The organism is Sulfurovum sp., from assembly GCF_015493435.1.
Lineage (GTDB): Bacteria > Campylobacterota > Campylobacteria > Campylobacterales > Sulfurovaceae > Sulfurovum.
On sequence record NZ_WGDD01000003.1, the window covers coordinates 1 to 46,507 of the forward strand.

Sequence of the window (46,507 nt, forward strand, 5' to 3'; positions counted from 1 at the left end):
TCTGTGGGAATGTAGGTCGCTGCCACTTTGAGTTTATAACCTCCAATCCTTTTACTCTTAGTCATTTTTCTTTTTATCAGGCTATTTTTCTGCGCTTTATTTTTCATTATGTGCAAATCTCGAGGTGCTTACATCTTAGCGGCATATTGGGCGGGACTTTGATATATCTTTCTGTCTGTGGCACAAGCTACCTGCTACAAATAATTATTCTTTCACCTCATAATGCAGTTTCAGTCCTTCCGAGGTCATTACGAATCCCGAGATGATGATCTTGCCTTCATGGACGAGTTTGTGGTGTTTTTTGCAGAGTGGTATGAGGTTGTACTTATGGTTTTTATGAAAATGGTCTATCTGTCCGTCACGGTTCGCCTCTTTCTGTTCGGCGATGTGATGTACGTCTTCCACATTGGCATCACATAATGCGCATTTACTAAGATAGAGTGCCTTGTTGTATTTGCTGCTTTTCTGCTTCTGCAGTTTTTTGATGTCGCTTCCTGAGCGGTTCAGGTCCTCTCTGATCCTCTGGGCAGTCTGAAGGAAGTTTTTGTCCATATGCAGTGATTTGGCGAACTCTAGTCCGTAGAGACTGTCTCCTTGTTCAAGCTGCAGTACTCTGTTGTAAATGAGTGTATCGTTGCTTTCGTCATACTTGATACCCAGGTGCAGGAAGATGAGATGATCGAGATGCTGCAGTTGTGGTATGTTTCCGAGTTGGTGCAGGTGTGTGGCAAAAATAAAGGTCGATTTCAGGGAGATCAGTTTGAGTATGGCGCTCGAGACAATGGCAAGGGCTGACTCTGTCTCTGTCCCTTGGCTGATCTCGTCTCCCAGGATCAATGAACGCTCATCTGCCCGATTGAAGATATTCTTAAGTTCGAGCATTTCAATGGCAAAGGTAGAAAGCCCTTTGTAGAGGTTGTCTTTGGAAACGATACGGGTGAAAAGTTTGTTGTAAAGTCCGAATCGCAGTTCTGCCGCCGGTACAAAGAAACCTGCCTGCGCCAGTACGATGGATAGACCGATACTTTTCATCAGAGAAGATTTTCCAGAGGAATTGATACCGTAGAGCAGTACGCCATAAACATCTTCCTCATCACTGGCATTGAGGGTTATATGATTATGTACCGGGTTATTATTTTCTCCGAGAAACATATCATTGGGCACATAGATGCCCCTTTCATCGTTAGCTTCTATGATGGGATGGCGCAGTCCAATCGCTTCATAGAAGTTCCCCTCTTCGATGATGGGGCGGGAGAGGTTCATACTTTTGCTGCATTTGGCATTGGAAATTGCTACATCAATGTTGGCAATGAAGGCAATAAGATTGTCGAGCAGCAGAGAAAAACGGTTTTCCAGCATATCGAGGCTTTCAAGGTAGCGTTGTTTGACAAGCGAGATTAATTTGACCTGTGCTGTTTCGTAAGAACGTGTTATTTCTTCAAAAAGCGGTGCCTGTACCTTGACGGTATTTTTGAGATATTTGTATTGAAAGTCTTTAAAAAAATGGTGCTGGTTGTCAATAGTGACAAATGAATTTTTCAGCTCTTTTTCTATCAGTGTAAAACGGTTCTTTGTCAGATTTAGATAGTATCCTTCGCTTTCGAGATAGCTTACTGTTGCATATTTTGTATTGCCGCTGAAGAGTTTGTCTTTGTTGAACAGGGTTTCTACATGCGCGGCAACCCTATCCATTTTATCAACCTCATATTGTTGCTTCTTGACAATAGTGTCAATAGTCGGGTAGATACCGCTTTTAAAGATGTTGTCATTGATCTGTTCGATACGGAAGCGGGCACAGACATTCAGCTCGAAGGTTTCTTCGAGTACGGTAAGCATTTCCCTGCTTTCATCGAGCAGTCTGCCGTCTATATCGAGTCCATTTTCTTTTGCGTCTTCAAGCAGTTTGAGGATCGACTCAAGTGACATGGCAATGTAAGTGAGTTCGACCGGATGGAGTTTTTGCAGTTTGATTCTCCGTGCGATACGCTCAAGATCGTAGATCTGTTTGAGGTGGGTTTCGAAACGGTCGATGTTCGGGAGCAGTTTTTCTGTCAGGGCATAACGTTCCTCAAGAAGTTCTCTGTCACATATAGGATTGAGCAGTCTCTCCTTGAGCAAACGTTTTCCAAAAGCCGTGGAGGTTTTGTCTATGAGGTCAAGCAGCGTAATGTCTGCAGGGTCACGGGATATCACCGAGAGCTGTTCCATGGCATTATTTCCGATGTACATATATCGATTATTGCCAAGAAATTGCGGCCGGTTCATCTTTTCGATGATACTTTCATCGTGTTCTATGATAAAGTCTATGAGAATAGCCAGAGACTCGGTAGTGTAGGGATGGCGTTCAAGATCCAGATATTCTATGGCAGAAAGAAATGAGTTGATCTCGAAGATACGGGTAAAGAGTTCGTTTTGAAAACCAATCTTGAAACGTTTGGTGTTGATACTGTAGTGTATAGAAGAGAGTTCAAGATAATGGATGATCCACTCCCTGTCTATCTCTTTGTTTTCTATGGTGATGATTACTTCGGAAGTGATGTATGTCTGCAGCAGGTTGAAGGCTTCATCCAGTGCATAGGTTTTGTCATCGCGTGTCGAGTGAATTTCATTGCAGATGGTTTTTCCCGTGCTGACATCGATTGCAGCGTATCCCACAGAATAGATACCGGTATTCTGGTCGATGATCAAAGAGACAATATTGTTCTCATTGGGCTCGGAAAGATATTCGAAATTGGTACCCGGAGAGATAATATTGGCTACATAGCGTTTGACGTTGGGCATTTCCCCCTTCTGCTTTATCACGATGATGGTGTATTTCTTGGTGGCAATGAGCCGTGAGAGGTAACGGTCAATCGATACTGCAGGCACCCCTGCAAGAAGAGGGTTCGAGAGAGAGTTCTCAAGTATGGCTTTGCTCTTACGGGTGAGCTGTATATTCAGCAGTTCGGCGATCTCTTTGGCTTTTCCGATCTTAAGGTCGTCGTTATTTACTTCATAGGTTTCAAAGAAAGTTCCGATCTCCATGAGCACAAGGGCATCCTTGCCGTACTTTTCTTCAAAGTAGCGCTGCAGATCAAAATAAACTTCTGTAAGAAGTTTATTTTTCTGGGAAAGTATTTCTGCTGCTCTGTCCACGGATCGCCCTCTTGTTTAATAGCATAGATTTTATCATGAGGCGCGTTAAATAAAGGTGAACCGCTTCACCTTTATAGCGCCGGAACCGAAACGGTCGGAGCGAAGCGAAGCCGTGTAGGCAAAAGCGTTAAGCAAGCATGAACTGCTACGTTTTATAAATCTTTTAGATAATTTGGGTATAATACTGTCCCATTTTATATCGATACAACCATGTTCTATTGAGATGAAAAATTCTAAAGGGAGTAAGCATATGCCAAAAATGAAAAGTGTAAAAGGCGCTGTAAAGCGTTTTAAAATAAAAAAAAGCGGCAAGATCAAAAGAGGGACTGCATATAGAAGTCACATTCTTACCAAAGTCGACGGCAAACACCACAGACAAATGAGAAGTTCCAAACATGTTGACGGCGCGGATGCTAAAAACATCAAAGAGATGATAAACTAAGATATTCTTAGTGATTCAGTACGATTTCCCCCGATCAGGGGCAAGTTCAAACAGAGAGAATGTTTGACACCGATTCTTAAGATTCTAAAAAGATAAGGTAAAGGAAAACCATGAGAGTAAAAACTGGTGTTGTAAGACACAGACGTCATAAAAAACTGTTAAAACAGGCAAGAGGGTTCTACAGCGGTAGAAGAAAACATTTCAGAAAAGCGAAAGAACAACTCGAGCGTTCACTCGTATATGCTTACAGAGATAGAAGACAGAAAAAAAGAGATTTCAGAAAACTCTGGATCGTTCGTATTAATGCGGCTGCAAGACTAAATGACTTGAACTATTCAAGATTCATGCATGGTCTTAAATTGGCAAATATCGAGCTTGACAGAAAGATCCTTGCCGATATGGCAATGAACAACCCTGAAACATTTACAAAAGTTGCAGATGCTTCAAAAGCTGCCTTGGCCAAATAAGCCACTGCGCTCTATCTTTTGAGGGGCCTTATTGTCCCCTCATCCCTTTTAATCTTCCCTTCCTATTTTACGTCTTTTGTAGTTTATCTGGATTTTACGGATGTTCCGTTAAGTTCCTGGACGACATTTTCAAGTTCTTTGACGTACCCTTGCATTTTTTTACCCATAATGTCAAGAAAACTTTTGGTTTTGTTCAGATCGATGTTGATATGTGTCTGATTGATTTCTATTCCTGCCTCTGTTTCATCGATAGTTCCGTTCTCAAGTTCTTTGTTCATCTGTTCAACTTTCACCTTCATTTGTTTTGCAAGCCGCTGAAAATAGCTTTTGCTTTTATTCATGTCGATAATGATCTTTCCGTCAGATGTTTTCCGGAAACCCATTTGGGCTAACTTGCTTTGCTTTTCATTCTCAGCTTCTTGCTTTTTCTGGGCTTCTTCTTTTGCTTTCAGCTCTTTGAGCAGTGCTTTTCTTGCCTGCTGTGCCACTTTGGCATCATGCTCTTTCTGGCTCTCCTGGCATCCTGAGAAAAAAAACAGTGAAGCGAGTATGAGGGAAACAAACGTATATTTCATGACAATATCCTCCTATAAGTGTGGTAATAGAGAGATATTATACTGTTATTTGTGTAGGATATGTGAAGTATGGGACCTTTTCAACAGAAAAAATCCCATGGAGGAAGAATTGTTAGGAAAAATTATTTTCCCCCGCCGCATTTCCCCTGACCGCATTTACCTGCAGCTTTTGGTTTTGCCGATTTATTGGCATCCGCTTTCTTGTCCATACCTGCTTTGCCTGAATCACATTTTCCGCTCTGGCATTTACCTGCCTGGCATTTCATGGTTTTTGGGGCTTCTTTGGCTACGCCTCCACATTTGGCATTTGCCATCGTCAGGGAAAGAGCCATTGCCGCTGTAAGTATAAGTCCTGCTTTAAGTATTTGTTTCATTGTATGTCCTTTAATTATATTATTGCTCGTCACCGAATATGAGGTGATCCAAGCTGAGTTTTCCGGCTCCAAATGAAGCGAAGATAGAGAGAAAGAGCAGATAATACAGAGGTATTTCAAAGCCATTGTCTCCTGCCGAGAATCCGTGTGCCAAATGTACGGTCGTTATCGCGACGATCATGACGACCATCAAAGGGATAGAAATGAGACGGGTAAAAAGGCCCAGTGTCAAGAGTATCACCCCCGAGAGTTCTGTCGTTGCTGCCATATAGGCATTCAGGGTAGGAAAAGGAATACCCATGGAGCCGAACCATGTTGCAATGGCTCCGATATCCGACCATTTCTGCATTGCCGGCTCATAGAACCCGTAAGCCACTGCCAGTCTTGCCAGAAAAAGCGAAAGACTCTGGCCGTGACTCAATATATTCTTTGCAAAGGGATAAATTGTTTTTAACATAGTTCACCTCCTGGGGCGGGTTCGTTCTTTAGCTGCCGCACTTTTTAGCGGCTGCTTTTGCATCACCGCATTTTTTTGCCATGGTTTTATCTGTTTTTTTGTCACCCTGGCATTTACCCGATTGGCATTTGCTGCCTACTGTAGCATCTTTGCTGTCAGTACAGCCTGTAAATGCAACAAGTGCCAATCCGACAAGTGACCCCAATAAGATCTTTTTCATTGTGTCTCCTTTCGATTCGGATAGATAGCTATCCTTTAGACAGTACGAAGTATAATCTTTTGTACGTGTAAGGTTTGTGTACTCTTCTACACTGTTGTTACACAGATATTTGGTATTATATTACCGCACCAACTAAATACCCAAAGGTTTGAGAGATCGAGATGAGGTGAGATGTGCGTGAAAAAATCTGAAGAACTGGCCGTAGTCAATTCAAAGATTTTTTTGCGTGCAGGTTGCCTCATATCGTTCTCCCCGACGGGTGCAGCACTTTCGCCCATACTCTGCGTTAGATTTTTTTGAATTCGCTAAGGCGAGTCCTTCAAAATCTGCCTTGATTATGAACGAAATTGCAGCATCAAACTTTTGGGTATTTAGTCGGTGTGGTAATAGAAGCATGATAAACAACAGAAAGTGACATAATATGAAACGAAGAAGTTTTTTAATACTGGGGTCATTGATCGGACTCTCTTCTACTATAAAAGCAAAATCACCTGATAGTTTTGGGAAAAGTTTTAAAGAAGTGGAAGCAACAATACGTGCAGTACAGGAACACATGTTCCCTTCTGGCACAGAATTGCCTTCCGCCAGAGAAATGAACGTAACAAAATTTCTTTTTGAAACGATATCTGACAGAACATACGACAAGGATATACGGGCTTTCGTAATTGAGGGGGCAAAGGAACTGCAGGTAAGGGAAAAAGGAAGATTTGCTTCGATGAGTCCCAGGGAAAAAGAGAAGGCCTTGCGTCGCTACGAGGAAAGCAGCTACGGACAGAACTGGCTTTCACGCATACTGACACTTACAATGGAAGGTATGTTCGGGGATCCTGTCTACGGATCCAATGTAAAAGAATACGGCTGGAAAGCACTGCATGCCTTTGGCGGACAGCCAAGACCCAAAAACAGGTATATAGAATTATGAATGAAACAGTTTTCGATGTAGTCATTGTAGGCTCCGGTGCGAGCGGTGGGGCAGTGGCATATACACTTTGTAATGCCGGATATAAAGTGGCTGTTCTTGAAAAGGGCAGACTGATCAACAGAGAAGAGTTCTCCAAAGATGAGATCGCCTATGCACGAAGAGATATTGTGACTCCCAGCCTTTTCGACGAGTACCATACCATCGAAGAAAAAGTGGATGGTCAGTGGATCGCAACCCCTACCTATGAATCAGGTTGGAGTTTCTGGAACGGTAATATAGTAGGAGGTTCTTCCAATTTCATGAGTGGTATGCTGCACCGTATGCACCCCGATGACTTCCGTCTGAAAAGCAAATATGGCGCGATCGATGGTGCCAATGTAGCGGACTGGCCAATTTCATATGAGGATCTTGAGCCTTATTATGCCAAAGCGGAAGAGATCATAGGTATCTCGGGCCACTTTGAAGCCCATCCTTTTGAGCCGCCGCGGAGCAGAAAAAACTTTACGCAGCCTCCGACAAAAGAAAATATGGTTGTCAAACTGCTTGACAAAAGCTGTCAATCATTGGGTGTTAAATCACTGGTGACCCCGCGTGCGGTTCTCTCCCGGGATAAAGGAGACCGGAATGCCTGTTACTACTCCAACTTCTGCGGCAGCTACGGGTGTTCTTCCGGTGCCAAGGGAAGTGCCAGAGAAGCATTGCTCAAACCGGCTTTGGCTACCGGTAACCTGACCCTCATGAGCAACAGTTATGTCAAAAAACTGCATGCCGGAAAAAAAGACGAGGTGGAGTATGCCATCGTTATTGATGCGATCACAGGGAAAGAGAAAAAGGTCCGGGGCAGGTTTTTTGTTGTTGCGGCACAGGCGCATGAAAGTGCCAGGCTGCTTCTCAATTCTGCCAACAGGCATCATCCTGACGGTCTTGCCAACAGCAGCGGCACACTGGGGAAGAACCTGATATTCTCTGCGGGTGGTTCAGGGCAGGGAGAACTGCATAAAGATGCGCTCAAGGAGATCAAGTTCGAGGAATTGATGCAGACGGGGCTTTTTGTCAACCGCTCTATTCTTGACTGGTATTTTATAGATCACTGGTGGGATGGAAAATTCAAAGGGGGGCTGGTAGAATTTATGTTCGAGCATCAGAATATTATTTCACGCGCCCGAAAGAACAATGAGGAAGAAGGAAAACTGGTCTGGGGCAAGGCACTTGGTGAAAAACTTGTCAAGCGGTTTACTCTGCAGAAAAGTATCCGGTTCGAGATCTTTAATGACTGGTTGCCCAATGACAACTGTTTTGTCTCTTTGGATCCGACATATAAAGACAAATATGGTATGCCTGTGGGCAAACTTCGTGTTGAGGGACACCCCCATGACTTGAAGGTGGGAAACTATATTTCCAAAAAATGTGTCAAAATCCTTGAAGAGATGGGAGCAAAGAACATTGATGCTTCTGTTTCGGCTGCTCCGCCTCAGAACCTGGTTGCCGGGGGCTGCCGGTTCGGTACAGACCCTTCTATATCCGTATTGAATGCCGAATGCCGTGCACATGATGTAAAGAATCTTTATGTTGCAGATGCCTCCTTCATGCCTACAGGAGGTTCTGTTCCCTATACCTGGACCATTTATGCCAATGCCTTCCGAGTGGCTGATCATATTCTTAAAGCATTATGATCATATTATAAAATAAACTATGATAATTTTATATTATTTAAGTTCATTTTAAACCTGTGTTTATGATTCATTAATTAAATGCCGTTACAATTCGGGGTATATTTTTTAGTATTAAGCAAATGGATACTGAACTATAAAAGAGGAGGATTTATTGAAAAGGATTTCTACACTACTGTTTATACTGACCTTAGGGACAGCATCACTAAGTGCCGCAGGAAAAACGGCTAAACATACGATAAAGAGCGGAGATACACTTTATTCTATCGCCCACAAGAATCATATTGCTATTGCAAAACTCAGAAAGATCAATCATCTTCCAAAAGGGGCCACCCTGAAGATCGGCAGTGTGCTGAAGGTACCTTCCTCTTCAAAACATAGGAAGAAATCTGCGGCTCTTGCGAAAAAAAGTAAAAAACATTCTATAAAATACTCCAAGAATACCAAGCATCATACCGAAAGAAAACTGGCGCTGGCACTCAAGGGCATCAAATCCCGCAAACTGTCAAAGGTCAGAAATCACAGCAAGTTTGTTCTGTCTGATATCATCTTTAACAAAAGCGGCCGGTCAAGTGTAAAGGGAAAAAAGCTGATTGCCCTTGCCAAACAGAAGCTCGGCAGAAGGTATGTATGGGGAGCAACCGGACAGAAAAATACGTTTGACTGTTCAGGGCTTACTTCGTATGTATGCAAGAAAAACGGTATCAATATTCCAAGAAGAGCAATTGCACAATCAAAATATGGTAAATATGTAAGCCGAAGCCACTTAAAGCCCGGAGATCTTATTTTCTTTGATACTTCCAAACATCGCAGAGGCTATGTGAATCATGTCGGAATCTATATCGGACACAATAAGTTCATCCACGCAAGTTCAGCAAAGAAGAAAGTGATTATCACCAGTTTGAGCAAGCCTTTTTATTCGCAAAGATTCAAACTTGGAAGAAGGGTCGGAGCATAAATTCCAATCCTCTTTTGTCTCCCTGCCTCTGTAACGCGGAGGCAGTTTAACTATTCCTGTTCATACATCTTCCTATCCTTCGTAACTTTCATATCAGGTAGAAATTGTTAATTTTTGATTTACTTATGAAAACAAGTGACCAAAATTATAGTTTAAAGCTATGGCTGCAATACAGCGTTATAATTCTAATAATTTCATATTAAATAACTTTAAATTCTATTAATTTTTTGTTAATTTAAGGTTGGACTTAAGGTTAATTGCTTAAACTGTTTGCACATGTTTTGTTTGGACAAACATAAATTAAAGGAGTTAAACATGAAAAAAATTGTATCTTTGTCAGTAATGGCAGCGGCAGCGACGAGCTTTGCATTTGGTTCTACAGCAGATGATATCGCAAATCTTCAGGCCCAAATCGATAAATTAAAAGTAAAGCAGGGTAAAATCAATGCCCAGTCGGCACATGACAATATTAAATGGAATGTAGATTTTAGAACTGCATATGACAATATCAATTACGATATGGCAAACGGCAGTTCCGTCGGCAATGACGCACTGTTGAGTATGAGACTCTGGCTGAATATGGCTTATTCGCCAGATGAGCGCAATGTATTCAAAGGCCAGCTTTCCATGAACAAAGCGTTCGGTGCTGATTTTGGTACTGCCAATGGTCAGACGAGAGCCCTTAGTATGGGTGGAATGTTTGACTGGACTGCGAATGAAGCGTTGACAGACAATTCCCTTAAAGTAAGACAGGCATACTGGCTGTATCTTGGTGACAAAGCGTTTGGTGCAGATATTCCCTGGACATTCTCTATCGGTAGAAGACCTTCAACAAACGGTTTCCTTGCAAACCTTAGAGAAGACGATGCTGCTCAGTCTCCGCTTGGTCATGTGATCAATGTTGAATTCGACGGTTTGAGTTCCAAGCTTGACCTTTCCAACGTTACCGGTATTCCGGGTATGTCATTCAAAATTTGTCTGGGATACGGTTCAACCAATGCACAGCCATTGTTTACAAATGCAACACCGTATGCAGATACTGAAAATAATATTGACGATATCAAATTAGGCGGATTTATCTTTGAACCCTATAATGACGGTCAGTTCATTGTAAAAACAACCTGGTATAAAGCGTTTGACCTTCCGGGACAGGACCAGCCGACTCCAATTATATCTGGTAACCCTATGAACCCATCTGTCTCACTTGGTATTGACCCAAATTTCCACCAGTATGGTGATATGCAGGGTGCGGCGCTGTCTGTACTCGTTGACGGCATTACCGAAGACGGTTACTTTGCCGATGCCAAAGTATTCGGTTCATTCGCATGGAGCCAGACAGATCCATATGCAGGTTCCCAAATGCTTGGTTCCTCAGACAGCAAGTCAGGTACTTCCTGGTGGGTCGGTACACAGCTCCCTGTAGGCGATGATGCCCAATACGGTGTGTTCGGCCTTGAATATAACCATGGTTCTCAGTACTGGAGACCATTTACCTATGCAGAAGATACAATGATCGGTTCCAAGATCGCTGCACGCGGTGATGCATGGGAAGCATACTTCACATACCAGATCAACGATGCCTTGAGTCTTCAGGCAAGATATACAGACATTTCTTATGACTATACGGGAAGTAACGGATTCTTCGGAGACCTTTCTGGTAATGCTATGAAGATTGATGATATTAAGCAGGGTGCGGCAGCCTTTAGTGCAATGGGTGGTACGGTTGATGCAACAGGTGCTCATAACCTCGGTGTTGTTACAGGTAACTTAATGGCGCAAGGGATGCCTCAGGCGCAGGCGCAGCAGGTTGCAGGTCAAATGGCAGGTGCTGCATTATTTGCTCCACAAGTTGTGGAAAAAGCACAAGACTTCAGATTCTACCTCAGATACAGATTCTAAAACTTTTTTCACGAAGGGATCTTCTCCCTTTGTGAATTGCTTCTTGCACGGCATACGTTAAATACAAATTTTCTTTTTATCTTTCTAAATTTTTTTTATCATTATATCCTGCTTATATAGGCTTTACGGGTTTATACGCCATCTACCCAAAGACCTAAATTTGGATTAAAGAAGTTCGGTTATAATAGTTATACTCAATGGCGGATATGCTTTAAGTACCGTATAATAGGCATTTGTTATGTTTGTCTTTAGCAAAAGTTATATGGTTTTTGAAGTATGTTTTTCATAGAAAACAGACTAAAGGAACACAATGAAAAATCTGATCAAAGGTTTACTGGTAACACTACTTGTAGTGTCAGGATTGATAGCTGGCGAAGCTAATCATGTGAGAGTATTTACAATGGATAACAGCAACGGAAAAATAACTCCGGCGACTATTCAGGCTGCTTTTGAAAAAGAAGGTATGATGGTAGAGGCGAATAACGATATGAATACGCCTTTTAAAAGAGACTTTAAAGTGACATACTATGATGTATACAATCTGATGGTTCTTTGGGATAAAGATACCTTTAGAAAGCTGGCAGTCAAATATCCGAAGATTGCACTTTTTACACCGCTGAGCATGTCTATCTATACCAAAAAAGGTGATAAAACTATTTCTGTTGCTTCTCTTTCTCCTGCAGGGATTGCTGCTATGACCGGTATCCCCGCGAATGAGCCTGCCCTGGTTGCACTTGGAAAAAAGATCGAAAAAGCGCTGAAAACAGCAATGCCAAAAGGTAAATTCGTCAATATGCCATATAAAATGGTTAAGGCAGAAGGGCCTCTGATCCATGAAGCAAGCTTCAAAGTAGGTAAAGAGTGGGAAGATGAAAAAGATGACCTTGAAATGGCATTTGAAGGTGAATTGGCACCCAATGGTTTTGTCAGTCCTGCATTTGTAGATCTTAACTATGATCTTGATGAACATGACATTGATGCCTATCAATTCTTTGATGCCTATTCTATCTGTAAAATCAAAGTGATCTATACTGTATCACAAAAACACCCTGAAGCGGGAGCTCTTGCACCATGTACAATGTATCTTTACCTGAAAAAGGATGATAACACGATTCATATGGCATTCCCGACAGTATATAAATGGTTTAGTGCACTGGATATCAAAGATAAAGCATCAAGAGATGTACTTTTGGATGCACAGAAAAAATTTGAAGCTATTTTAAAGAAGATTACCAAATAGTTTTCCTTCAAACGTTCTCTCCTTTCCGGAGAGGATTTCTTTTATTGCCCTCTTTTTTAACCAGGAATGTATTTCCACTTTATAACAGGCTGAGGTTTATCCTCTGTATCAATGCTGTATGACAAGGCAGGAAATGAAAAAAACAGGATGAAGGCAAAGCATCTTCTGCCTTCCGGGAGCCATATCGTTTGGAAGCAGAAGAATGATTTGATGTAAAAAGACGTATACGGAAGCCTACTCTGCTTCGAGCACTGCTCCGTGACTTGCATTGGTCACTAATGCTCTGTATTGTCTGAGCCATTTACTTTTCAGCGGTTTAACGATCGGTTTGAATTTGTCTTTTCTTTCTGCAATCTCTTCAAATGTGAGTTTTGCTTCCAGGATATAATTGTCTACATCAAGATGAATTTCATCGCCGTCTTCCAGCAGACCTATCAGGCCACCTTCCGCTGCTTCAGGGCTTACGTGCCCGATACTTGCGCCTCTGGTCGCCCCCGAGAATCTGCCATCGGTGATCAGTGCGACCTTGTCCCCGAGACCCATACCCATGATCAGGCTGGTTGGGCTGAGCATCTCCTGCATTCCAGGACCTCCCTTTGGACCTTCATAGCGGATCACTACGACATTGCCGGCTTTTACTTTTCCGCTCAAAATACCCTCAATAGCATCATCCTGGGAGTCAAAACAGACAGCGGTCCCTGTAAAGACCCTGTCTCCTATGATCCCTGCGGTTTTAATGACGGCTCCCTGTTCTGCCAGGTTTCCGTAGAGGATCGCCAAACCGCCTACTTCGGAGTAGGGGTTGTCAATGGTATGGATGATGTTCGTATCGAGGATCTTGGTATCTCTGATACGTTCGTAAAGAGTCTCTCCCGTCACAGTGAGATTATCCATAAGAATGTCATTTCCGCGTTTATGCATTTCATGCATAACAGCACTGACACCTCCGGCTGTATTGATGTCTTCCATATGCACAGTTGTCAGTGATGGAGAGATCTTTGCAATATGTGAAACCCTTTGTGAAATGGCATTGACATCTTCAAGGTTGAAGTCCACTTCTGCCTCTTTTGCAATGGCAAGCATATGCAGGACTGTATTGGAAGAACCGCCCATTGCCATATCTACAGCAAAAGCATTACGCACAGCATTTTCATTCAAAATATTTTTCATACGGAATTTTTCACGCTGTGCCGCTTCAGATTTTGCGATTTCACAGATGCGTTTTGCCGCTTTTTTGTAAAGCGCTGTCCTCTCCGGAGTCAAAGCGAGGATAGTGCCGTTGCCCGGCAGTGCGATCCCCATGGCTTCCATCAGCGTATTCATGGAATTTGCAGTGAACATTCCAGAGCATGACCCGCCGCTCGGGCAGGCATTGCATTCCATTTCAGTCAGTGTTTCCTGTGTGATCTCGCCTGCTTCAAATTCGCCTACCCCCTCAAAGACAGTAGCAAGATCGATAGGTGTACCGTCATCCATATGTCCTGCCGCCATCGGACCGCCGGAAACAAATACGGTAGGAACATCTACGCGCAGCGCGCCCATGATCATTCCCGGAACGATCTTGTCACAGTTGGGAATCGCGATCATGGCATCAAGCTTGTGTGCATTCATGACTGTTTCTATGGAATTGGCGATGATCTCCCGGCTTGGCAGTGAATAAAGCATTCCGTCATGGCCCATGGCAATACCGTCATCGACACCGATCGTATTGAACTCGAAAGGGACACATCCGTTGGCGCGTATCTCCGCCTTGATGACTTCCGCTACTTTGTTTAGAAAATAGTGTCCCGGGATCAATTCAATAAAAGAGTTGGCGACACCAATGAATGGCTTGTCAAAATCTTCATCTCTCAAGCCGGTTGCACGCAGCAGACTTCTATGCGGGGCACGGTTGTACCCTTTTTTTATTTCATCACTTCTCATGGGAAAGCCTTTGTTATGATTTTAATTAGTGTAAAGATTATAGCACTTTCGTATTCAAAAAAAGATAAGATGTTTCCTCTAAATCTTAAATCTCTGCAAAAATCTTTCTTTTCTCTTTACATTCAATCCTTTTTTAGCTATAATCTCACTCCAATTTTAGCTTAAACTCTATTATTGTATGGATATGCGGGCGTAGCTCAGCGGTAGAGCATAACCTTGCCAAGGTTAGGGTCGACGGTTCGATCCCGTTCGCCCGCTCCAAAAAAAATAAAAAAATAAAATGTTTAATAAACATGGTACCTGCAATGCCCGGGTGGTGGAATGGTAGACACAGGGGACTTAAAATCCCCCGGTCATTGTGACCGTGCCGGTTCAAGTCCGGCTCCGGGTACCATTTGACGGTACATCAAATGGTACACGATTGTTCTGCTTCGCGCAGGGCTCAAACGGTTAGCCGTTTTTTAGTGTACCTGATTTGATGTGCTGTCAAATCATTTTCTATGGAACCATCGCCAAGTTGGTAAGGCTGCAGCCTGCAAAGCTGCCATTCGCCGGTTCGAGTCCGGCTGGTTCCTCCATAAATGTCATTTTTATCTTTTTAAGATAGAATTGCATACTTCTTTTTACTGTCGGGAGATGTCAGAGCGGTTGAATGTGCCGGTCTTGAAAACCGGTGAGGGTAATACCTCCGGGGGTTCGAATCCCCCTCTCCCGGCCATCCATTTTAAACAATCCAAACTAAGTCCCAATACAGTGTAACTTGAGAGCATTTAAGCTATTTTACTATTCTCGTTCTCCCCACGTATTCTCCACATCAAAGTACAATCCAGAGCATGGAGTGAAAACAAAAGATATTTCAACAGATACTCTTAGAAAGATACTGCACCGCCTTCATGATAGAGGGATCATTACAATCGCTGGAAGAGGGGGGAGTTTAAGTGTATAGAGCCTTTTAGAGAGATGCTTTTTGTTTACGGCTCTCTCAAAAAAGGCTTTGACAACAACCATCATCTGTTAAACAAATATGCCAAAATCACCCGACCCCTTATTCTTAATTTATACTCTTATACAGCTATTTCGCCTAATCCAAACTCTACTTTAAATTCGGTTGCTTTCACCTCAGGTATCACTCTGTTTTTTTCTTTATGCAACGCTACAATGCCATATCTCTCCAATGTCTTCAGCGTACGAGACAAATTAGACTTTTTTCTGCCTGTCATCTCCTCAAGTTCTGCAAGAGAAGCAGGTTTCTTATCTAAAATTGTTCTAAGAAGCCGTCTGTTCTCATTACTGAGGATCTGAGACATAGACTTCAGAGACTCGAACCAAATTTTCGGTTCATTCTTCTTTGGCGTGTATTCGCCTCTTGCTATAGCCATCGTTCTTTGCTTGTATGCCTCTTTAGACATAATCCCTATATAGATTGTTTTAGCTCTCATATTCACTCCTAATTGTGTTCCATATACTGTTCAACGCTGTTCCAAAAATCTTCTATAAGCTGCACTGCCGACTCAAACTCATAAGGGAAAGTTTCCATTCTTTTATGCAGATGATCCCAGGTCTCTTTCTTTGCACCATATTTACCTTTTCTTGGCTTGAAACTGTGTGCATTGTCATAACCTATAACCCTATGATTACTTTTGTCGTGCAAAGTAAGAGAGTACCTGATACCATGAGGTATTTCTTTACTGACCTCTACCTTTTTGGCTTCAAACTTGACCCAGTATTGATTATCCATAGGAAATATCTCACCGTCAAGCATCAGCAAGTTTTCAAGATCATTCACTAGAGTCCTTTTAGTTATCATGGGATGATAACATGTTTTGTATGCTTTGTCAATAATTTTAATACTCCCAAATTGATTTTGCTTCACTCTGATCACTAAAGTACAGGATATGGCATAGCCTTCTTTTCGGGAAGTTGCGAGATCTAATACCTGTTTAAGGTTGTTTTCATATAATAAATCAACATATATGATAAAGGATAAATATGAATACTATATCTATCTCAGAAATACAGAGAAATCTTCATAAATTGGACAATTTTGATATTGTTGAAGTGGTAGACAAGAAGCGTCATCAGGTAAAAGGATATTTTCTCGATAAAAAATACCATGATGTCGTAGAAGCGCTTTTCCAGGAAAAAATGAATAAAAACCGGAAAAAACTTGATGCATTGGAAAGTTTGGGAACTTATGCTTTGGGCGGCAATGATATAGATGAGATCAAAGAGCAGATGTATGATGATAAGTAAGATTTTTTTTGATGCAAATATCATTCTGGATCTGATTGACAGCGACAGGGGAAACATCGAAGATGCGCGTACTTTGGTCTATAAAGCACTGACAAAAGGCATAACACTTTACACTTCATGTGATATTTTGAGTAATGTCTATTATGTTGCCAGACGAAAGATAAAAAAGGCCTCGCTTGTAGAAGAGATGTTGAGATTGATCGAGATTTTTGAAATTATACCGATAGATGGATCTGCAGCGGAAAATGCATTACTGGAAAATCAAAAAAACAGTGCTTTGGATTTTGAAGATCTTTTGCAAAGAGGGTGTTCCGAAAGGGCACAATGCGAAATGATAGTGAGCAACGATAAAAAATTTGTATCAGGCACGATCAAAGTGTTTTCTACAAAAAAGGCTTTGGAACATCTGTAATAATTTGATGTATTAGCCAATTGTACGGCAATTGACCCAGAGTCTCCTATGCTACAGCCTGCAGTCGTATTCCAAAGGCATTTAGTACTTTTATAACAGTTTCAAATTTGGGTTTTGCCCCTGCACGGAATGTCTTATAGAGACTCTCCCGTCCCAGGCCGGTTTCTTTCGCTATCTGCGTCATACCCTTTGCTTTGGCAATATGGCCTATGGCTCTCAAAAACTCCTCATTGTCGCCGTCTTCCAACACTTGAGAAAGATATTCGGCTATTGCTTCATCGCTGTCAAGATACTTCGCAATATCAAAAGGTATCAATTCATTGCTCATTGTCATACTCCTTTAGCAATACGTCCTTTCATATCTTTAAGTTTTAACAGCCACTTAGAGAAAAGATCTGTTTCTTTTATCTTATACATAATTAGTGTATCCTAAAAGATACAATTTGTCAAGGTAAATGATATGCATATATTTCTCCGTATTTAAATAAGATTATTTTAGCTGTTCATTTCTGGAAGTATTTAAAATATGACACATTGTCATATTTTATGATGATAAGTATGGTTTTGGAACATTTTGAAATAATCCGGTATGGATTTTAGACCATAGTATTGTGATTCTTACCCTTTCAGGTCGATAATCCATGCATCCGGAACGGCATAGGCAATGACCTCCCGGGCCAGGTTGCACCAGTGTGCTGTGCGGTCGAGTATGGCGGAGTCACAGCTGACGACGATGTGTCTGCTCTCTGTCAGCAGTGCATCGGTGCGGTCTGTCGTTTCGGTGGTGAAGGGCCAGTTGTGTGTATCGCCCACCTGTTGAACCATTCCGGCAAGCCTGCCGCTGTTGGAAACGGGCCTGTCAAAAAGCCAGTTGACCTGCTTTGGATGATGTTCGGCCAGCAGATTGCCGATGAGTTCAATGGCGGGGAGCGTCTCTTCGACCGGCCTGTAACTGCCGTAAACGGAGGAAAGGTCACGGTAGCAGCCATCCAGACAGTCAAATACGGCACCGCCTCCAAGAGCGGTTTCGATGGTAATGATGAGATTGAACCCGTCAATGAGGATCTCACGCCCCTTCAGCGCCTCCAGGCCGACACGCTTCGACTGCCGCGCCGCGATCTTGCCATCCGCACAGGCTATCCGCCCGACGGCAAGTCTCTGACGCGTACTGAGCTGATGATGGTCACCCACCAGTGTCAATGCGGCTTTCATACTGTATCTCCGGCCAAGCAGCCATGACAGCTCTTCGACAGCCGTCGCAAGTTTCGGCAGCTGGCTTTTGGCAAAATACTCAGTATCTTTGGGATGGACACCGCGATGGCGCAGGGGCATGTATATTCCTTTTTAGAGGTTCTTCTTTGGTTTATTCTATCATATCCTTTTGGAGAAAGTGTTTTTTAATATAGCCCCTTTTGATAGTATCACCAGACCCCTTGCCTCCATTTTCAGTTTCGGTATCAGGATTAAAGTTATTTTAATGTGATACCGTATATAATACCATTATGGCAAATATTGTAATAGACACAAATGTATTACTCGCTGCTGTTTTTTCAAATAGAGGAGCTAGTTATAAATTATTATCTATCATAGACAGTGAAAAATTTACAGTAAATATTTCTATTACTCTTTTATATGAATATGAAGAGATATTAAAATTAAAATCTAAGTTGGGTACATCCTATGTAAATGCCATTTTAGATTATATTTGTTTAATTGGGAAGAAAAACAGTATCTTCTATCTTTGGAGACCCAAGTTAAAAGATGTGGATGATGACTTTTTATTGGAACTTGCAGTCAAATCAAACTCCATTATAGTTACACTCAATGGTAAAGATTTTAAACCTGCTTCAGAGTTTGGTATTAAAGTTATGACACCTAAAGAATTTTTACAACATATAGGAGAAATATCATGAAAACAATGAGTTTAAGAATGCCTGACTATTTAAAAAATGCTGTCAATGATGTCTGTGCAAATGAAAAAATCTCACTCAATCAATTTATAGTCAATGCTTTAAGTGAAAAAGTTTCTGCTTTACAGACTTTAGACATCATAGAAAAAAGAGCTGAAAGGGCTTCAAAAGAGTCATTTTTAGAGGCTTTAAGTAAAGTACCAAGTGTTGAACCTGATGAAAGAGATAAATTATAGAATCAGAGTATTCCTTGCTTCTTATCTGATGCAAGAAGGTGGAGTAAGTGTTTATCTAATAGTGAAACGATAAATTTAATCTAGCCTGTCCCCATTTGCTTTGCCTTTGTCCCCATTTGCTGTAATCAAATTGCACTTTTGGGTTACATTACGGGTGCGAAAGGATCTAAAATGTTTGTACGAAGTCCCGCGTTTGAAAATGGCGATCAGATACCTTCCGAATATGGCTGTCACGGGAGTGATGTTTCGATCCCTCTGATCTTTGAAAATGTGCCGGAGGGTACGCGTTCTCTGGCTTTGATCATGGATGATCCGGATGCTCCGGCAGGTATCTTTGTGCATTGGGTAGCATACAATATACCCTCTGACCTGCAGGGGTTACCGGAAAATATCCCCGGTGCACCGCTGCTGGCTGACGGCATCAGACAGGGTATCAATGATTTTGGCACCATAGGATATGGCGGCCCGTGCCCTCCTGACAGGCCTCACAGATATTTCATCAAACTTTACGCGCTCGATGTTCCTCTTGAGTTAGATCCGGGCCTCAGCAAAGAGCAGCTGCTTTGGGTTATGAGAGGACATGTGATAGAAGAGGCTGAACTGATGGGGATCTATGCCCGCTAAGGCATATGTCGGTACCTCTTTTCCACTAAAAATATTTGGGTCATGACAATGTATCAAACTGTTTATATTGCATATGATTTTTGAAGTATTATTATTTCAAGTTTGCTGTAGAAGGGTTGATAAGGCGAGTTATCATTATCACTGACCCTTAAATTTTTAAATTCAGGTGGTGGTGAAGAGGGGTAGGAGATGAGTTGTCATTGTCACCTGGCACCTTTTTTCTTCACTTGACCCCTTTGCCCTTTGACTCATTTCATTTCACTTGACCAAATGTGTACCCTGCAAAAAGCTCTCTTACCTTCATCCTCTGCTCGGTGATCTCTTGAAGCGTTGCTCAGTACGTTTTGGATTTTTAAAAATCTCGGTGACACGTTTTGGTGTGTAATCTTTGTCTATTTATGCTAATTAGATATAATTTATTACTGTAGTTGTAAATAGCTAATGATACCACACCATCAAATGAAAGTATCATCAAGGAAAGTGGGTGTATTTTGAAAAAAAACGAGAAAATAACCAAAGTTGATTATGCGTTTGAACGTATTAAGAAAGTATTGAAGGTCGGTACATATAAATCATGCTTGGAATATCTTGGCATAAAAAGAGGGACATTTGATACATGGAAAAGCCGCGGCGAGATACCTGACTCAAAACTTTACAAAATAGCATCAAAGCTTGGTGTTAGTAAAGAATGGCTTGAATTTGATGATGGTGTAATGCTTGCAGGAGAAGGACAAGGCGCAGTGAGAGATCAAGGGAGGTGGTATGGACACAAGGAGATCGTTTTACCTTACTATTCTGAAAACTATGCCAGTGCCTGCGGCAGTGCATTCAACGGGTTTGATGCGAGTTCGCCTGTGAGCATCAGCCGCGATTTGCTACAATCGTACTTCGGGATATCTGCTGCGAAAGGGCAGCACCCCATCACCAAAGAGTACACGTTTATATGCGACAACCCGGACGTAGCCGACATCACATTCATCATCGACGAGAGCAGCGACTGCAAGTTCATTGGCCGTGTGGTCGGCAGTATGGGAGTGGTGTGATAATGGTTCAGATAGATCTGCTTGACGCGCTACGTCCTGTGCGACTAAATGTACCAGATAGAGATGGCAGGTTTTTTGTGCTTGTGGAAGCGAGTGACGGCTGCATATACCAGGTCAAGTTCAATACACCAAACACTACTTCAAACCAAAATGAATTTATAGGGTACATGATTGCCAAAGAGTGTGGTGTTCCTGCTATAGACGGAGCATTGCTTAAAATCGACAAGACAGTATTTGATAGCATTATTAATAGGGTGTCCAAATATAAAGTTGTGCCGCCTGTTGATATTTATAGACAAAATATCATGTTTGGTGTTTTATGGAAAGATGTGAGTGTTACACCGCAGACGAATGAACAGCTGTCGGTGATGATTGATGGTTGCAGAAACAAGCAATCCTTTTACTCCATATTCCCCTATGATCAATACCTTAGAAACTATGATAGGCAGCCTTTTAATCACTTGATACTTCTGGAGGGAGCAAACAGAAAACCGACATTCTACGCTGCTATAGATACAGACAGGATATTCGGTAACCTAAACTGGGATCGCGCAGCTTATGAAAAAGAGCTTTACGACTGTTTCCACGAGTCTTTTCATGATTTTCTCTACAGTCTCATAGATGATAGCTCTTTTACAAATATCTTTCGTAGTGCCGGGAAAATAGACTGTATACCGGATGACTACTTGCACAACATTGTAGATACAGTTGATAGACTCTATGTCTGCGATAATGATAAACTTGCTATAATTAGAGAGTTTCTTGTTGATCGGAAAGTTCAGATCATTGACAAATGCGCAAAAGCTTTGTGCTTTAAAAATGTGCGCCAAAAGGGGCTTTAAATGTTGGATTTTATTAATGACAAAACGACAAATACATTAAGAACAATCCTTTACGCCCCTATACGCCTACACATAACAGGTACAGGCGAAACTATCAATATAGGCGTGTCTTTGACTGATGGAGACGAGTATGTATTCAAAACGATTCCATCATTCGACACGATAGACAAATGTGTACATATAGAAAATACCAGAGCATTCGATTTTGTTCTAAAGCAGATTAACGAAAAATACCATCACCCAGATGTTGCGTCACGTGTGCATGTTTCAAAAACAATATATATAGATGAAGCCGTACCGTACATGGCGTCCGATGATCTTCATGCCACAGCAGAGAAACTCTTTGAACAGATGGTTACAATCTATGAGCCACGTACAATAAAAAATAATGATAGATCATCTAATGCTATCGTGTCGCATATTAAAATGATAGCCTCGGATCGATTCAATGACCATATTGTTTTTAGAAAACATATTCAGGAAGCATTTAACAAGCAGATAGATACCGTGGTTGAAAACGATGAGCGCAATCCTATAGTGCTTGGAGAGGTGTGCTCCCCCGTGGTTTCCTCTTTTCATCATGATGTTGCAACATCTATTATGGCGCTTGAAATGTCCATGCGTATGGTTGCCTCAACCCTACTGTATATGCCGGCATACAGAGGGTTGAAGTCGTCAGTTGTAGACACTTACCGGTATGCCATGCAAACAGCAAGAGAGAAAAGAATAGAGGTGATAGATACGACTGATGCTGATGAGTTTGCTGGGATAATTGCAGACGTCGCGGCCGCTAATGGAGTCATCATTGAGACTGGCCAATAGTATGATGACTGTTAGTTTGTCTGTGGTGGCTGAATGAAAAAGATAACATATGCAGTCATAGTCAGTTCTCTTGTTGGCATTCTTACAGGGCTTGCTTTTATACTCTATTTTTACGATATGGATACGAAATCGCTGATTATTGCTAAAATTGTATTTTCAACTTTTATTGTCCTGTCCATTTTCATTGCGGCGATGCAGTTCAGGCTAAACAGGAAACAGGCAGAAATTACAAACAAATGGAACAAAAAGCAGTCAGCCATTACGCAGATGCATGCAAGCAGAAAGGTAATGAAAGAAGCCATAATAAAGCTACACAGCACATTTGGAATTCTTGAACGCAAAGATCCTTATGAACTGTATGAAATACATGACATTTACGGGGTGATGCTCAAAAACGGTAAATTCTGTTTTCACGGGGAGCAGACAGAAGAAGACATAAAGCAGCTGCCAGATACACAGACAGACGATGAATATAGATGTATTAGCTTCAGGAATGACATAAACGGAAGAGAGATGAAAGATGCAGTTATAAATTACCTGAGCGAATACGAGTATATCTGTTCTGCAGTAAATAATGATATTTTTGATGACAAGACGGTAAAAAGCTTATTGAAAGGGAGCATTGTTGGTAAATACAAGCTGTTTGAAAAATATATTAAACATCAACAGGAATCAACAGGAAATGAAACTTATTTTGCAGAATTTGCGTCTGTAGCTAAAAGATATGCGGAGGAATAAATGCGGATAAGATCCCGCATTTTATTTATATGGGTATTGGTTAAACGTCAACCCACTCGTTAATTTGTGTTCTCATATTTTACCCTTCTATGATATTATATACTACTCAATGTTCATGAAAGCGAACACTGAAACTCATTAATATTCCTTTTTTGCGTCACTAAATCTAACACAAAAAGTAAAATAAGTCAATTAAAATACATCAATTTTCATTCAATTTTTAAAAATCTCCGTTTTTGGCACACTTTAGGGCAGAGGTGTCTGGTGACAACTAACAACTTTCTCAGTCACAACTTCCGGCAATAACCGGAAGAAAAGGAGAAAAGGGATACGAGGTGATAATGATAGCTCAGTTTCAGCTGCTTTTGAAGTGCCCAATACTTTTCTATTTCTATGCTGAGAATAGCCCTTGTTCATTGGTATTTATGATTTATTTGTTACGCTCTTTTATGGTCTGTGCATCTGAAAAAACATCTTTTGTAATTTTTACACACAGGATTTTTATCTATGTTGCAAGCCTTTATCAGAGAAGATATTTTTTTGAGTTTGTGAAGGATGCTGATATAAGCTTTCCTGTAAAATATTTTCTTGATCCCTTCAATATCTTTATCTTTACCAAAATTTTGTACGACCCAAGCATTTGCAAATGATCTGGTAGGTTTTTTGTGAATCTTGATTTGATAAAAATGAGACGTATTGTCCGTTGTTTTATTGTCTTCGATTAGAGTAAAATTTATTATGACAGATGAAGAACAAGAACTATTAAACAAACTTGCAAAAAGAATAAAATATCAAAGAAATAAACTTGGTATTTCTCAAGAGAAATTAGCGGAAAAATGTGAATTTGATAGAACATATATAAGTTTGCTGGAAAGAGCAAAGCGGAATCCATCTTATTTAAGCTTGAAAAAATTATGTCATGGTTTAGAAATTGAATTAAGCGATTTATTGAAAGAATCTATAATAGATGACTAGAGCTTATTATTCAAATACTATAAAGAATTTTTTACATGATAGTAATAATGATATTTTAGGACAACTCGCAAGACATCATAATCATGCATTAGAAGACTTACAGAGAAATGCGTGGTTAAAACAAATCGATATTTTAAAAAATACATTACAATATTTTGAAAAAGATGGATATATATTTTTTGAATTTGCAATTCCTAGAATGGGGAAAAGAGTTGATAATATTATCATCATAGATGATTCAGTTTTTATTATTGAATTTAAAGTTGGATCAATTACATATGATAATTATGCTATTGAACAAGTTTTAGATTATGCAGTAGATTTAAAAAATTTTCATGAAGGAAGTCATGATAATAAACTCTTTCCTTTTCTCATAGCTACAGAAGCTAATCCTGTAAATAATAAAGTTGAAATTTTAGATGAAAAGCTATTTAATCCATTACTTGTAAATAAAGACACAATACTTGAAAACATTAAAGCTTGCTTGACATATAGTAATACAAATAAAATTGATCCACTTCTTTGGGCTAATGCAATTTATAAACCTACACCAACAATTATCGAAGCAGCACAAGCTTTATATAAAGGGCATAACGTCAAAGAAATATCTCGTTCAGATGCTGGAGCTATAAATTTATCTATTACAACTGAGAAAATTAATGAAATTATAGAATATTCAAAAAGCAATAATTTGAAATCTATATGTTTTATAACGGGTGTTCCTGGTGCAGGTAAAACACTTGCTGGTTTAAATATTGCAAATGAAAGAATGAATATCGATGAAAATGAACATGCAGTGTTTTTATCAGGGAATGGCCCATTGGTTGAGGTTTTACGAGAGGCATTAACAAGGGATGAAGTTTCAAATGCAAAAGAAAATGGAAAAAGGTTAACAAAAAGAGAAGCTGCAATTAAATCTCATGCTTTCATTCAAAATATACATCATTTTAGAGATGATGCATTAATCAATGACAAGGCTCCTATAGAAAAAGTCGTAGTATTTGATGAAGCCCAAAGAGCATGGGACAAAAAACAGACAAGCAATTTTATGCAAAGAAAAAAAGGTCAAGATAACTTCAATGTCTCAGAACCCTATTTTTTAATAGAAGTTATGAATAGGCATGCTGATTGGTGTACAATTATATGTTTAATTGGTGGCGGGCAAGAGATTAATGTAGGTGAAGCAGGTTTAGAAGAATGGATAAGTTCATTAAAAAATAATTTTTTTGAATGGAATGTATTTTACTCAAATTTAATTATAGAAGATAAAAATTATTTGAAAAATAATGATTTAAAACAATGGCTAAAAGAGAATGCTAAAGCTGAAGAAAACTTACATTTATCAGTATCTGTCCGTTCCTTTAGATCTGAAAAATTATCTGAATTCATACACTCTGTACTTGATATAAACTTACTAAAATCTAAAGAAATATATAAGCAGTATATAAAAAATCATTATCCAATTAAAATTACTAGAAATTTTGAGAAGGCAAAACAATGGATAAAAGGAAAAACACTTGGAAGTGAAAGAAATGGTGTGGTTGCATCTTCTGGTGCATATAGATTAAGACCTTATGCAATTAATGTAAAAAGTAAAATAGATGCACCTATTTGGTTTTTGAATGGTAAAAATGATGTTCGTTCTTCATGTTTTCATGAAGAAATAGCAACAGAGTTTGATATTCAAGGCTTAGAATTAGACTGGATATGTGTATGTTGGGATGGTGACTTTTATCTAAAAAATAATGAATGGATATATAGGAAGTTTAAAGGTACCAAATGGCAAAACATACATAAAGAGATTACAAAAAACTATTTATTAAATGCTTATAGAGTATTGTTAACTAGAGCAAGACAAGGAATGATAATATTTATTCCCTATGGATCAAAAGAGGATAAAACTAGACTACCTGAGTATTATGATGCTACATTTAAGTACTTAAAGGAAATTGGAATTGAAGAGGTTTGAAACAACTTAATATGTGCCATTTTATATTCAATTTTGGGAAAATATATAAAAAGGAAATCAATGGTTTTTAAGAAGATTGATGACAAAAGTCAAGAGATATCTATTCTCAAAAATTTACTGAAAGAAAGTAATAGTGAAAAGCAAAAATCTTTTATACAAAAAGATATTACATCATTGGAAAATGGCTACAAAGCAGAAAAAGAAAATGCTTATTATCTTGATTTTCATTTTGAAAGCAAAGATAGACTTGTGTTATTACATGATATAAGAATAGAGCACAAGGGAAGAACCGCACAGTTTGACCATATACTCATTGCACCACTGGGCATAACTATTTTGGAAAGTAAAAGTTTTCAAGGTGAATTGACGATAAAAGATGATAACTCATTGGTTGTGAAATACGGGAAATACACTAAAACATTTCCAAACCCTATAGAACAGAATATCCGTCATGAAAAAGTTTTATATGATTTCATTCATGATGCTTTGGAAATACCTGTACGATTTAAATTGATGGGAGGTATCCCTATAGATAATAAAGTACTTATTCATCCAAATACAACAGTGACCAATAATCATCTGCCAGAAGGTTTTGAGAGAAGTGATGCTTTTGCATCAAGAAGAAATCAAGACATAGACAAAATGGGAGTAACTAAGACCTTATTGTCGACTGTAACATTTATAACAAAAGATTTTACCAAAGAAATTGCAGATGATTTAATCAAAGCACATACCCCTGTAAAATTTAATTATACTACCAAGTATAGAGTAAGTCAAAAAGAGTCTCAAATGCCTAAGCAGCCTGTTGGAGCAAAAGAAAATGTGGAAGAGAAAATTTGCCCCCGATGTAAAGAGGGTAGGTTGGTTAAGAGAAAACGTAAATCTAAAAAGTTTGGTACTCAGTATGCTTCTGATGAATTTTATGGGTGCAATAGATTTCCAAAGTGTCGATATACTGAGGAAATTTAATGGCACAAAAAGACTGGGAAGAAGTTATAGGGATTATCGAAGATAAATCACCCGGACTTTTTAAAAAATTTCTAATATCGGAACAAAGTTTCTTGCCAAACGAAACTTTTCCCAATCCTTTCAATGAGGAACACTCAAACTTCAGTGCTTCTGACCTTGGTAAGGGGAAACCGGGACAATGGATCCCGGTATATTACACCAAAGACATTCCTGAATATTTTCGGGAAAACAGTGTAGTACCTGTAAGAGCAGGGCCGGCGGAATTCTTTTTTTATAAGGGTGAAGTTTTTTTCGATCTGAAGAGCGTCGATTTTGAGAAGATAGACACAGATAGGATCAACCCTATAGAAAGTTATATCCCCGTTACGCTCAAGGCAAAGTTTCAGAGAAATGAAAATGCCTACCTGAACAAAGCCATTGCACTTGGGTACATCAATCATTTTGTAGATGATGTCGGGCTTGCCGTATTTGAACATGAGATAGAAACAAAGACTCATAAACGCCTGCTTTATGGACAATTCGGGAAGATAAAAATAACCAACCCTCTACAGTTTAAAACAAGCAAAGGAAGCAAAACCCTTCACCCCGGATTTCAGTTTGAAATAGACCTTGTTCTTGAAAACAGGGATGAGATCATTATCTTCGAAGCCAAGACAGGAAGCAAACCCTTCGACAACTTCTCCATCCTCCAACTCTACTACCCCTTGATCTACCTGCGATCGATCATCGACGAACCAAAGCCGATACGTACCATCTTCATGGACATCACCGCAACCGAAAAAAAAGAAGCCTACCGCCTGCTGGAAGTCCGTTTTAATGAAGACCTGTTTGATGAGCTTGAAGTTCTATCTGCGTGTAAGTATGTGAAATAGTGAAAATATTACAATATGTCATACTTTTCACTATGTCTGCTTTTTTGTTCTAAAATCAAATTATAAAATTTGAATATTTGACAAAAGTTATCAAATATGATATCATCCAAAGGTAGACAAAATGTCGTGGGAAGTTACTTTTTATAGTGAACGGGTTGAGAAAGAGATACTGGGCTTTCTTGCCGGGATATTGGCTGATCTTTTACATATATTGGAAATGATTGGACGATCCTTTTTTGCAATAGTCGTTAATGATGAGATCGTTATCTTGCATTCTTTTGTAAAGAAATCCCAAAAAACACCTAAAAAAGAACTTGACAAAGCACGAAAAAGACTCAAGGAGTTACAATGAGCAGAACATCATTAAAAGAATTTAAAGAGAAAGCGTTTCTCAATAGAGCAGTAGAAAAAGAATACAATGCTTTAAAACCGGAATACATCATTAAGAAAAAACTTATTGCAATGCGCAAAGAGGCAGGACTGACCCAGGAAAAACTGGCTGAACTCATGGGGACAAAAAAGAGCAATATTTCAAGACTTGAGAGCTTTAAAAACAATATATCTCCACGGATCGATACTTTAATGAGCTATGCCAAAGCTACAGGACATGAGCTGAAAGTAGATTTTGTGTGATACTCCCCCTGATCTACCTGCGATCGATCATCGACGAACCAAAGCCGATCCGTACCATCTTCATAGATATCACCGCAACCGAGAAAAAAGAAGCCTACCGCCTATTTGACAAAATAGGTTTTATAACCTATAATATAGGTATTAAAAACTATATTTAAGGTTTTAAAATGTTGGAAGCGATTTTTGGATCTAAAAACCGTGAACGTGTATTGCAGTTTATTCTTGCCAATGATGAAGGATATGCTAAAGAGATAGCCGATTTTTACGGTACCAGTTTAGACCCGATTCAAAAGCAGTTGGAAAAACTGGAGTTGGGCGGTGTCTTGGTCAGTAAAAATGTAGGGCGTACACGACTTTTTATGTTCAATCCGCGCTATGCTTTTCTAAATGAACTGAAAGCCCTTTTGGAAAAAGCAAGAAGTTACTATAGTGCAGAAGAGATAGAAAAACTGACAATGAGGCGAAAACGCCCAAGAAGAACAAAAAAACCTATGGTAAAGTCTTCATGAAAAGTATTAAAGAGATGAGTATGGAAGAGCTGGCAGCTTACATATGCAGAGAACTTGAAAAGGAAGGAATAGAAACTGTCCTTTCAGGCGGTTCCTGTGTACAGATCTATTCTCAGGGAAAATATACTTCAGATGACATAGATCTCATTGACAGGTATAACGGAGGTCATACTAAAATTAAAAATGTAATGCTAAGACTTGGTTTTAAAGAATATAATCGTTATTTTGTACATGATGACACATCGTTATTTATTGAATTCCCACGTGGCCCTTTAGGGGTAGGAGATGCACCAGTAAGTGAGGTGGCATCAAAAGAAGAGGAGACTGGTATATTGAAGTTACTTACTCCGACTGACTGCATAAAAGACAGACTTGCAGCATATTTTCACTGGGATGACCTGCAGAGTCTGGAGCAGGCAGTTTGGGTAGCAGAACAAAATGAGTACGATATGAAATCTGTTCAAAAATGGGCAAAGAACGAAAAAGAGATTGAAAAATTTGAGATTTTCAGGAGTCGATTGAAAAAATAACTGAAAGTAAAACCCACCACCTTCTGGAAGTCTGTTTCAAAAATGATATGTTTGATGAGGTTGAGGTTGTTTCTGCGTGCAAGTATGTGAAAAGTATTACAGATTGGCACCGCAAATTTTTCCAAGACCAGAGCATTACCATATGCATTTACAGAGCAGGGTGTCTATATGCATTTGACACTCATCTGGTATTATTGTATCATTATGTATATACTGAAAGGACCTATCATGACAGTATCCATAAAAAAATGGGGTAATTCTTTAGCCTTGCGAATACCGAAAGACATAGCCAGAACATTGCACATAGAAAATAATTCTATTCTTGAATTAAACATACGGAATGGAGCACTTGTCCTGGAACCACAAAATGAAACATTATTGGAAAGTTTAGTATCTCGTATAGATTCTGACAACCTGCATGCTGAAGTAGACACAGGTAAGGCAGTGGGTAATGAAGAGTGGTGATTATGTACCCGACAGAGGTGATATAGTCTGGTTAAACTTCACACCACAAACAGGACATGAGCAAAGAGGCAAACGCCCAGCGCTTATACTGTCACCTAAAATTTATAATGAAAAGACTTCGTTATGTATTTGCTTACCTATTACCTCAAGAGTAAAAGGCTACCCATTTGAAGTACCATTGCCAAAAGATTCAGAAGTAACAGGTGTTATACTCTCAGATCAAGTCAAAAACCTGGATTATGTAGCAAGGAAAGTATCTTATATATGTGAAGTACCTCATGATGTGTTAGTCCATGTTCAGAAGAATGTATTGGCTTTGCTGGGGTAGCTGCCGCCTGCAGGAAGTCCGTTTTAATGAAGACCTGTTTGATGAGGTGGAGGTTGTATCTGCGTGTGAGTATGTGAAATATTATTTAAAGCAGCCTATAATGCAGACAGTTATTTGCCTGAGTTTAGCGTGTGACGACCGGATGAAGTAAAAAAATACTCGTGGGATGCAAAGTTTTAGGCAAACTTTGAATAAAATGAGAGACATAATAAAGGGTACCTATGATTAGAAGTCCCCTAAAGGAAACCCATGACTCCTACACTCTATTTTGTTGATGTGGAATCAACAGGTGTCGATCTTAAAAATGACAGACTGATACAGTTAGCCTTCTTGAAAGTGCAGGGCGATAACATCGAAGCGTTCAATGACCTCTGTTATACCGATATCGAGATGAACGATACGGTGGTCAATATTCACCATATCACCAATGCCATGCTGGAAGACAAATACTGGCCGTATGAGACGGATGCCTTCATAGAACTTGAAAAAGGGAACAGCCCTTCCAACTATTTCATCGCACACGGTAACGAACTGGATGTTGCCATGCTGGAGCATGAAGAACTCAGCCTGGAGATGCAGAAGATCGATACAGACAAGTGTTCCAGGCTGCTGTTCAAAGAAGCCGGCAGTTATAAGCTGGAAGACCTCATTACCCGGTATCAACTGACCCAAAAAGCGGAAACGGTAGCAAAACAGATCGGCTTAAAAGACATCGATGCCCACGATGCCCTGAGTGATGCGTTATGGCACTATGTATTGTTTGAAGCACTTCTGGAAAGAGCGGAGGGTGACATTGACGCTTTGGTCACACTGACCGCTGAACCCATGATGCTGGAAAAAATTACGTTTGGCAAATACAAGGGGAAAAGCTTCGAAGAGGTATTCCAAAAAAGCCCTCTTGATCTGGTCTGGATGTATGCCAATATGGCACAGGACTGGCCCGATCTGGATTTTACGCTTGCTTACTGGTTAAAACAAAAAGCATTTTTCTGGCAGAAGGCGCAGGATGAAAGGAAGGAAGCGGAACAGCTTCGGTTTTGAGTGAGCGTTGTTAAGCACAGACATCGCATACTTCTATTTCGAGATCCGGGAATATTGACAAACTAATCATTTTAGTGTATAACCCGTATAAAGAGTCAGTAGTATACTATTTACTCGGATTTTGATATAATAAAATATATTAATAATGGATATATAATAAAGGAGAAAGATTGATCCCGTTTACAGATGAAGAGTTGGAACCGGCAGTCAGCGATGTGATAGAGAAGGTGCGGCCTTCTATTAAACTCGACGGTGGAGATATCGATCTGATCGCTATCAGGGACGGAGTGGTGTATGTACAGCTTCAGGGTGCCTGTGTCGGGTGCGGAAGTGCGGGTACGACCATCAAGTTCGGTGTGGAGCGGCAGCTGAAAACACTGATACACCCGGAAATAACAGTGATGAGTGTTCCAAGCGGATGGGAAGACAAACTGGATCAATTAGGTTAAAATGAGTAAAATAAGTCAAGACATATTATTGAAAAGAGCTGAAAAAGCATTTCTTGAGGGTAAATATACGGCAGCACTGCGTTCGTACGGGTTGATTTTGAAAGATTACCCTTCCCTTGACGAAGCGAAAGTAGGAGCATACCTGAGTGACCTCGGACTTGAAAGCGAAGAGGAAGCCCAGGCCCTGTTCGACTATTACCTGATGATCAAAGACAACAAGAAAAATGCGGTTGAGATCATCCATTCGCTGATAGAATCGCTCGATACAACCAAAGAAAGTATTCGCCAGCTTCTGACTTCTCCCGAAGAAGAGGAAGTAGAATACGGAGATGGTATCCGTTATGCGGACTTTCTTGCTCTGGTCGAGAGCAGAGGCAGCTTCAAGCAGGCATTTGAGGACATTATGTTCTCTACCAAAGTAGTGATCACGGATAAAGATGAATTCATCGACTTTGTGACCAAGCTTGCCGATGAAGGATTTGACGAAATGGCACTGGGATACCTGGATGCTACGGCAAGTCTTTTCGGCAATGACCAGGAAGTACTGGCACTCTATAATGTCGTGCAGGGAATCAAAAAGTGAAAATCAATTTTGACCTGGAAGGTTTTGCCTTTATTACCGACAATACCGCTAAACTTGACAGTGAAACCCTTTTTCTTAAAACGGCACAAAATACACCCTATTTTGAAAAACTTGAAAAGAAGCCGGATTTCATTACCCCGGAAGCGCTGATCGCTCTCTGGGAACTGGAAAAGATGAAAGTAGTGGGCGTAACGGGTACAAACGGCAAAACAACTGTAACGGCAGCCATCTACTCTTTTCTGCTTGACCTCGGCGAAAAGCCGGCACTTCAGGGTACGCGGGGACTTTTTGCAGAAGAACAGCGCCTAGAAGAAAAAAGTATGACAACCCCATCGATACTCGAAACGCTGCACAATATGAAGCAGACAGCCGACAGGGGATGCAATTACTTTATTATGGAGGTCAGTTCGCATGCGATCGATCAACAGCGTATAGAAGGACTTGTATTTGCGCTGAAAGTGCATACCAATGTTACCAGTGACCATCTGGACTACCATGGAACAGTCGAAGAGTATAGGCGTGTCAAGAGCCTTTTCTTTGCCGATGATACGATGAAACTGCTCAACAAAGATGATATTAAACATATTAGCTATAACCCGAAGCATGCGTACAGTTACGGCGTAGACGAACCGGCAACCTATAAAGTGCAGGCATTTTCTCTGCTGCACGGCATTACCGCGGGGATCAAGTATATGCAGGAAGAAGCGACATTCCATTCACCGATGATGGGCCTCTTCAATCTCTTTAACCTGATGGCTGCGATAGGGGCAGTACACTTGCTGACCAAGCGCCCCATTCAGGAGATCTGCGATGTGGTTGAAAACTTTGCCGGTGTAGCCGGACGGATGGAAGTCGTGAGCCGTGAGCCGCTTGTCATCGTCGACTTTGCCCATACGGATGACGGGATACATGCCGTACTGGAGTCCATGAAAGACAGAGATATCTCTGTAGTCTTCGGTGCCGGCGGCAACCGAGACAGAGAGAAGCGTCCCCGTATGGGAGCCGCGGCAGGCAGATATGCAAACAAGATCTATGTGACTTCCGACAACCCGCGCAATGAAGTGCCGGAGATGATACTTGAAGACATTCTTGTGGGGTTGCATGGCAAAGAACATGTGACGGCGACACCGGACAGACGACTTGCGATAAAAATGGCATTGGAGGCATTGGAGCCGAATGAAGTGCTGCTTATTCTGGGTAAGGGTGATGAGGATTACCAGGAGATCAGAGGAGTGAAACATCATTTTGATGACAGGGAAGTTGTTCGGGAGTTGCTGGCTGAACGACAGAGTTGACCTAACCCTCTATCGCGCAGGGTAATGTACCCTTAATGGTGACTTTCTCATTCTTTTGTGTCAAAATTCTGCGGAGCAATGCGCAACACTATGCCTGCGGCATATTCATTTCAAATTTTTCTCCTGTCTCCTGTGTATGTCTGTAGAGTTTCCATGCATGAATGATCTGATAGGCCATCCATGCGAAAGACAGTATGGTCAAGAGACCGGCAAAATAGATGAAGGGTGCAATAAAAAGTGACACTGTAAATGTGACAAGTGTTGTCAGGTGGATGTAAAGATGTTTGTTGGCTGTTTTGGGATGAATGACTTCATGCATCATGGGAGCAGTAAAGTAGCCCTGACTGTTGAGGTGGAACCAGGTAAGGAACGGGATGATCTTGTAGAACATGGCAAAGACAATGCTCAATGCAAAAAAGGCAAAGAAAAGATAGCTGAGTGCTTTGATGCTTTCTATGTCAACAAACCGCGAAAATACCAGTGCGGCCATGGAGAGAAGAAGCGAGGCAAGCCCCGTTCTCCAGAACCATACGGTTGCGTCGGACAGGGGACGTTTTTTCTGTGTCAACCTCAAAAGTGTCAACAGTGCATAGGCGCTTAACACCAGTGCCAGCACTATATCTGCAATGACCCATGCCGCAGGGAAGAAAAGTCCCGTAATGAAAGTGATGATGAGCAATCCCAGAATACCCATGGGCAAATAGTAGCTGACAGCCTTCGGGTAGGGCGGTGTGACATAGAACATTTCTATGACCTGGAAAGAGATGGAGATGATCAGCAGGCTGATCCATCCGAAGAGTCCGAAAGAATAGTGTCCTTCTTTCATTTGGACGAAATAGCTTCCTGCGATCGTTCCCGAGAGTGCCGCAGTCAGGTAGAGTGCCAGGATGACGAGTATGGCGAGAGATAGAAGCGCCATGACCATGCCTTTTGAAGACGCACTGTGGTAGGTCAGTTCAAAAAGATTTTTGAGCATCACTGCGACAATATAGAAAATGCTGCTGCCCAACAGGAGGGAAGCCAGTGCATAGAGCCAGGGCAGTGATGTCTGAAAAGCGGCAAGCAGGGCAAAAATACCGGCAGTAAAAGGATACTGAAGCAGGTTGGCTTTCTGCTGAGGTGCAGCGAGTCTGACCCCCGCAATGACAGGCAGCATCTGGAAGAGGGCTGCAAACATAAAGGAAAGCATGACCCCGAGGGTCAGTGTATGAGTCAGAATGACGGCCTGCATGCTCTGTGCATCAAATATGGCCGTACCGAAAAAGAGGATGAATATGCCGGCGAGAATACCAAAAAGCGCACCGGAAAAAAAGAAACGCAGAACGACCGAGATTGGAGGTGCCTGGTCGAGAGAGAGTCCGTTCTGGTTAAACACGCAGGAGTTCCTCAAGTTCTATGGCCGGGTTTCTGGCCACAAGTACGTGCCAGTTCCCCTCATCGTCTTCCCTGCTGAGTGACTGGAAGCCCTGTTCCTTGGCAAGGTCGAGCAGGGGGACGGGGTTTTTTCGGTGAAGCATATAGAAATAACTGTCATCATCGAGCTTTTGGAGTGCCCTTATGGCGTGTTCAAGCGGTTTTGGGTGTTCCAGTTCTCTTGCATCGAGATCAATTTTTTTCAATTCCGACATGATCAGAGCACTACCTCTTTCATTTTCCCAAGTGTTTCCGTTTTGATTTCAGGCGGCAGTACTCTGTCACACATGGCATAGAGCATTTGTTCCTCCTTCATATTGTGCTGCTGCAGAAGGATCATCATGGATTCACACAGAGAAAGGTAGGCATCTCTGTCTTCTGATTCAAGGGCTTCGGCCAGTTTGCCTATGAGGCCTCTGACCTGTTCATGTTCATAGCGCATAACCTGCGTCGGACCTTCTGCACTGCCTGTCTGGGCTTCAAAAGCAGGGAAAAGTTCATCTTCTTCCCGTTTAAAATGCCTGAGTGTATCATCGGCAAAGTGTAAAAAAGCTTTTTCCGCCTCTTCCCATTTCCCTTCTGCCGCCAACTGTTCTGCCTGTGCAAACTCCGTATCGCAGTCTCTGTGTTCCTGTGTCATGAATTGTGAAATGATCATGTTTAGATCCTTGAAAGTTTTTTATTATTTAATGGTGATCATTTGATCCCAAAGTGCTGCAGAGAGGAGGATCTTCTCTACACGTGCCTGCCACAGCTGTCCGAACTTTTTGCGTTCTCCTGCAGATGCGAGCCCCTGAAGACTTTTTCCCATCAGCGGCTGCATGGCAGGATCAGCCGGGATAATGGAAGGGTTGTAGCTCAGTGTTACACTGCGGTTCGTGTCAGTCCTTGTCAGTGTGACTTCTCCTTCCATAGGAACATCGTAATGCAGAAGATTGTTCCTGGAAAAGTGGCCGCCGATCCCTTTGAAACCGCCGATCCCGTTCGCTCCTGCGATAAATGCAATGACATTGCCGATCACTCCGGTCACGCCTTCTGCTTCATTTTCATGCAGGGAAACACGAATGGAACCGCGCCGCGGCAGTTCGTTGCCATACAGTGCCGCAAGTCCTTTTTTGGCCATGAGGTAGGCACCTGCCACTGTAGGGCAGGAGTGCCCTGCCAGTTTGACACAGTCAAGATAAGTGATCTCCATCAAGCCTTCTTCAAAAGCTCCGAGAAAGTTACTGAGGGGGTCTTCCAACTCTATGGGTTCGACCTGGTCAAAAAAATCAGGATATGTCATGGGCGTCCTTCCGACTGTTGTATTGAAAGAGATTATAGAATAAAAAAGTAAATCACAGCTTGATATTTATCAAGAATTAAGTAATTAAGAGTAAAATACTCCTAATTAAATATTAAAGGATTACCCATGATGCAAGGTGTACCACAACCAGCGTTCTATATTTTCAAATGTCAGCAGTCGGCACCTCCGGGCATGCCAAAACCAAGCTGTGTAAGCCAGAATGACCCTGAATCACAGCAGCTCTTCCAGCATTTGGCACAAAGTCTTATGATGAAGGGGATCATCGGGACTGTCCAGCCGATACAGACAGGATGTCTCAACCGATGCCAGCAGGGGCCTGTGATGCTTGTAGAGCCTGGCCATACCATGTATGTCGGCTTGACCAAAGAGAAGATCGACAGGATCATTGATGAGCATATTATCGGAGGAAATGTTGTAGAAGAATATGTCATTCCGCCTGAAATGTGGGGCGAGCCCGTACCTCCGTCGGAAATGATCCGATAATTATTTTCATGTATCGGGGCCCCTGTGCTCCTGCATGATTACAATTTCTTCATAATTACAGTATAATACAATGATAAGATTTTAAGATTTCGGTATAATGCCGTCAATTTAACAGAATCAGGTAGGACTATTATGAATATTACCATGCTTTATTCTAAGCTGCATAGAGCGACCGTTACCGATGCCAACCTTAACTATGTCGGTTCCATTACCATAGACCAGGACCTTCTCGATGCCGCGAATATGCGTGTGGGACAGAAGATCGATATCGTCAATATCAATAACGGTGAGAGATTTTCCACCTATATTATCTCCGGCGAAAGAGGCAAGGGAGATATTTGTCTGAACGGTGCGGCGGCACGAAAAGTGCATAAAGGCGACAAGATCATCATTATTGCGTATGCAACGATGAGCGAAGCGGAAGCGGACAGTCACAGTCCGAAGATCGTGATCCTGGATGACGAGAACGGTATCGCACAGGAATTTGAGGGATTGGAGTAAGCCTATGTTTGAAGGATTGGATCTCGGTAATATGGGAAAGATGATGGAGCAGATGCAGGAGAAAGCAAAAGAGCTTCAGGAACAGGCAAAAAATGTTGAGTTTACGTCCAAGGCAGGGGGCGGTCTTGTTGAAGTAACCGCGAACGGTGCGGGTGAAGTGATCGATCTGAATATTGATGATTCGCTGCTTGAAGACAAAGAGTCTTTACAGATACTGCTGATCTCGGCGATGAATGATGTGAATAAAATGATAGAAGACAATAAAAAATCCCAGGCTATGGGTATGATGGGCGGCATGAACCCTTTTGGTTCATAAGTCAGCGGTTCAGATCGACAAGATAGTTGAACTCTCTGGAGTGCTTCAGTTTTAGAATGCGTTTGGCACTGATGGAGGATTTACCCTCTTTTTGGCGGATGTTCTGCATGGTTTTACTCAGTTTCATCTTTTCTCCTTTCTTGGTTGGTAGTCTGTCCTTATCGGACGGTGCAACTATAGCGGCCGGATATAACACAATGGTAACAAGGAGTTACAATGAATGAGCTCACACAAGCGATAGAAAATGATTCGATCGCCAAACTCAAGTCTCTGCTTCAGGCAGGGACAGACCTGAATAAGCCTATTCTCATAGGCGAAGAGTACGATCTTGAGGAATATGATGAGATCAGTCCGCTCTTTTATGCTATCAGAAAGTATGCTTCTCTTGAAATGATAGAGCTGATGCTTGAAAACGGTGTAGATCTCTACGCGACAGACAGTGACGGCATATCGGCACTGGATATGGCGATCAAATTCAAACGAAAAGAGATCATACGGTACTGCATTGACAAAGGGATGGAACTGAACAGTACCAAACGAAAAAGCGGTATTCTTCCGGTTATGCTGGCTGCCTGTTTTTCTGATACCGAACTGGTCCAGATGCTGCTGGACCATGGGGCAGATATCAACGCGACGGATGCTTCCGGAATGAGTGCCAAAGACTATGCCAAAAAGCTCGGGCAGAAAAAGATGGTCGCCTATCTTTCCGAAAAAGGCGCCAGGCATAACCTTTATCCCGAAGAAGCATGATCTTCTTCATCGGGCATTTTCTCTGCGCATAACATACTTGAATTATCTTTCTTTCTGCGTGTAATCGTTCTGTAACTATTTTTTTCTATACTTCCGCCATCTTAAACAAAACAAGGAAGATAAACATGAAAAAAATCGTACTTTCATCCGTCGCAATTGCAACACTGGCTTTGACAGGGGCAAATGCAGACAGTACAAGTGATATTGCCGAAATGAAGGCGATGATGAAGCAGATGAACCAGCGTCTGGCGAAGCTTGAGACAGAGAACAGGCAGCTTAAAACAAAAGTAGCACAGAATAAAAAAGCAATGACTCACAAAAAGAAGTCTACGCATGTAGCGGCCAAACCGGCACATCATAAAGAAGCAACAGCTGAAGAAGAGAATGTCATGCAGAAGTTCGCGAAAGCGACACCGACATTTGCAAAAGCATCCAAGCTGAAATTCTCCGGTGTCCATTACCTTGGGTTCGTACATGGCAACAATAAAGACCATTTGACAGGAAAATCAAACAGTTATAATGATTTTGAATCAAGACGAAACTATATCCAGGTCAAGGCATATTTATTTGATGATCCAAAGAGTTACGCAAGAATTACACTTGATACCCACCAGGTAGGGAACGGTAAAGATGTCAATAACGGTGATGTTGTCAAAGGCGGCAATACGGGAGACTGGGAAGTACGTCTCAAATATGCATACCTGTATATTAATGACATTCTTCCGTATACGGGCGTAGAGTTTGGCCAGGCGCACAGACCATGGATCGATTATGAAGAGCACCATGGATGGCTGTACAGATCTATCTCAAAAACCTTTGTTGAGAAGGGACAGGATGCCGACTTTACCAATTCTGCTGACCTTGGGGTGAACTTCAAGACAAAAACAGAATACTTTTCTTCTGAAATCGGTCTCTTTAACGGAGAAGGGTATCATGGCCTTCTTGACAAAGACAGCAATAACGGTTTGAGTTTTGAGTGGAGACTGACAGGAAACCTGCTCGGAACCGGTGAAAAACATGTACATAAGTCAGACACTTATGCGGATGTTTCTTTTTACGGACAGTACAATACCAGTATGACGAAAAAAGGTGAATTCAACCCGGATACAGGAAAATTTGATGGTGATTTTGTATGGTACGGGTTCAATGCGGTATACAACCAGCCCGAATTCCTGATTGCCGGAAACTATTTGAAGTCCACCAAAGCGAGTCCTTCCTATAAAGGTAACGGCTGGTCAGTCAATGGTGAGTTGAGACTGCTGACCTTTGATGAAAATCTTGATGACTGGAATATTATCGGTAGATATGACAAATGGGATCTTGACAGCGGTGAGTCCAGAAAAACGTGGATTGCCGGTCTCGGTTATACATGGAATAAAAATGTTGAATTCATTCTGAACTATGAGGATGATACCGATACACGTACTGTGGCGATCGACAATGAAACACAAAGAGTGCTCTTTACTGCAGATGTGAAGTGGTAATTTTTATATCTCTCTGTCCTCCCCATGCGGACTGACGGGGGTATCGTCTGATGATATCTCGGCCAGCCTGCTCTTGAAATATGTTTGAATACCCTTTCCCTTGTTGCACTTCAGGCAATATCTTTGCTATTCCATGCTATTATTAGAGGTGTCCTTACTCTGTCAGGGGTTGCTACAGGTATGAGTGTGTGAAGAAAGAGGGAAATAATGAAACGCTTCGGAGTGAGAATTTTAACGGTTTCGTATATGGTTTTTTCCGGTGTGCCGTTGTCTGCTGCTGCGAATATACTTGAAAATACTGCTGTTAAAAAGCATCAAATACCCAACGTTCCTTCTTTTGATCTTTCCCACAAGGGAGAGGCTCTCCGATGCTACCCTTCTTCACTTGTTGAAACAAATAGCAAAAAGAAACTGGTAGAATTTGTCTGTGTGCAGCGGAACCTGGCAGAAAAACTCGTGTCTGATGCCGATGATATCTCTTCCGAGGAGGACAGGGGACGTCAGGAGACAAAGCGTTTCCAGCAGCTCTTGAAAGACAAGAAGGAAATCGGAGCCATCTATCATGTCAAGATACCGGCAGGAGATGCACGCTACCCGGGGATTGCCGCACATGAGGCAAAGCAGATGCTTCAGAACAACCATTACTTCGGCAAGTACATTCGCTGGCTTCTGCCTGCCAAATTCTATATCAGCCTGCGACCGCAATATGCGGAAATGGCCGGAAGCAAAGAAGGCAAACATTTTCATAATGCCGGTTCAAGGGCAGGGTTCTTTTATGCTTACAAATTCAATAGCGGCATCAATATTACAATGCAGTATGAGGGCAATATCAACAAGGAAAACAAGGGAAATTTTATTAACCTTTCTGAACAGTCCGATTCAAATCGAAGGTTAAGTTATCTTGCTGCGGAGTACAAGGGTATTACTTTGTTGGGAGGGAAATACTGGTCGGCCTATTACGATATAGCGGGGATAACCGATTATTTTATGGCATACGGTGCACAGGCGAGCGGAGTATACAACAATTCCGGAGACGGTTCTGTTTCCGGGACAGGCCGGGCGGACAAGGTTTTGCAGGTGCATTTCGCTATCGATGATTTTGAAAGTACCCTGCAGTATCAGTACGGGCATGCCAGTCCTGAAGGTATCGATGGTGAATTTGGCTACAGAATGGGTGCCAGTCTTGTCTACAAGGGGTGGAAAAAGGACGGATGGAAAGCAGGAGCGGCTTTTGCCTATGGGAAGTATGATGAAATAACCGCCATGATGCGGCAAATGGGGATCACGGGAAATGACCAGGCCTATATTGCAGGTTTGTCATTTAAAAAAAACTGTTTCCTGGTGAACGGGAACCTCTCCTATACCCGGAACCATATGAATGATGACCAGGGTGTCTATTTTGACGGAGTAGGTGTAGAAATTTATGCCCGATATGATGTGAGCAGCCAGATCCGTACGGTAGCAGGTATCAACTGGCTGAAACCCACAGGGGGCTATCGGGGGCAATACGAAATAAAAAAAGGTATCCTCTCTTTTCAATATACATTCGGCAAAAGAACATTCGATGATGTGGTCTATCTGGAGATCGCACTGCCGCACGGCTCCTTTGCTTCCGGAGTCCGGGGCAATACGAGTGTAGCCATAGGGTTACGCTATCTCATCGACATTTAGTCATACATTATGAAGGATAATATGTAACACTTTTTGTACATAAATAAATTTTTTATTATATTTATGAATAAATATATTTTACAAATATAATTTTACTGTTACAAATAGTCACATATATTTAACCAAATATTAAAAATTACAAATAGTTACACTTTTAGTAATACTTTTGTAACTATTTGCTCCTATATTGTTTCCAAATCAAATACAGAGAAGAGACAAGATGAAAAAAATCATATTATCAATGGCAGCAATAGCAACAGTATCCATGGGTGCGTCAGATGTCAAACACCCACATGAACGAATAGAGACAAAAAAACAGAAAATACTAGAAACTGAAACCCAAGTACCCGTAGCTGAAAAAAGTATTTTAGACAGATTTCATTTCAAAGGTGATTTAAGATTACGGTATGAGAGTATCGAGAGAGATGACGCTGATAATAAGTATAGAAATAGATATCGTTTAAGACTAGGCTTAACGACTGTTATAACAGATAATCTTGAATTTAAGGTTGGTATGAGATCTGGTTTTGCAAACCCAACTTCAGGAAACCAAACATTCCTTGATGACGAGCCTTTGCGTGACTACTTTTTTCAGTCGCTTAGATTCAATGTTCTAGGTTTCAAGTATAAGTCTGATAGCTCTACTTACGAAATAGGTAGACTACCATACATGATGTATAGACCTATAAAAACACAACTTATTTGGGATAATGATGTTTCACTGAACGGGGTAAACTATCAGTATAAAGATGACACAAAGATTATCACTTTAGGTGTAAACCAACCAACTTTGGAAGAAGCAGCTTCAAACGATGCAAATGTTGTTAACCTCATTATAGCACAATATGTACATAAGTCTGAATTAGATTTTGCAAAACTTTACTTGGGTACCGGTCTCTATTATTATGATGGACTCAAAGGCAACATACCGCTTTTTGGTAAAGGAAAAGGTAACACCTTGGATGAAAATGGTTTGTATGTAAATAATTATCATCTTATAGAAGGATTTGGTGAGCTGCAGTTTAACGATGTATTTGGTATGCCGCTAAAAGTCGCAGCAGGGGTTGTGTATAACTTTGGGGCAGACGACAATAACTTTGGGTACGACTTGGCAGTAATGCTGGGTAAGGCGAAACATGTTGGCGACTGGCAGGTAAAATACTCCTACACAGATCTTCAAGCGGATGCGGCATTTGGTGCATATTCCGATTCGGATAACTTTGGTGGGGGTACTGCCGCAAAAGGTTCTGCAATCAGAGCAAAATACAAAATGGGCAAAAACCTCTACCTTGCCGGCAACTTCTTCTTCGATACACTCTATGCAAGCAAAAGTAAAACAGGTGCAGAAGCAGACTACGAGCGTGTACAGCTGGATGCAATCATCAAGTTCTAACATATACATTTCATAGATGGGCTTTGGCCCGTCTTTCTTCCATTTTTTTCACACTTTACATTTCTTTTTTTATTTGATTACAATTTGGTAACAAAATTGTAATACTTTTTTCCTATACTCCCGAAATTTTATACTTCAGGGGATAATGATGAACAATACGATCAAACTTCTACTCGGTGCCGCTTTTGCTGCAGCAGTGGCTTTTTACGCCAGCAGTATCATAGGACACGGCGTCCATGCGGGCTTTATGGTACTTGCTGCGGTGTTCGGTGCCTATATGGCCATGAACATCGGTGCGAACGATGTTGCGAACAATGTGGGGCCGGCTTACGGTTCCGGAGCGATCTCCATGGGCGGGGTTATTGTCATTGCGGCGATCTTTGAAGCGACGGGTGCGCTGGTTGCCGGCGGTGATGTGGTCGGTACCATTAAAAAGGGTATTATCGATCCGGCAGCGTTCGGGAACGATCCGATGCTGTTCGTGTATGCCATGTCTGCCGCACTGCTTGCCGCAGCGCTCTGGCTTAACCTTGCTACCTGGCTTAAGGCGCCGGTCTCCACGACGCACTCCATTGTCGGCGGTGTTGTCGGTGCAGGAATCGCAGCAGGCGGATTTGCCATCGTTTCCTGGGGAACTATGGGCAAGATTGTAGCGTCATGGGTGATCTCTCCGGTCCTTGGCGGTGTGATCGCAGCGATTTTTCTCTATATCATCAAGTCCCAGATCCTTTACCGGAAAGATATGCGCACGGCAGCCAAAAAAGTGGTTCCGGTCCTTGTGGCGGTTATGGCAGCGGCATTTCTGACCTACCTGACGCTCAAAGGGCTCAAGCATGTGTGGAAAGACTTTACTGAAGTGTTCAGCTTTTTGCCGCAGACGAAAAAACCGACCTTTCTGGCAGCTCTGATCATTGGTCTGATCGGCGGATTTATCACTTATCTGATCGTGAAACCCAGAACCCTCAAACGTGTGGAGAATGGGCTTGGTGAGAGCAGGGCTGACATCAATATACTGTTCGGTATTCCACTTGTTTTTGCTGCCATATTCCTCAGTTTCGCCCACGGGGCGAATGACGTTGCCAATGCCGTCGGTCCATTGGCCGCAGTGTACGATGCCCTGGCACATGCTGTCATCGCGAAAAAAGCGGCCATTCCTCTGTGGGTCATGGTGGTAGGCGGGGTGGGTATCTCTATCGGTCTTGCCCTGTATGGACCGAGGCTCATCAGAACCGTTGGTTCGGAAATTACGGAACTCGATGAGATGAGAGCTTTTTCCATCATGATGGCCGCGGCGATCACCGTGATCATTGCGTCACAGCTCGGTCTTCCTGTATCTTCAACCCATATTGCGGTCGGTGCGGTATTCGGTGTCGGGTTCCTTCGCGAATGGCTTGACAGCAAGAATATGGACGAGAAGCAGAAAAAACTGCAGATCGAAGTGGAAAAACTTGATGCAATCAAACGTGAACTTGAAGCGCTCAAAAGCGAAGAGGATTACAAAAAGCAGGTTGAGCTTATCGGTGCACAGAAAAGTCAGAAGAAAAAGGTAAAAAGTCTTAAGCGTTCACTGCGTGAGAACTATGTCAAACGCGGTATGGTAAAAAAAATTATTGCTGCGTGGGTCATTACCGTACCTGCGGCAGCCTTCCTCTCTGCGATCATTTTCTATGTGATCAAAGGGTTTGCTTCTTGACCACGGAATCTGTTCTGACGGAGTTCCGTCGGAATATTGCATCCACTTCCCCCTGCACAGAACGGTAATAGAAATGTTATCAATACATATTATGATACTGTTATGCAAAAGAAAAATATAGAAATTGTTATCATTGAAGATGAGGCTGATATACTGGAACTGCTTGAGTATCATCTTGCCAAAGAAGGCTATGATACAACAGGATTCCTTTCTACCGAAAATGTGGAACAGTTCCTCGAAGAAGAGAATCCTGCACTGATGATCGTAGACCGTAACCTTCCCGGTATCGAGGGAAGTGCGTTCGTCAGGCAGATGCGGGAGATCGGGTATGATGTTCCTGTGATCTTTCTGACGGCAAGGGACAAAGATGGGGATGTGGAAGAAGGGTTTTTGGCCGGAGGTGATGACTATATGACCAAACCTTTCAATGCCAGGGAGCTGTTGCTTCGTATTCAGGCCATTTTAAAAAGAAAAGGCGGGGGCAGTACCGACAAAATAAAATACAGAGATATCCTGCTTGACTTGAAGAGCCGTGAAATCTATGTAGAAGAACAGCTCGTAGAGTTGACCAACCTCGAATTCAAACTGCTGCATACGTTCATCAAAAATCCCCACCAGCCTCTTGACAGAGATTTTTTGAGAGATGAAGTGTGGGGCGATGATTCTGTAGGTTTTCATGACAAAACCATTAATGTGGCTATGAACCGGCTTAAAAAGAAAATAGACCCCAGTGGGGAAAAAGAGTATTTTGCTCCTGTGTGGGGTGTAGGATATAGACTGGTATGACTCCCTTATTTTTTTAAAACACTTTCTTTTCTCTTTGTTTTGGCAAATCCTGCACCTTTTTTTGTTTTTGCTTTGAGTTCTAGATTCTCAATTATTTTACGATAATCAATCCCTTCATTTTGCATGTGTGCAAAACAAGTAACCGCAACTGCTATGGCATTGGGAACTTCACCTTTTTTCTTATAGGATTGAAGGTTTTTTTCACTTACCTGTATCAATTTTGAAAATTTAGGCAGACTTATTTCTGCATCTAAAAGCTTTTTTTTAAACTCTATAAAAGTCATTTTTCACCTTTTTGTTACAAAATGTTACGAGATGATAACATAGATTTCTTTTTATATTTGACAATAAAGTATTTTTTATATACAATACCTATATTATATTACTAATAGTAATGTATAATACCAAAAATTAAAGGAGCCCAACATGGCAAAAACTGTAAAAAAAGCGACCAAGAAGCCCACAGCAAAAAAAGTACTTAAGAAAAAAGTAGTAAAGGGTGTTGTGAAAAAAGCAACAAAAAAAGCAGTAGCGAAAAAAGTGGTCAAAAAGAAAAATGCTAAAGCAGTAGCAAAAAAAGTGACTAAAGTAGTTCTTAAAAAAGCACCTGCCAAGAAAAAAGCAGCAAAAAAAGCAGCAAAAAAAGCGATTAAAAAAGCGGCATAATGCCATCAACAAATATAGAGGCGTTTTCACCTCTATATTTATCTCTCCTCTTTATTTTAATGTGTTAAACTTCCTTCATATGCTTACCTAACGTAATTAAAAGGATTAATAACGTGTTTCATTCATTAGACAAGCGCTGCATATGAAGAATGTGAAATGCATATCGTAGGACATAAAATTTTTGTACGTCTTAAAGATATACCGATGTATTTGTCTAAAAAGACACGAGACAGCATTCGTAACAGATATAGCCACTCTATAGAAG

57 protein-coding genes and 4 tRNA genes are annotated in these 46,507 nt (G+C 41.4%); 45 read left to right on the forward strand and 16 right to left on the reverse strand.

Annotation, left to right across the window (positions count from 1 at the left end; genetic code table 11):
* Nucleotides 1–204: 204 nt before the first annotated feature.
* Nucleotides 205–3,135: a DNA mismatch repair protein gene (locus tag F8L24_RS00860; protein WP_294951010.1), complete on the reverse strand. Its 2,931-nt coding sequence runs from the start codon at nucleotides 3,133–3,135 to the stop codon at nucleotides 205–207.
* 250 nt (nucleotides 3,136–3,385) lie between these two features.
* Between F8L24_RS00860 and rpmI the strand changes: the two genes are divergently transcribed.
* Both rpmI and rplT read left to right on the forward strand, forming a co-directional pair.
* On the forward strand, nucleotides 3,386–3,577 hold the full coding sequence (rpmI, locus tag F8L24_RS00865) for a 50S ribosomal protein L35 (protein ID WP_294951011.1): 192 nt from the start codon (nucleotides 3,386–3,388) through the stop codon (nucleotides 3,575–3,577).
* Nucleotides 3,578–3,687: 110 nt separating this feature from the next.
* A complete protein-coding gene (rplT, locus tag F8L24_RS00870; protein WP_294951012.1) occupies nucleotides 3,688–4,044 on the forward strand; it encodes a 50S ribosomal protein L20 in 357 nt (118 codons plus the stop codon).
* Nucleotides 4,045–4,127: 83 nt separating this feature from the next.
* Here rplT and F8L24_RS00875 read toward each other — a convergent pair whose 3' ends face one another.
* The 4 genes from F8L24_RS00875 to F8L24_RS00890 all read right to left on the reverse strand — a co-directional run bounded on the left by F8L24_RS00875 (nucleotide 4,128) and on the right by F8L24_RS00890 (nucleotide 5,670).
* Nucleotides 4,128–4,619, reverse strand: a complete 492-nt coding sequence (locus tag F8L24_RS00875) for a hypothetical protein (protein WP_294951013.1) — start codon at nucleotides 4,617–4,619, stop codon at nucleotides 4,128–4,130.
* A gap of 122 nt (nucleotides 4,620–4,741) precedes the next feature.
* A complete protein-coding gene (locus F8L24_RS00880; RefSeq protein WP_294951014.1) occupies nucleotides 4,742–4,993 on the reverse strand; it encodes a hypothetical protein in 252 nt (83 codons plus the stop codon).
* Between the two features lie 19 nt (nucleotides 4,994–5,012).
* Entirely contained in the window at nucleotides 5,013–5,450 is a 438-nt protein-coding gene (locus F8L24_RS00885; protein ID WP_294951015.1) for a DoxX family protein, read from the reverse strand.
* A gap of 28 nt (nucleotides 5,451–5,478) precedes the next feature.
* On the reverse strand, nucleotides 5,479–5,670 hold the full coding sequence (locus tag F8L24_RS00890; protein ID WP_294951016.1) for a hypothetical protein: 192 nt from the start codon (nucleotides 5,668–5,670) through the stop codon (nucleotides 5,479–5,481).
* A 421-nt stretch (nucleotides 5,671–6,091) separates the two neighbouring features.
* On the opposite strand from F8L24_RS00890, the gene F8L24_RS00895 reads away from it, so the two are divergent.
* The 5 genes from F8L24_RS00895 to F8L24_RS00915 all read left to right on the forward strand — a co-directional run bounded on the left by F8L24_RS00895 (nucleotide 6,092) and on the right by F8L24_RS00915 (nucleotide 12,359).
* Nucleotides 6,092–6,592, forward strand: coding sequence for a gluconate 2-dehydrogenase subunit 3 family protein (locus tag F8L24_RS00895; RefSeq protein WP_294951017.1), 501 nt, complete (start codon nucleotides 6,092–6,094; stop codon nucleotides 6,590–6,592).
* Nucleotides 6,589–8,265, forward strand: coding sequence for a GMC family oxidoreductase (locus F8L24_RS00900; RefSeq protein ID WP_294951018.1), 1,677 nt, complete (start codon nucleotides 6,589–6,591; stop codon nucleotides 8,263–8,265). The genes F8L24_RS00895 and F8L24_RS00900 overlap by 4 nt, the downstream gene beginning before the upstream one ends.
* A 151-nt stretch (nucleotides 8,266–8,416) precedes the next feature.
* Nucleotides 8,417–9,220 carry a C40 family peptidase gene (locus tag F8L24_RS00905; RefSeq protein ID WP_294951019.1) on the forward strand — a complete coding sequence of 268 codons (804 nt, stop codon included), beginning with the start codon at nucleotides 8,417–8,419 and terminating at the stop codon, nucleotides 9,218–9,220.
* Between the two features lie 315 nt (nucleotides 9,221–9,535).
* Entirely contained in the window at nucleotides 9,536–11,119 is a 1,584-nt protein-coding gene (locus tag F8L24_RS00910; RefSeq protein WP_294951020.1) for a DUF3373 family protein, read from the forward strand.
* A 310-nt stretch (nucleotides 11,120–11,429) separates the two neighbouring features.
* The gene (locus F8L24_RS00915) at nucleotides 11,430–12,359 is read left to right on the forward strand and encodes a DUF302 domain-containing protein (RefSeq protein WP_294951021.1); all 930 of its coding nucleotides are present in this window, start codon (nucleotides 11,430–11,432) and stop codon (nucleotides 12,357–12,359) included.
* Between the two features lie 234 nt (nucleotides 12,360–12,593).
* Here F8L24_RS00915 and ilvD read toward each other — a convergent pair whose 3' ends face one another.
* Nucleotides 12,594–14,282 carry a dihydroxy-acid dehydratase gene (gene ilvD / locus F8L24_RS00920; RefSeq protein WP_294951022.1) on the reverse strand — a complete coding sequence of 563 codons (1,689 nt, stop codon included), beginning with the start codon at nucleotides 14,280–14,282 and terminating at the stop codon, nucleotides 12,594–12,596.
* A 186-nt stretch (nucleotides 14,283–14,468) separates the two neighbouring features.
* Between ilvD and F8L24_RS00925 the strand changes: the two genes are divergently transcribed.
* From F8L24_RS00925 to F8L24_RS00940, 4 genes are all read left to right on the forward strand, one after another.
* Nucleotides 14,469–14,543 (forward strand) — tRNA-Gly (locus F8L24_RS00925).
* Between the two features lie 46 nt (nucleotides 14,544–14,589).
* A tRNA-Leu gene (locus F8L24_RS00930) sits at nucleotides 14,590–14,676 on the forward strand.
* A 108-nt stretch (nucleotides 14,677–14,784) separates the two neighbouring features.
* Nucleotides 14,785–14,860 (forward strand) — tRNA-Cys (locus F8L24_RS00935).
* A gap of 52 nt (nucleotides 14,861–14,912) precedes the next feature.
* Nucleotides 14,913–15,000 (forward strand) — tRNA-Ser (locus tag F8L24_RS00940).
* A gap of 346 nt (nucleotides 15,001–15,346) precedes the next feature.
* Here F8L24_RS00940 and F8L24_RS00945 read toward each other — a convergent pair.
* Both F8L24_RS00945 and F8L24_RS00950 read right to left on the reverse strand, forming a co-directional pair.
* On the reverse strand, nucleotides 15,347–15,721 hold the full coding sequence (locus F8L24_RS00945; RefSeq protein WP_294951023.1) for a MarR family transcriptional regulator: 375 nt from the start codon (nucleotides 15,719–15,721) through the stop codon (nucleotides 15,347–15,349).
* Between the two features lie 8 nt (nucleotides 15,722–15,729).
* Entirely contained in the window at nucleotides 15,730–16,068 is a 339-nt protein-coding gene (locus tag F8L24_RS00950) for a DUF6516 family protein (RefSeq protein WP_294951024.1), read from the reverse strand.
* A gap of 203 nt (nucleotides 16,069–16,271) precedes the next feature.
* On the opposite strand from F8L24_RS00950, the gene F8L24_RS00955 reads away from it, so the two are divergent.
* The gene (locus F8L24_RS00955) at nucleotides 16,272–16,535 is read left to right on the forward strand and encodes a hypothetical protein (protein ID WP_294951025.1); all 264 of its coding nucleotides are present in this window, start codon (nucleotides 16,272–16,274) and stop codon (nucleotides 16,533–16,535) included.
* Nucleotides 16,525–16,947, forward strand: a complete 423-nt coding sequence (locus F8L24_RS00960; protein WP_294951026.1) for a type II toxin-antitoxin system VapC family toxin — start codon at nucleotides 16,525–16,527, stop codon at nucleotides 16,945–16,947. The genes F8L24_RS00955 and F8L24_RS00960 overlap by 11 nt, the downstream gene beginning before the upstream one ends.
* Nucleotides 16,948–16,993: 46 nt before the next feature.
* Here F8L24_RS00960 and F8L24_RS00965 read toward each other — a convergent pair whose 3' ends face one another.
* Both F8L24_RS00965 and F8L24_RS00970 read right to left on the reverse strand, forming a co-directional pair.
* Nucleotides 16,994–17,275 (reverse strand): addiction module antidote protein, encoded by a 282-nt coding sequence (locus F8L24_RS00965; protein WP_294951027.1) that lies wholly within the window; start codon nucleotides 17,273–17,275, stop codon nucleotides 16,994–16,996.
* A 290-nt stretch (nucleotides 17,276–17,565) separates the two neighbouring features.
* Nucleotides 17,566–18,279 (reverse strand): DUF434 domain-containing protein, encoded by a 714-nt coding sequence (locus F8L24_RS00970; protein WP_294951028.1) that lies wholly within the window; start codon nucleotides 18,277–18,279, stop codon nucleotides 17,566–17,568.
* Between the two features lie 170 nt (nucleotides 18,280–18,449).
* Here F8L24_RS00970 and F8L24_RS00975 point away from each other — a divergent pair, with 170 nt between their 5' ends.
* From F8L24_RS00975 to F8L24_RS01080, 22 genes are all read left to right on the forward strand, one after another.
* Nucleotides 18,450–18,860 carry a putative toxin-antitoxin system toxin component, PIN family gene (locus tag F8L24_RS00975; RefSeq protein WP_294951029.1) on the forward strand — a complete coding sequence of 137 codons (411 nt, stop codon included), beginning with the start codon at nucleotides 18,450–18,452 and terminating at the stop codon, nucleotides 18,858–18,860.
* The gene (locus F8L24_RS00980) at nucleotides 18,857–19,093 is read left to right on the forward strand and encodes a CopG family transcriptional regulator (protein WP_294951030.1); all 237 of its coding nucleotides are present in this window, start codon (nucleotides 18,857–18,859) and stop codon (nucleotides 19,091–19,093) included. The genes F8L24_RS00975 and F8L24_RS00980 overlap by 4 nt, the downstream gene beginning before the upstream one ends.
* 171 nt (nucleotides 19,094–19,264) lie before the next feature.
* Nucleotides 19,265–19,717, forward strand: coding sequence for a YbhB/YbcL family Raf kinase inhibitor-like protein (locus F8L24_RS00985; protein WP_294951031.1), 453 nt, complete (start codon nucleotides 19,265–19,267; stop codon nucleotides 19,715–19,717).
* Nucleotides 19,718–20,208: 491 nt separating this feature from the next.
* Entirely contained in the window at nucleotides 20,209–20,760 is a 552-nt protein-coding gene (locus F8L24_RS00990; RefSeq protein WP_294951032.1) for a helix-turn-helix domain-containing protein, read from the forward strand.
* Between the two features lie 2 nt (nucleotides 20,761–20,762).
* On the forward strand, nucleotides 20,763–21,602 hold the full coding sequence (locus F8L24_RS00995) for a hypothetical protein (RefSeq protein ID WP_294951033.1): 840 nt from the start codon (nucleotides 20,763–20,765) through the stop codon (nucleotides 21,600–21,602).
* Nucleotides 21,603–22,424: a hypothetical protein gene (locus F8L24_RS01000; RefSeq protein ID WP_294951034.1), complete on the forward strand. Its 822-nt coding sequence runs from the start codon at nucleotides 21,603–21,605 to the stop codon at nucleotides 22,422–22,424.
* Between the two features lie 33 nt (nucleotides 22,425–22,457).
* Complete coding sequence (locus F8L24_RS01005; RefSeq protein WP_294951035.1) at nucleotides 22,458–23,162, forward strand: DUF4760 domain-containing protein; 705 nt, start codon at nucleotides 22,458–22,460, stop codon at nucleotides 23,160–23,162.
* A 738-nt stretch (nucleotides 23,163–23,900) separates the two neighbouring features.
* The gene (locus F8L24_RS01010) at nucleotides 23,901–24,137 is read left to right on the forward strand and encodes a helix-turn-helix transcriptional regulator (RefSeq protein ID WP_294951036.1); all 237 of its coding nucleotides are present in this window, start codon (nucleotides 23,901–23,903) and stop codon (nucleotides 24,135–24,137) included.
* Nucleotides 24,130–26,106, forward strand: coding sequence for a DUF2075 domain-containing protein (locus F8L24_RS01015; RefSeq protein ID WP_294951037.1), 1,977 nt, complete (start codon nucleotides 24,130–24,132; stop codon nucleotides 26,104–26,106). Before F8L24_RS01010 ends, F8L24_RS01015 begins: the two co-directional genes overlap by 8 nt.
* Before the next feature lie 60 nt (nucleotides 26,107–26,166).
* On the forward strand, nucleotides 26,167–27,075 hold the full coding sequence (locus tag F8L24_RS01020; protein ID WP_294951038.1) for an NERD domain-containing protein: 909 nt from the start codon (nucleotides 26,167–26,169) through the stop codon (nucleotides 27,073–27,075).
* Complete coding sequence (locus F8L24_RS01025) at nucleotides 27,075–27,947, forward strand: hypothetical protein (protein WP_294951039.1); 873 nt, start codon at nucleotides 27,075–27,077, stop codon at nucleotides 27,945–27,947. The genes F8L24_RS01020 and F8L24_RS01025 overlap by 1 nt, the downstream gene beginning before the upstream one ends.
* A gap of 121 nt (nucleotides 27,948–28,068) precedes the next feature.
* A complete protein-coding gene (locus F8L24_RS01030) occupies nucleotides 28,069–28,299 on the forward strand; it encodes a type II toxin-antitoxin system RelE/ParE family toxin (RefSeq protein WP_294951040.1) in 231 nt (76 codons plus the stop codon).
* Complete coding sequence (locus F8L24_RS01035) at nucleotides 28,296–28,580, forward strand: helix-turn-helix transcriptional regulator (protein ID WP_294951041.1); 285 nt, start codon at nucleotides 28,296–28,298, stop codon at nucleotides 28,578–28,580. Before F8L24_RS01030 ends, F8L24_RS01035 begins: the two co-directional genes overlap by 4 nt.
* Nucleotides 28,577–28,738, forward strand: a complete 162-nt coding sequence (locus tag F8L24_RS01040) for a hypothetical protein (protein ID WP_294951042.1) — start codon at nucleotides 28,577–28,579, stop codon at nucleotides 28,736–28,738. The genes F8L24_RS01035 and F8L24_RS01040 overlap by 4 nt, the downstream gene beginning before the upstream one ends.
* 9 nt (nucleotides 28,739–28,747) lie before the next feature.
* Complete coding sequence (locus F8L24_RS01045) at nucleotides 28,748–29,089, forward strand: winged helix-turn-helix domain-containing protein (protein WP_294951043.1); 342 nt, start codon at nucleotides 28,748–28,750, stop codon at nucleotides 29,087–29,089.
* 20 nt (nucleotides 29,090–29,109) lie between these two features.
* Entirely contained in the window at nucleotides 29,110–29,619 is a 510-nt protein-coding gene (locus F8L24_RS01050) for a hypothetical protein (protein WP_294951044.1), read from the forward strand.
* A 228-nt stretch (nucleotides 29,620–29,847) separates the two neighbouring features.
* On the forward strand, nucleotides 29,848–30,084 hold the full coding sequence (locus F8L24_RS01055; protein ID WP_294951045.1) for an AbrB/MazE/SpoVT family DNA-binding domain-containing protein: 237 nt from the start codon (nucleotides 29,848–29,850) through the stop codon (nucleotides 30,082–30,084).
* Nucleotides 30,071–30,412, forward strand: coding sequence for an endoribonuclease MazF (gene mazF, locus F8L24_RS01060; RefSeq protein ID WP_294951046.1), 342 nt, complete (start codon nucleotides 30,071–30,073; stop codon nucleotides 30,410–30,412). Before F8L24_RS01055 ends, mazF begins: the two co-directional genes overlap by 14 nt.
* Nucleotides 30,413–30,661: 249 nt before the next feature.
* The gene (locus tag F8L24_RS01065; RefSeq protein ID WP_294951047.1) at nucleotides 30,662–31,453 is read left to right on the forward strand and encodes a 3'-5' exonuclease; all 792 of its coding nucleotides are present in this window, start codon (nucleotides 30,662–30,664) and stop codon (nucleotides 31,451–31,453) included.
* Between the two features lie 170 nt (nucleotides 31,454–31,623).
* The gene (locus F8L24_RS01070) at nucleotides 31,624–31,902 is read left to right on the forward strand and encodes a NifU family protein (RefSeq protein ID WP_294951048.1); all 279 of its coding nucleotides are present in this window, start codon (nucleotides 31,624–31,626) and stop codon (nucleotides 31,900–31,902) included.
* A 28-nt stretch (nucleotides 31,903–31,930) separates the two neighbouring features.
* Nucleotides 31,931–32,485, forward strand: a complete 555-nt coding sequence (locus F8L24_RS01075) for a hypothetical protein (RefSeq protein WP_294951049.1) — start codon at nucleotides 31,931–31,933, stop codon at nucleotides 32,483–32,485.
* Entirely contained in the window at nucleotides 32,482–33,780 is a 1,299-nt protein-coding gene (locus F8L24_RS01080) for a UDP-N-acetylmuramoyl-L-alanyl-D-glutamate--2,6-diaminopimelate ligase (protein WP_294951050.1), read from the forward strand. Before F8L24_RS01075 ends, F8L24_RS01080 begins: the two co-directional genes overlap by 4 nt.
* Before the next feature lie 88 nt (nucleotides 33,781–33,868).
* On the opposite strand, the gene F8L24_RS01085 is transcribed toward F8L24_RS01080, so the two are convergent.
* Genes F8L24_RS01085 through F8L24_RS01100 form a run of 4 tightly spaced genes read right to left on the reverse strand, consistent with a single transcriptional unit; the run spans nucleotide 33,869 to nucleotide 36,478 of the window.
* Entirely contained in the window at nucleotides 33,869–35,155 is a 1,287-nt protein-coding gene (locus tag F8L24_RS01085) for a hypothetical protein (RefSeq protein ID WP_294951051.1), read from the reverse strand.
* Nucleotides 35,148–35,408, reverse strand: a complete 261-nt coding sequence (locus tag F8L24_RS01090) for a DUF2249 domain-containing protein (RefSeq protein WP_294951052.1) — start codon at nucleotides 35,406–35,408, stop codon at nucleotides 35,148–35,150. The genes F8L24_RS01085 and F8L24_RS01090 overlap by 8 nt, the downstream gene beginning before the upstream one ends.
* 2 nt (nucleotides 35,409–35,410) lie before the next feature.
* Nucleotides 35,411–35,851, reverse strand: a complete 441-nt coding sequence (locus F8L24_RS01095; RefSeq protein WP_294951053.1) for a hemerythrin domain-containing protein — start codon at nucleotides 35,849–35,851, stop codon at nucleotides 35,411–35,413.
* Nucleotides 35,852–35,875: 24 nt separating this feature from the next.
* The gene (locus F8L24_RS01100; protein WP_294951054.1) at nucleotides 35,876–36,478 is read right to left on the reverse strand and encodes a hypothetical protein; all 603 of its coding nucleotides are present in this window, start codon (nucleotides 36,476–36,478) and stop codon (nucleotides 35,876–35,878) included.
* A gap of 126 nt (nucleotides 36,479–36,604) precedes the next feature.
* On the opposite strand from F8L24_RS01100, the gene F8L24_RS01105 reads away from it, so the two are divergent.
* The 3 genes from F8L24_RS01105 (at nucleotide 36,605) to F8L24_RS01115 (ending at nucleotide 37,799) form a co-directional block, all read left to right on the forward strand.
* Entirely contained in the window at nucleotides 36,605–36,982 is a 378-nt protein-coding gene (locus F8L24_RS01105; protein ID WP_294951055.1) for a (2Fe-2S) ferredoxin domain-containing protein, read from the forward strand.
* A gap of 132 nt (nucleotides 36,983–37,114) precedes the next feature.
* The gene (gene panD / locus F8L24_RS01110) at nucleotides 37,115–37,483 is read left to right on the forward strand and encodes an aspartate 1-decarboxylase (protein ID WP_294951056.1); all 369 of its coding nucleotides are present in this window, start codon (nucleotides 37,115–37,117) and stop codon (nucleotides 37,481–37,483) included.
* Nucleotides 37,484–37,487: 4 nt separating this feature from the next.
* Nucleotides 37,488–37,799 carry a YbaB/EbfC family nucleoid-associated protein gene (locus F8L24_RS01115; protein WP_294951057.1) on the forward strand — a complete coding sequence of 104 codons (312 nt, stop codon included), beginning with the start codon at nucleotides 37,488–37,490 and terminating at the stop codon, nucleotides 37,797–37,799.
* A 1-nt stretch (nucleotide 37,800) separates the two neighbouring features.
* Here F8L24_RS01115 and F8L24_RS01120 read toward each other — a convergent pair whose 3' ends face one another.
* Complete coding sequence (locus F8L24_RS01120; protein ID WP_294951058.1) at nucleotides 37,801–37,926, reverse strand: hypothetical protein; 126 nt, start codon at nucleotides 37,924–37,926, stop codon at nucleotides 37,801–37,803.
* Between the two features lie 89 nt (nucleotides 37,927–38,015).
* Between F8L24_RS01120 and F8L24_RS01125 the strand changes: the two genes are divergently transcribed.
* From F8L24_RS01125 to F8L24_RS01150, 6 genes are all read left to right on the forward strand, one after another.
* A complete protein-coding gene (locus F8L24_RS01125) occupies nucleotides 38,016–38,549 on the forward strand; it encodes an ankyrin repeat domain-containing protein (RefSeq protein ID WP_294951059.1) in 534 nt (177 codons plus the stop codon).
* A 125-nt stretch (nucleotides 38,550–38,674) separates the two neighbouring features.
* Nucleotides 38,675–40,033: a hypothetical protein gene (locus F8L24_RS01130; RefSeq protein ID WP_294951060.1), complete on the forward strand. Its 1,359-nt coding sequence runs from the start codon at nucleotides 38,675–38,677 to the stop codon at nucleotides 40,031–40,033.
* Between the two features lie 207 nt (nucleotides 40,034–40,240).
* A complete protein-coding gene (locus F8L24_RS01135) occupies nucleotides 40,241–41,704 on the forward strand; it encodes a porin (protein WP_294951061.1) in 1,464 nt (487 codons plus the stop codon).
* Between the two features lie 220 nt (nucleotides 41,705–41,924).
* A complete protein-coding gene (locus tag F8L24_RS01140; RefSeq protein WP_294951062.1) occupies nucleotides 41,925–43,097 on the forward strand; it encodes a putative porin in 1,173 nt (390 codons plus the stop codon).
* A 148-nt stretch (nucleotides 43,098–43,245) separates the two neighbouring features.
* Nucleotides 43,246–44,790, forward strand: a complete 1,545-nt coding sequence (locus tag F8L24_RS01145; RefSeq protein WP_294951063.1) for an inorganic phosphate transporter — start codon at nucleotides 43,246–43,248, stop codon at nucleotides 44,788–44,790.
* 102 nt (nucleotides 44,791–44,892) lie between these two features.
* A complete protein-coding gene (locus tag F8L24_RS01150; protein ID WP_294951064.1) occupies nucleotides 44,893–45,576 on the forward strand; it encodes a response regulator transcription factor in 684 nt (227 codons plus the stop codon).
* A gap of 5 nt (nucleotides 45,577–45,581) precedes the next feature.
* On the opposite strand, the gene F8L24_RS01155 is transcribed toward F8L24_RS01150, so the two are convergent.
* Nucleotides 45,582–45,860, reverse strand: coding sequence for a hypothetical protein (locus F8L24_RS01155; RefSeq protein ID WP_294951065.1), 279 nt, complete (start codon nucleotides 45,858–45,860; stop codon nucleotides 45,582–45,584).
* Nucleotides 45,861–46,002: 142 nt separating this feature from the next.
* Between F8L24_RS01155 and F8L24_RS01160 the strand changes: the two genes are divergently transcribed.
* Entirely contained in the window at nucleotides 46,003–46,242 is a 240-nt protein-coding gene (locus tag F8L24_RS01160) for a hypothetical protein (RefSeq protein WP_294951066.1), read from the forward strand.
* Nucleotides 46,243–46,507: the final 265 nt, after the last annotated feature.

Bases quoted from the DNA above. Each gene is read 5' to 3' on its own strand.
- F8L24_RS00955 (WP_294951025.1), top strand. From the start codon at position 16,272: ATGAATACTATATCTATCTCAGAAATACAGAGAAATCTTCATAAATTG.
- F8L24_RS00875 (WP_294951013.1), bottom strand. From the start codon at position 4,619: ATGAAATATACGTTTGTTTCCCTCATACTCGCTTCACTGTTTTTTTTC.
- F8L24_RS00915 (WP_294951021.1), top strand. From the start codon at position 11,430: ATGAAAAATCTGATCAAAGGTTTACTGGTAACACTACTTGTAGTGTCA.
- rpmI (WP_294951011.1), top strand. From the start codon at position 3,386: ATGCCAAAAATGAAAAGTGTAAAAGGCGCTGTAAAGCGTTTTAAAATA.
- mazF (WP_294951046.1), top strand. From the start codon at position 30,071: ATGAAGAGTGGTGATTATGTACCCGACAGAGGTGATATAGTCTGGTTA.
- F8L24_RS01010 (WP_294951036.1), top strand. From the start codon at position 23,901: ATGACAGATGAAGAACAAGAACTATTAAACAAACTTGCAAAAAGAATA.
- F8L24_RS00880 (WP_294951014.1), bottom strand. From the start codon at position 4,993: ATGAAACAAATACTTAAAGCAGGACTTATACTTACAGCGGCAATGGCT.
- F8L24_RS01115 (WP_294951057.1), top strand. From the start codon at position 37,488: ATGTTTGAAGGATTGGATCTCGGTAATATGGGAAAGATGATGGAGCAG.
- F8L24_RS01140 (WP_294951062.1), top strand. From the start codon at position 41,925: ATGAAAAAAATCATATTATCAATGGCAGCAATAGCAACAGTATCCATG.
- F8L24_RS01035 (WP_294951041.1), top strand. From the start codon at position 28,296: ATGAGCAGAACATCATTAAAAGAATTTAAAGAGAAAGCGTTTCTCAAT.
- F8L24_RS00890 (WP_294951016.1), bottom strand. From the start codon at position 5,670: ATGAAAAAGATCTTATTGGGGTCACTTGTCGGATTGGCACTTGTTGCA.
- F8L24_RS01050 (WP_294951044.1), top strand. From the start codon at position 29,110: ATGGAAGAGCTGGCAGCTTACATATGCAGAGAACTTGAAAAGGAAGGA.
- F8L24_RS01160 (WP_294951066.1), top strand. From the start codon at position 46,003: ATGGCAAAAACTGTAAAAAAAGCGACCAAGAAGCCCACAGCAAAAAAA.
- F8L24_RS01030 (WP_294951040.1), top strand. From the start codon at position 28,069: ATGTCGTGGGAAGTTACTTTTTATAGTGAACGGGTTGAGAAAGAGATA.
- F8L24_RS00985 (WP_294951031.1), top strand. From the start codon at position 19,265: ATGTTTGTACGAAGTCCCGCGTTTGAAAATGGCGATCAGATACCTTCC.
- panD (WP_294951056.1), top strand. From the start codon at position 37,115: ATGAATATTACCATGCTTTATTCTAAGCTGCATAGAGCGACCGTTACC.
- F8L24_RS00960 (WP_294951026.1), top strand. From the start codon at position 16,525: ATGATAAGTAAGATTTTTTTTGATGCAAATATCATTCTGGATCTGATT.
- F8L24_RS00900 (WP_294951018.1), top strand. From the start codon at position 6,589: ATGAATGAAACAGTTTTCGATGTAGTCATTGTAGGCTCCGGTGCGAGC.
- F8L24_RS00970 (WP_294951028.1), bottom strand. From the start codon at position 18,279: ATGCCCCTGCGCCATCGCGGTGTCCATCCCAAAGATACTGAGTATTTT.
- ilvD (WP_294951022.1), bottom strand. From the start codon at position 14,282: ATGAGAAGTGATGAAATAAAAAAAGGGTACAACCGTGCCCCGCATAGA.
- F8L24_RS00975 (WP_294951029.1), top strand. From the start codon at position 18,450: ATGGCAAATATTGTAATAGACACAAATGTATTACTCGCTGCTGTTTTT.
- F8L24_RS01100 (WP_294951054.1), bottom strand. From the start codon at position 36,478: ATGACATATCCTGATTTTTTTGACCAGGTCGAACCCATAGAGTTGGAA.
- F8L24_RS01150 (WP_294951064.1), top strand. From the start codon at position 44,893: ATGCAAAAGAAAAATATAGAAATTGTTATCATTGAAGATGAGGCTGAT.
- F8L24_RS01095 (WP_294951053.1), bottom strand. From the start codon at position 35,851: ATGATCATTTCACAATTCATGACACAGGAACACAGAGACTGCGATACG.
- F8L24_RS01000 (WP_294951034.1), top strand. From the start codon at position 21,603: ATGTTGGATTTTATTAATGACAAAACGACAAATACATTAAGAACAATC.
- F8L24_RS01130 (WP_294951060.1), top strand. From the start codon at position 38,675: ATGAAAAAAATCGTACTTTCATCCGTCGCAATTGCAACACTGGCTTTG.
- rplT (WP_294951012.1), top strand. From the start codon at position 3,688: ATGAGAGTAAAAACTGGTGTTGTAAGACACAGACGTCATAAAAAACTG.
- F8L24_RS00995 (WP_294951033.1), top strand. From the start codon at position 20,763: ATGGTTCAGATAGATCTGCTTGACGCGCTACGTCCTGTGCGACTAAAT.
- F8L24_RS01105 (WP_294951055.1), top strand. From the start codon at position 36,605: ATGATGCAAGGTGTACCACAACCAGCGTTCTATATTTTCAAATGTCAG.
- F8L24_RS01125 (WP_294951059.1), top strand. From the start codon at position 38,016: ATGAATGAGCTCACACAAGCGATAGAAAATGATTCGATCGCCAAACTC.
- F8L24_RS01020 (WP_294951038.1), top strand. From the start codon at position 26,167: ATGGTTTTTAAGAAGATTGATGACAAAAGTCAAGAGATATCTATTCTC.
- F8L24_RS00895 (WP_294951017.1), top strand. From the start codon at position 6,092: ATGAAACGAAGAAGTTTTTTAATACTGGGGTCATTGATCGGACTCTCT.
- F8L24_RS01155 (WP_294951065.1), bottom strand. From the start codon at position 45,860: ATGACTTTTATAGAGTTTAAAAAAAAGCTTTTAGATGCAGAAATAAGT.
- F8L24_RS01045 (WP_294951043.1), top strand. From the start codon at position 28,748: ATGTTGGAAGCGATTTTTGGATCTAAAAACCGTGAACGTGTATTGCAG.
- F8L24_RS01145 (WP_294951063.1), top strand. From the start codon at position 43,246: ATGAACAATACGATCAAACTTCTACTCGGTGCCGCTTTTGCTGCAGCA.
- F8L24_RS00945 (WP_294951023.1), bottom strand. From the start codon at position 15,721: ATGAGAGCTAAAACAATCTATATAGGGATTATGTCTAAAGAGGCATAC.
- F8L24_RS01015 (WP_294951037.1), top strand. From the start codon at position 24,130: ATGACTAGAGCTTATTATTCAAATACTATAAAGAATTTTTTACATGAT.
- F8L24_RS01065 (WP_294951047.1), top strand. From the start codon at position 30,662: ATGACTCCTACACTCTATTTTGTTGATGTGGAATCAACAGGTGTCGAT.
- F8L24_RS00965 (WP_294951027.1), bottom strand. From the start codon at position 17,275: ATGAGCAATGAATTGATACCTTTTGATATTGCGAAGTATCTTGACAGC.
- F8L24_RS01120 (WP_294951058.1), bottom strand. From the start codon at position 37,926: ATGAAACTGAGTAAAACCATGCAGAACATCCGCCAAAAAGAGGGTAAA.
- F8L24_RS00910 (WP_294951020.1), top strand. From the start codon at position 9,536: ATGAAAAAAATTGTATCTTTGTCAGTAATGGCAGCGGCAGCGACGAGC.
- F8L24_RS00980 (WP_294951030.1), top strand. From the start codon at position 18,857: ATGAAAACAATGAGTTTAAGAATGCCTGACTATTTAAAAAATGCTGTC.
- F8L24_RS01005 (WP_294951035.1), top strand. From the start codon at position 22,458: ATGAAAAAGATAACATATGCAGTCATAGTCAGTTCTCTTGTTGGCATT.
- F8L24_RS01055 (WP_294951045.1), top strand. From the start codon at position 29,848: ATGACAGTATCCATAAAAAAATGGGGTAATTCTTTAGCCTTGCGAATA.
- F8L24_RS01135 (WP_294951061.1), top strand. From the start codon at position 40,241: ATGAAACGCTTCGGAGTGAGAATTTTAACGGTTTCGTATATGGTTTTT.
- F8L24_RS00885 (WP_294951015.1), bottom strand. From the start codon at position 5,450: ATGTTAAAAACAATTTATCCCTTTGCAAAGAATATATTGAGTCACGGC.
- F8L24_RS01025 (WP_294951039.1), top strand. From the start codon at position 27,075: ATGGCACAAAAAGACTGGGAAGAAGTTATAGGGATTATCGAAGATAAA.
- F8L24_RS01090 (WP_294951052.1), bottom strand. From the start codon at position 35,408: ATGTCGGAATTGAAAAAAATTGATCTCGATGCAAGAGAACTGGAACAC.